We start from the raw sequence: 57,671 nt of genomic DNA on the forward strand, positions 1-57,671 counted from the left end.
CGGAAGCGACATCGGGGTCGGCGTGCTGCCCGTCGGTGGGGACTGGACCGCGCTGGCGGCCGGGGACCTGGACAACGCCGAGGTCGGCCTCGTGCTGCGCCAGCTCGTGCGGCGGCGCGAGCCGCTCACCCCTGGCCAGGCCATCAACCTTGTCGGAGCGCAGCGCGGCCCCCACGAGCGCGCCGTCGTCGACGCGACACTCGCGCTCAGGGAGGGCTGGGATCGCGGGCTCCTCGTTCCCGGCGTCGCCGACGTGCGGAAGCTCGGCTGGAGCGAGACGCCGACGAAACTCGCCGCCTTCGCGTCCGCGTGCCTCGACCTTGCCGATGAGGGGATGCTCGCCGTCGCCTGGCCGCTCCTCGACGATCTCGTCGCGCTCTCGGTCGCTGCGCCCAGGCGTCTTGCTGGCACCGCCGAACTCGTCGACGCGATCGGAGAGCTGTTGCCCGCGGTGATCGCCGCGGTTGACACTGGCGTCGCGCCGGCCGGTGCGCTCCAGGTTTCCGGCGTTCGCGCGCTCGCCGCAGCGGGCGGGTCGTCGCGCGCCGTCCAGCTCGCGCGCGCCGTTGTCGCGGGGCTCCCGGACGCAGCGCCGGAGCGCGCGCCGGAGACGGCCGAACAGTCGGGACCTGCCGAGCCGACGGGATCTGCCGAGCCGACGGGACATGCCGAGCCGACGGGACATGCCGAGCCGACGGAGCCTGCCGAGCCGACGGGATCTGTCGAGCCGACGGGCGGGCCGGCAACAGCCGAAGCCGTGATGACCGATGCCGAGTTCGCCGCGTTTTGGCAGTCCGACGTCGTCGCTCCGCCGGCGATCGATGACGGCGCGACGATCCGCGCGCGCTGGCAGGACCCCGCGGCCTCGACGCGGCTGCTCGAGATCGAGCTTGAGTTCCCGCCCGAGCGCCTCGCCGATCCCGCCGACGGACCCCGCTGCTTCCGCACCCGCACGTCATGGTTTTACGACCTCGAGCGCGAGGGCCAGTGCGGGATGACCGAGATCCTCTCCGACGCCGACGAGGTGCGGCACGCTTCGCGGTCGTGGCTGCGGTGGGATCCCGCAGCGCACGCGATCAGGATCGCCGAGCACCGCAACTGGCGCGACGGCAACGCTGGCCCGCTCGCGAGCGGGGAACCGGTCCCGCCGCTCACGGTCGGCATGGTCGCCGTGCTGCTGAGCGGCATGAACCATGACAACGGCAGTGGCTATCACGTGCTCGCGGCGGTGCGGGACGGGCGTGTCGGGGCTGACTCCGTCAGGCTCGCGGTCGCGCGGCTGTTGGAGAGCCCAGATTTCACTCCGGTGAAGCTGGCAGGCATGATCGAGGCCGAGCCGGACTCGCTTGGCGTGCTGTGGCCAGCGCTCACCGAGTCGGTTCGCGTGGCCGCCGCACAGCCGAGCCCGCCCCGATGGCTGAACCGGGTGCTCGACGCCGCGCTGCTGCGCTCCGCGGCGTGTGTCGAGGCCTCGAGGCGGGGGCTGATCCCCGCCGACGCTGCCGGCTGGCCCGGACTCGCCGAGCTCGCGGGCCGCACGGGCACGCAGGCCGCGCTGCGGAAGGCGCGGGCGCTGCGGGACGCGCTCGGGTGACACAACGCGCCGGGCGCCCGACTCGGCCAGCGGGGTGAGAGAATAGCCTGATGCGTATCGTGTTTGCCGGAACCCCAGAGTTCGCCGTCCCCAGTCTGCGAGCCTTGGTCGACGCCGGCCACGATGTCGTCGGCGTCGTCACACGCGAGGACGCGCCGCTCGGGCGCAAGCGCGTGCTCACGCCCTCGCCCGTCGCCCAGGCGGCTTCGGAGCTCGGGATCGACACGCTGAAGGCGAACCGGCTCGGCGACGAGGCGACCGCCTGGGTCCAGGACCGCGCACCCGAGCTCGGCGTCATCGTCGCGTACGGCGGGCTCATCCGTGAGCCGCTGCTGTCGAGTCCCGCACACGGCTGGATCAACCTGCATTTCTCGGACCTGCCGCGGTGGCGCGGAGCCGCCCCCGTGCAACGGGCCCTCATGGCGGGGGAGCAGGAGCTCGGGGTGACTGTGTTTCGGCTGGTCGCCGCGCTCGACGCGGGGGACGTGCTCACGCGCGGCTCGACGACGTTCGCGCCCGGCACCTCAGCCGGCGAGGCGCTCACCGCGCTGTCCGCGTCCGGGACGGATGCACTGCTGCGCGCCGTCGCACTGCTCGCGGAGGACCCCGAGGCGGGGGAAGCGCAGGTCGGTGAAGACACGTACGCGCACAAGCTCTCGCGCGAAGACGGACTCATCGCATTTGGCTCGGGGGCGTCTGCGGAGGCCGTCCTCGCGCACTGGGCTGGCGTGACGCCGGAGCCCGGAGCGTACGCGCTCATCGGCGGCGACCCGATCAAGCTGACGGAGCTGCGTCCGCTCGATGCGGGGCTCGCGGCGGCGGTGCCCGCGGATCTCGCGCCTGGCGAGGCGCGCCTCGTCGCGAAGCGGGCCGTCGTCGGGTGCGGGACCGTGAACGCTGCAGGAAGCGCCGCCGGGCTCGAGCTCGCGCGTGTGCAGCCGGCAGGGAAGCCGGCCATGGACGGAGCCGCGTGGTTGCGCGGCCGCGACGGAAAGGCGGACCTCGCGTGAGCGAGCACCAGTCACACAGCGGGCGCGGCGACGCCGCTCGGGGAAACGGCCGCGACGGCGGTCGCAGTGGTGGCAATCGCGGCGGGCGGCCGAACGCGGGCCGAGCCAGCGGACGCGGGGGAGCCCCGCGCGGCGGAGCAGGCGGCCGCGGCGGCCAGCGTCAGGGCCGCCCCCGGATCTCGGGCGCCAGGATCGTCGCCTACGACGTGCTGCGTGACGTCGTCGAGCGCGACGCGTACGCGAACCTTGCGCTGGCCTCCCGGATCCGGGACGCCAGGCTCGACGGCCGCGACGCTGCGCTTGCCACCGAGCTCGCCGCGGGGACCCTCCGCTCGCTGGGCCGACTCGACCGCATCATCGAACTGGCCGCGGACCGGTCGGCCGCGGACATCGACGCGCGCACCCTGAACGTGCTCCGGATCGGCGCGCACCAGTTGCTCGCCATGCGCACGGCGGCGCACGCTGCGGTCCATGAGAGCGTCGAGCTGCAGCGACTCGTCGGGAATGAGCGCGCCGCTGGATTCGTGAACGGTGTGCTCAGGGAGATCGGGCGGTCCACCAACGAGGAGTGGGACGCGCGCATCGCCGAGACCGCGAGGAACGCCGACGACGCCCTCGCCGTACGCACGTCGCACCCGGCATGGGTGGTGCGTGCGCTGCGGGACGCGCTCCGCGCCGAGGGCAGCGAGGCAGAGCTCGACGCGCTCCTCGACGCAGACAACGCCTCGCCACGCGTGAACCTGGCCCTGCTCGAAGGCTCCGGCATCACCGCCGAGGAACTCGCGCTTGTCGAACCCGACACGCTCGACGCCGTCGGCCCGTCGCCGATCGGTCTTGAGCTCACCGGCGGCGATCCTGGTCGCGCGATCGCGGGGGCGGAGGAGCGCGCGGCGATCCCGGCGGGCCTCCTGCGGGTGCAGGATCAGGGCTCCCAGCTCGCCGCCCTCGCGCTCGTGCGGGCCACCCCGGTCGCCGAGGGCGAGCGCTGGCTCGACCTGTGCGCGGGCCCCGGCGGGAAGACCGCGATCCTCGGCGCGGAAGCGGTGGTCGAAGGCGCGACCGTTCGCGCGAACGAGGTATCCGATCACCGCGCGGAGCTCGTGCGGAATTCGGTCGACGGCGTGCTGGCGCTCGCCCCGGATACGGTGACGGTCGTGAGCCACGATGGGCGCGAGGAGGAGGCGTTCGGGTGCGGGCGCGAGGGGCACGAGCTGTACGACAGGATCCTCGTCGACGCGCCCTGCTCCGGCCTGGGCGCGCTCCGGCGGCGGCCTGAGGCACGCTGGCGGAAGCAGCCGAGCGACCTCCCCGAACTTACGGCGCTGCAGACTGAACTCATCGACGCGGCCGTTGCGCACCTGAAGCCGGGCGGCGTGCTCGCCTACGTGACGTGCTCACCGCACCTCGCGGAGACGCGGGTCGGCGTCGAACGGGCGCTCAAGCGGCATCCCGAGCTGCGTGAACTCGACGCGAAGGCAGCGGTGCGCGCTGCGGCGCGGGAGGACGCGCAGCCGGAGCTTCCGGGCGACCAGCTCAGCGCGCAGCTGTGGCCGCACCGGCACGACACCGACGCGATGTTCGTTTCGCTGCTCACCCGCGAGGCGCGGTAGCGGGCGGCGCTCGCTTGCGCGGGGGTCCCGGGGCTCCCGGTGCTCCCGGGGCTCCTGGCGCTCCCGCCTGACTGCGGGATGAATTTCTTTCGTTTCCGCGATGTGGCGCCTACTCTTACCTTATGAATAAGTCGGGCGCGACGGAGCCCCGCCCCCGTGACACGGCGCGGGCGGCCTCCGAAGCGCCCACAGACGCCCCCGACGGCGCACCGGGCGGAGCCCCGGTGGAGACGCCCGCGACCGGCGGCCGGACCTTCGCCCACGTGCTCGTCAACACGGCGGTCGCGAACCTGACGACGAACTTTCTCTGGTTCGCCATCGTGTTCTGGGTGTACCTGGAGACCCGAAGCATCCTCGCCACCGGGGTCCTCGGGGCCGTCTACATGTTTTTGCTTGCCGGCTGCTCCACGTGGTTCGGGTCGCTCGTCGACCGGATGCGCAAGCACCGCGTCATGCTGCTGAGCGCCTGGGCGACGCTCATCGCGTTCACCGTCGGCTGCGCACTTTTCTTCGCGGTGCCAGGGGAGCTGCTGCTCCGCCTGGACGCCCCCTGGTTCTGGCTGTTCACGCTCGTCGTGCTCGCCGGCTGCGTCGTCGAGCTCATGCGCAACCTCGCCCTGGCGACGACCGTGACGCTGCTCGTGCCCGTCGAGCGTCACGCGAACGCGAACGGGCTCGTCGGCACCGTGCAGGGGCTCGCCTTCATCGCGACCAGCGTGCTCAGCGGTCTCTCCATTGGACTGCTCGGCATGGGGACGACGATCCTGCTCGCCACGCTGTTCGTCGCGGTCCCGCTCGTGCACCTGCACCTGCTGCGCATCCCCGAGCCCGTCGTCGCCCGCGATCCTGACCGCGCAGCCGTCGATTTCCGCGGCGGGATGGCCGCAATGCTCGCCGTGCCGGGGCTCTTCGCGCTCGTGCTGTTTAGCACGTTCAACAACCTTGGCAGCGGGGCGTTTATGGCGCTCCTCGACCCGTACGGGCTCACGATGTTCCCGGTGGAGGTCTGGGGACTCGTCTTCGGGCTCGCCTCGACCGGATTCATCGTCGGCGGTCTCGCCGTCGCGAAGTGGGGCCTCGGGCCGAACCCGATCCGCACCATGCTGGTGCTCGTCGGCATCCTCGGGGTCGTGGGGATCGCGTTCACGATCCGCGAGTGGCCCTGGCTGTTCATCGCGGGGATCTGGGTGTTCATGGCGCTCATGCCCGCGGTCGAGGCCGCCGAACAAACGGTGATCCAGCGCGTCGTGCCGTTCGAGAAGCAGGGGCGCGTGTTCGGGCTCGCGATGACCTTCGAGGCGGCGGCGGCGCCGATCACCTCGCTCATCATCGCGCCGATCGCGGAGTTCTGGATCGTGCCGTTCATGCGCACCGACACGGGGCAGCGCGAGTGGGGGTGGCTGCTCGGCGAGGGCGACAGCCGCGGGATCGCGCTCATCTTTGTGTGCACGGGGATCGGGATGATCCTGCTCGCCTGCGCCGCATTCTTCACCCGCTCGTACCGCACGCTCTCTCGCGGGTTCGCCGCCCGGCCGGCGACAGGTCCGGCGCCGCGGCACGGCGCCCCCGAGACCGCCGTAGACTAGTCACGTGACCGCGCAGCGCATTAACCCCAGCATCCTGTCCGCAGACTTCGTCAACCTCCAGGCAGAGCTCGAGGCCATCCGCACCGCGGATCTCGTGCACGTCGACGTGATGGACAATCACTTCGTGCCAAACCTCACGATGGGCCCGCCGATCGTTGAGCGCATTCAGGCGGTGTCGCCGGTGCCGCTCGACATGCATCTCATGATCAGCGACGCCGACCGCTGGGCTCCCGGGTATGCAGAGCTTGGGGCGTTCTCGGTGACGTTCCACGTCGAGGCGTCGACTGACCCGGTCGCGCTCGCCCGCAAGATTCGGGACATCGGCGCGCGCGCCGGCATCGCGCTCAAGCCGGGCACCGACCCGGAGCCGTACCTCGAGCTGTTGCCCGAGTTCGATCAGGTGCTCGTGATGACCGTCGAGCCCGGGTTCGGCGGCCAGTCGTTCATGCCCGACATGATGCCGAAGCTGCGACGCTTCGCCGAGGCGCGCGCGAAGCACGGCCTCGACGTCTGGCTGCAGGTCGACGGTGGCATCACTGTCGATACGATCGGCATCGCGGCCGAGGCGGGCGCAGATACCTTCGTCGCGGGCTCCGCGGTGTACGGTGGCGTGCCCGAGGAGCGGATCGCCGACCTGCGCGCGGCGGCCGCGCAGCACGCGCATTAGCCCGGACGCGCTCTAGCCAGTCAGCCAACGAGCCCGCGCGCACGAGCGAGCGCTAGTCTGCCGCGCCGCCGACGTTCAGTAACACGACGCCGGCGATGGTGAGGGCGACGCCGATGAGCTGCAGCGCCGTCAAACGCTCGTGGTAGGCGACGAACCCGATGCCGACCACGAGCACGGTTCCCGCGGCCGACCAGATGGCGTATGCGGTGCCGACGGGCATGCTCTGCAGCACGCGCGACAGCAGGTAGAACGAGAGCGCGTAGCCCGCGAGTACCGCGACGGTCGGCCAGAGCTTCGTGAAGCCCTCGGAAACCTTCAGCATCGAGGTTGCGAAGACCTCAAGGGCGATGGCGGCGGCGAGAAGTGCCCAGTGCATGAGTGTCCTTCGTGGTCGGAAAGCCGTGGTCGGAAAGCCGTGGTCGGAGTGGCGCGGCGGCGGGGCCGCGGCGGGGGCAGAGCGGTGTGTGCGCGCCCCGCCGCGGCGCGTCGGCTAGGAGTCGAAGCCCATGCCGACGGCATCCATGGTGCTCAGCCAGAGGCCGCGCTTGCCTTCACGCCGGTCTGAGCGAGCCATCTCGGCCGTGGTGATCTTGACGCCGAGCGCGGCGATCGGCTCGGGCGGGAACGGGATCGGCTTCTTCCGGACGAGGTCGAGCTGGGTGCGCTCGGTCGTGAGTCCGTCGAGCAGATCGAGCATGACGTTGGCACCGAACCGCGTCGCGCCGACGCCGAGGCCGGTGAACCCTGTCGCGGAAACCACGCGGTCGCGATGCGCCCGGGTGAAGAACGAGAAGAACCGGCTGCACGAGTCGATCGCGCCACCCCATGCGTGGCTGAATCCGATGTCGCCGAGCACGGGGAACGTCTCGTAGAAGTGCGCGACAAGCCGCCGGTAGGTTGGCTCGCTGTTGTAGTACTCCTCGTTGAGGCCTTTCCCGAAGTGGTATAGCGCGTCATAGCCGCCGAAGAGGATGCGCTCCAGCCCGTCCGCCCCGCGCGTCTTGCGGATGTAGTGGAAGCGGTTGTTCATGTCTGCGAGGCCCTGGTCGTTGGCCCAGCCGAGCGCGGCGGATTGTTCGGGCGTGAGCGGATTGCTCATGAGTGCGTAGTCCCACACCGGAACCGTGAACGGTCGCGCCCGCTTGAGGAGGTTCGGGAACACGTTCGTGGCGAGCGCGACACGCTGCGCGCGGATCGTCGCGCCGCCGTCGGTCGTGAGGGTGACGGCGTCGGCAGCGGCGCTGATGCCTGTTGCGTGCGACTGCTCGTAGATGTCGACGCCGAGCTCGAGGCAGACGCGGCGGAGCTCCCACGCGAGCTTGGCGGGATGGACGAGCACGTTGCCCTCGCGCTCCCAGAGCGCGCCGTGATACACGGGGGAGTTGACCTCGGTCTGCACTGCCGCGGCATCGAAGTAGACGGCGTCGGGGTCGGACGCGGCATCGGCCCTGAGGATCGCGTCCTGGTACGGCTCTGAGGCGACGCGCAGCACGCCCGTCTCGCTCCAGTCGCAGTCCATGTTGTAGCGGCGAACCGTCTCGCCGAACTCGCGGATGTTCTCGAGACCGAGTTCGTGCAGCCGCGCGGTCTCCTTCGGGAGGTGGCGCTCGCCGTTGCTCGCCCCGTGTGTCAGGCTCGCCTCGCAAAATCCGCCGTTGCGGCCCGAGGCGGCCCAGCCGATGCGTTGCCCCTCGATCAGGATCACGCGCCGTGACGCATCGCGTTCCTTCGCGAGGAGCGCGGTCCACAGCCCGGTGTAGCCGCCCCCGACGACTAGGAGGTCGGTCTCGAGCGCCCCCGTCGCGGGTGGCAGCGCGGCGGGGCGCTCGTCCGTGTCAAGCCAGTACGGCTCGCGGCGGGTGTTCGCGAGGGCTGCGTCGATGCGCTCCGCAGAGACAGCAGCCTCGGCGCGCTCGTAGGTCGTCATGCGTGTTCCTTTTCGATCTTGGGATGGAGCCCCGGCCCGCCGGGAGAGCAGCGGGCCGAGGCGGGGAGACCCGGCTGTGACCGGGCCGTCGCTGAGCTGGCGGGCTCAGCGGGTCTGAGGGTCGCGGTTGCCGCGTGTGGCGGGTGTGTGCGTCATGACAACTCCGTTGTTATCGGGGTATACCCCTGCGTCGAGTGGACAAGATGCATCGTGCACTGATTTGCTCAAATAGTCAATTCAGGCGCGCTAGGTTGCTGTCTCAGCAAACTAAACCCGACCTATCTTGCGGAACCGTGAACCTTGTCGTATGGTTGGCATGCAACATTGCAGTTACTGATACACGGAGGTATCGCCATGAGTTCCCTGCCAGTGCCGACTCGGACCCAGTTGTTCATCGCCGGTGAGTTCACCGACGGTGCATCGACCGAGCGCGCCGACATCTTCAGCCCCTCGACGGGCGAGAAGATCGCGTCGATCCCGGTACCGACGACCGCCGACCTCGACCTCGCCGTCGCGAAGGCCCACGAGGCGAAGACCGCGTGGCGCAAGCTCGGTGTGTTCGCGCGCGCCGAGATCTGCCACAAGGTCGGCACCGCGCTCGAGTCCCGCGTCGAGGAGCTCGCCCGCCTGCAGTCCCTCGAGCAGGGCAAGCCCTACGAGGAGTCGCTCTCCGACGTGAAGGAGGCGGCGCAGCTGTTCCACCTCCACGCGGAGGACGCCGTGCGCCTGTACGGTGAGACGCTGCCCTCGAACGACATTCAGAAGCGACAGATCACCCAGCGCGCCCCGATCGGCGTGTTCGGCATCATTACGCCGTGGAACTTCCCGCTGCTCATGTTCGCCGAGTTCGTTGCACCGGGACTCGCGACGGGCAACGCGCACGTCGTGAAGCCGCCGACGAACACGCCCCTTACCGTGCTCGCCGCGATGGACGCCCTGCTCGAGGCGGGCGTGCCCGACGGGCTCGTGTCGGTCCTGCCCGGCGAGGGTGAGTTCGGTGCTGCCCTCGTGTCGCACCCCGGCATCGACGCGGTCGGCTTCATCGGATCCTCCGCGACCGCGACCAAGATCCAGGCGACCGCCGGCCTGAAGCCGCTGCTCATCGAGGCGTCGGGCAACGGCCCCGTCGTCGTGCTCGCGGACGCGAACATCGAGCGCGCGGCGAAGGCCGCCGTCGACGGTGCCTTCTACTGCGCAGGCCAGGTGTGCTGCGCGACCGAGCGCGTGATCGTCCACAAGGACGTCCACGAGGAGTTCGTCGCAGCGGTACTCGAATACTCGAAGACCGTTGTGCTCGGCGACCCGTTCGATCCGAACACGAACCTCGGCCCGCTGAACAACGAGGGCGTCGCAGCGAAGATGGACCGTCACATGGAGGATGCGCGCGAGCGCGGCCTCGATATCCTGCTCGGTGGCGGCCGCCGCGAGGGCCAGCCGACCGACCTGTACTACGAGTTCACCGTCGTTGACAACGTCACCACCGACAGCCTGCTGTCGCGTGAGGAGTCCTTCGGGCCCGTGCTCCCGATCATCGTCGCGGAAGACGACGACGACGCACTGCGTATCGCGAACGACGACCCGCTGGGCCTGCAGGGCGCCGTCTTCACCGAGAACCTCTCGAAGGCATTCCGCTTCATGGAGGAGATGGAGACCGGCCAGGTCGTCGTCAACGACTCCAACGGCTGGTGGGACGTAAACATGCCGTTCGGCGGCGCCGGCGGCAAGGGGACCGGCTGGGGGCGCATCGGCGGCATGTACACGCTGCACGACATGACGTACCTGCGCACCGGTGTGATCCACATCGGCGCGTAACGCGCACCCGCGTGATCGGCCACGGGGCGTGGTTCCCCGTGGCCGATCGGCGCGTTGATAGATTGTGACGAGCGCGACCCCCGACCGTCTTGAAGGAGCCCCCATGAAAACCGACCTCGACGACATCGACCGGCGACTCATCGCGATTCTGCAGTCGGACGGGCGGCGCTCGTTCAAGGAGATTTCCGAGGAGACCGGCATCCCCGCGTCGTCCGTGCGCTATCGCGTGCAGCGGCTCGAGGAGTCGGGGACGCTGCAGATCGTCGGGGTCGCCGACCCGCTCAGGATCGGGTTCGACAGGCTCGCCCTCGTCGGCTTGAAGTGCGAGATGGGCAAGGCGCGGCTCGTCTGTGAGGAGCTCTCGAAGCTCCCGGAGACGAGCTACGTGGTGCTCACGACCGGGCCGTTCGACGTGATGGTCGAGGTCGTGTGCCGCGACGTCGCCCACTACACGGAGTTCCTGCACGACCGGCTGCCCAAGCAAGACGGAATCATCGGCGCCGAGACGTTCTTCGTGCTCGAGGCCTACAAGCTCGCCTACGGGTGGGGCGTCGGCGACACGCCGCCAGTGCCCGCCGCGGAGGCGGAAGACGACCCAAGTGGAGAGCGCGACGAGCTCACCGCTCACTGAACACCTGCTGCGGTATGCGGCACAGTCGAAGGAGACACACACGATGGCACACGACGAGACTGACGCGCCGGAGGCGGGCGACGCGCCCCTGGCCGCTGGTTCCGTGATTGACACGCTCGCGCTTGGGCTGCCTCTCGAGGACCTGCCCGCCGCGGAGGTTCGGGCGGGCGCCCCGCTGGCCGGTGCGACCGACATCGACGCCGGGCCCGGGCTGTCGCTCGGCGTCTGGGAGATGACGGCCGGGACCGCGGTCGACGTTGAGGCCGACGAGTGCTTTATCGTGCTCCGCGGCAGCGCGACGGTGACGATCTTCGGCGACGACGGCGATCCTGATTCGGTGATCGAACTTCGCCCCGGCTCGCTCGGCCGCCTCGCCGCAGGCATGCGCACCGAGTGGGTCATCCGCGAGGATCTCCGAAAGCTCTATATCCTCCCGGTGGAATAACCTCCGTCGGTTGGCTCCCTGCGGATCTGCAGGGAGCCAACCGATACTCTGCTGGAAGGGCGCCAGCTGTGGTGCGCCGCCACGTGGAAAGGACCTGGTTGTGATTCTCGCGTTCTCTGTCGCTCCGAGTGGGGGCGAAACGAGCTCAGACGGTTCAGTTTCGGATGCGGTCGCGCAGGCCGTTGCAATCGTGCGCGAGTCTGGGTTGCCGCACCGAACGAGCAGCATGTTCACCGAGATCGAAGGCGAGTGGGATGAGGTCTTCGACGTCGTGAAGCGCGCGACCGAGGCCGTCATGCCGTTCGGCTCGCGGATATCGCTCGTTATGAAGGCCGACATCAGGCCCGGGTTCACTGGCGAACTCGACGGCAAGCTTGAGCGCCTCGAGCAGGCGATCGAGGGCGGCGTGCCCGACGCCCGGGCCCGCGGCCGCCACAGCTAGCCGTTCTGGGGTGGGGCGCGCAGGGTGCGGCCCTCGGGGCGCCTCTGCTTGTGGTGCTGCGAGCCCCTGCCTGAGCCCGTGCTTGAGCCTGAGCTTGAGCCCGTGCTTGAGCCCTGCTGCCACGCCCACTTCCAATGTGATCTGCAATAGTTAGGCCCCGCCCGAGGCGTGTCGGGCATTCCACCTGCAGATCCACGGACTTATTGCGGCAACGCCTTCCCCTGCAAGCACCTGGGAGAAGCTCCGACTGAGCTGAACTCTGTGTCCACTGACCGAAGAGCGGGGAATCCACCGCCTCCCAGAGATCTCCCTCTGCCGCTGTCTATGTGATCTGCAGTAGATATGCCCAGCCGCTGGCGTGTCGGGCATTCGAACTGCAGATTGCAGTGGGTGCGGGTGCTTGGTGTGGCTGTGACTGGTGCTGGCTGCGGGTGCGGGTGCTGGCTGCGGCTGTGGCTGTGGCTGTGACTGGTGCTGGCTGTGGGTATGGGTGCGGCTGTGGCAGGGCGGACGAGCCCGCAGCAAGGGCACCGTGGCGCGGGCCGCCCGCCAGCCCTGATAGGGTTATCGAGTGAAAACCTTCGACACGCTCTTCGCCGAGCTCGCCGAGAAGGCCGCATCGCGGCCCGAAGGCAGCGACACTGTCGCCCGGCTGGACGCTGGCGTGCATTCGATCGGGAAGAAGATCGTCGAAGAGGCGGCAGAGGTCTGGATGGCGGCCGAGTACGAGTCGCAAGAGGCCTGCGCCGAGGAGATCAGCCAGCTGCTGTACCACCTTCAGGTGCTCATGCTCGCAAAGGGCATGACCCTCGAAGACGTGTACACGCATCTGTAGCGTCGACGCTCGGCTTGAGCCATGCGTCGGCGCGTTTCGCTGACCTTTAAAACTCACTCGGCCGAAACACACTCGTGCGCCGGCCACGATGGAAGGACATTCCACATGCTGCGCATCGCAGTTCCGAACAAGGGCTCGCTGTCAGAGATTGCCGCGGAGATGCTCGCGGAGGCCGGCTACTCCGGCCGCAAGGATTCCCGCAAGCTTGTTCACGCGGACCCGAAGAACGACGTCGAGTTCTTCTACCTCCGACCCCGCGACATCGCTACGTACGTCGGCTCGGGTGCGCTCGATGTCGGCATCACCGGCCGCGACCTGCTGCTCGATTCCGGTTCCGAGGCGCACGAGATCGCGGAGCTCGACTTCGCGGACTCGACGTTCCGGTTCGCCTCGCCCGCCGAGGGCGACATCAAGGAACTCACAGACCTGCAGGGCAAGCGCGTCGCGACGAGCTACCCGCTGCTCGTCGACACGTTCCTGCGCAAGCACGGCGTCGAGTCGACGCTCGTGAAGCTTGACGGCGCCGTCGAGTCGGCGGTGCAGCTCGGCGTTGCCGATGCCGTCGCCGACGTCGTCTCAACGGGCGCGACCCTGCGCGCGGCTGGCCTCGAGATCTTCGGCCCCGTCATTCTGGATTCGACGGCCGTGCTCATTGGGGGCCCGAGCCAGCACCCCGGCATGGAGCGCCTCATGCGTCGGCTGCGCGGCGTGCTCGTCGCCCGGAAGTTCGTCATCATGGACTACGACCTGCCGGTCGCGCACCTCGACGACGCGATCGCCGTCGCAGGCGGCATTGAGTCGCCAACCGTGTCGCCGCTGCGCGACGAGGAATGGGTCGCGGTACGCGTCATGGTTCCGTCCGATGACGCAAACACGATCATGGACAGGCTCTACGATCTCGGCGCCCGTGCGATTCTCGTGACCGCGATCCACGCCGCACGCCTGTAAAGGGAGGGACGCAGATGTCTGTTGCAGTACGCGTGATTCCCTGTCTCGACGTCGCCGGTGGCCGCGTCGTGAAGGGCGTGAACTTTCTGAATCTCCAGGACGCTGGCGACCCCGTCGAACTTGCCGCGAAGTACGCCGAGCAGGGCGCCGACGAGCTCACGTTCCTCGATGTGACCGCGACCGTTGACGGCCGCGCGACAACCTATGACGTGGTGCGTCGCACCGCCGAGCAGGTCTTTATCCCGCTCACCGTCGGCGGCGGCGTGCGCGAGGTCGACGACGTCGCGCGTCTGCTCGAGGTCGGCGCTGACAAGGTCGGCATCAACTCGGGCGCGATCGCCCGCCCGGCGGTGATCGGCGAGATCGCCGACCGCTTCGGCGCGCAGGTGCTCGTGCTGTCGCTCGACGTGCGGCGCAGCGATCGGACGCCGAGCGGTTTCGTCGTGACGACGCACGGCGGCAAGCGCGAGACAGACCTCGACGCCCTTGAATGGTGTGTTGAGGCCGTGGAGCGCGGCGCCGGCGAGCTGCTGGTGAACTCGATGGACGCCGACGGCACCCAGGACGGTTTCGACCTCGAGCTCGTGCGCCGCGTCCGGGAGCTGGCGAGCGTTCCGGTCATCGCGTCTGGCGGTGCGGGGGAGCTCGACCACTTCGCGCCGGCGGTTGACGCCGGTGCCGACGCCGTGCTCGCGGCGTCCGTGTTCCACTACGGCAAGTTCACGATCGGCGATGTGAAGGGCGCGCTCGCGGATGCTGGCCACACGGTGCGGATGAGCGCGGCTGGCGGTGCGGCATGAGCGCGGACGCCGCGCAGAACGCGCACACGGAGACCGCGCAGACCGAGACTTCGGCCGAAGCATCAGCGGCCGTCGAAACCGCGATCGCCGGGCTGTCGTTCGGCGCGAACGACCTCATGCCCGCGATGGTGCAAGACGACGACTCCGGCGACGTGCTCATGCTCGCGTGGATGGACGCCGAAGCGGTCCGCCGCACCCTCACCACGGGCCGCGTCACGTACTGGTCGCGCTCGCGCGGCGAGTACTGGCGCAAGGGCGACACGTCGGGGCACCGGCAGTACGTGCGCTCGGTCGCGGCCGACTGCGACGGCGACACACTGCTCGTGCGCGTCGTGCAGGTCGGAGCGGCCTGCCACACGGGCACCCGCACGTGCTTCGACGGCCGTGAGCTGCCTGCCGTCGTTGGCAGCCCGAACGCCGAGTAGCTCGGCGGCCTGCCGGAGCTCGGCGGCCCGCACAGACGACCTGGATACCCCGAGAGATAAGCTGAGTCCGTGAGCAACACCACCACCCGCGCGGAGTTCGAAGTCGAACGCTCCGAGCACGCCGTCATCCCTGTCCGTCGCGAGATCTTCGCCGACGCTGACACCCCGGTGAGCATCTACCGGAAGGTCGCGGGATCGCGCGTCGGTACGTTCCTGCTCGAGTCCGCGGAGCAGGGCGGCGTGTGGACCCGCTTCAGCTTCGTCGGCGCCGGCAGCTTCGGCGTCTTGGGGGAGCGGGACGGGTTCGCGCAGTGGACGCCGAGCACGCACGTGGTCGGTGCGGCGGGCCCGGCGGGTACCGCCAGCGCGCTCGATGAGGATCGCCTGCTGCCCGGCGGAGTGACGCACCTGCAGCCGGTTGAGGCCCTGCGCGCCGCCTACGAGCGCTGGAAGGCGCCGCAGGTGCCAGGGTTGCCGCCGCTCGCGAGCGGGTTCGTCGGGTATCTCGGCTGGGAGACCGTGCGGCAGTTCGAGCGCCTGGATTCGCCGCCGCCCGTGCCGAGCGGCCTGCCAACGCAGGGGCTGAGTTTTGTGTCGGAGCTCGTCGTGATTGACCACCGCGAGGGATCGGTGATCCTGATCGCGAACGTGCTGAACGACGGCGCGCTGGCATCTGACGGCACCGAGCCAGCGGCCGGCGCGGACGCTGACGCGCAGTGGGCCGACGCGCAGCGGCGCCTCGACGCGCTGCAGGCCGCGCTTGCCGCGCCCGAGTCTTCACCGCTTGGCGTGTTGGACCGCGCCGCGCTGCCGGAGCCGCAGCGGCTCACGACGACGCCCGAGTACATGGCGACGGTCGACGCGGCGAAGCGGTACATCGTCGACGGAGACATCTTCCAGGTGGTGCCCTCGCAGCGCTTCGACCAGGAGTGCACCGCCGACCCGCTCGACGTGTATCGGGTGCTTAGGCACCTGAACCCGAGCCCGTTCCTGTACCTCGTGCAGCTTGAGGACAACGATGGCGTGCCGTTCTCGGTCGTCGGGTCGAGCCCCGAGGCGCTCGTGACCGTCCAGGAGCATGGCCACGTGATGACGCATCCCATCGCGGGATCGCGTCCGCGCGGCGAGAGCGTTGAGCAGGACAACCAGTACGCGAAGGATCTCCTCGCCGACGAGAAGGAGCGCGCGGAGCACCTCATGCTTGTCGACCTCGCGCGCAACGACCTTGCCCGCGTGTGCGAGCCGGGCAGCGTCGAGGTGACCGAGTTCATGCGCATCGAGCGCTTCAGCCACATCATGCACATCGTGTCGTCAGTCGAGGGCCAGGTTCGCCCCGACCAGAACCCTGTCGACGTGTTCCGCGCGACGTTCCCGGCTGGCACCCTCAGCGGCGCCCCGAAGCCGCGTGCGCTCGAGATCATCGACGAGCTCGAGCCAGTGCAGCGTGGCGTCTACGGCGGCGTTGTCGGATACTTCGGGCTCGGGGGTGCGGCTGACCTTGCGATCGCGATCCGGACCGCGACGATCCGCGACGGCGTCGCGATGGTGCAGGCGGGCGCGGGGATCGTCGCCGACTCCGTACCCGAGACCGAGGATGCGGAGTGCCAGAGCAAGGCGGCGGCACCGCTCAGGGCGATCGCGATCGCCAACTCCCTGACGAGAACGGAAGCGCATGTCTGACATCAAGCGAAGCAAGCTCACCGGCAAGGGGAGCCTCATCGGGCTCGTCGTGCTCGCAGGCGCGGCCGCGCTGCTCGCGTCGGTGCAGGCCTGGCTCAGCATCGCACTACTGCCCGGCGTCGCCACGGTCGAGGAGCTCACCGTCACCGGCCAGCAGATCACCCCGGCACTCACGCTCATCGCCCTCGCCGCCCTGGCGGCCGCGCTCGTACTGACGATCGCTGGTAAGGGATTTCGTCGGGTCATTGCGGTGCTGATCGTCGCCCTCGGTGGCGGACTCGCGTACTCCGGCGTACAGGCGATCGTGAATCCGCTCGACGGAGCAAGCGGCGCGCTCGAGGGCGTCAGCGGCATCGCCGGTGACGCGCAGGCCTCGCTGGTGAGCTCGCTCACCGTGTCCGCCTGGCCGGCGGTCACGGTCGCCGTCGGCGTCGTCCTCGCCCTCGCCGGCGTGCTCGTGCTGCTCTTCGGATCGGCGTGGAAGCAGGGCGGCAGGAAGTACGAGTCGAGCACGGAGTCGAAGCGGGCACGTGCGGCTGGCACAGCGACGGGGGACCGGATCTCCGATTGGGAGGCTCTCTCTGACGGCGACGACCCGACGGACGGCGACGACGACTTCGTCGATGGCGATGACGCTATCGACGGCAGCGGCGACCAGGGGCTGGGCTCCGGTCCGCGCCAGTGACACGCGTGCGCCACGCGCGCCGCATTCGCTGAAAGCTGGGAGTTCCCGGTAAGATTGACACGTCCGAATGTGCACACCTGCCAGAGGAGATACATGAGTAACCAGCACGGAGACCCCGGTCACGGCGATTCGCCCGCGGCATGGACAGCAGTGGTGGTGATGCTCATTGGCATTGCGGCCGGAACTGTCTTCTTCTTCCTGCACATGCCCACCCTCGTTTGGGTATGCGTCGGCGTCGTCGCGCTCGGCCTGATCCTCGGATTCGTCCTGGCGAAGGCCGGCTACGGCGTGAACGGCCCCCGGTACACTCCGAAGTCACACGACTAACAGTGCTTGATCAGCTCCTCCAGGGTTCGCTCGAGGACGCGAAATCCCGCAGGCAGATCAGGCCGTATGCCGCTGTAGAGGCGGAGGCGCTCGCGCGCCCCACCGCCCTCGACGCGCTCGCGCATCTCGCCCCGGCTGACCACATTCGGGTCATCGCCGAGGTGAAGCGCGCGAGCCCGTCGCGGGGGGACCTCGCGGAGATCGCCGAGCCGCACGCGCTCGCCAGCCAGTATGAGGCTGGCGGGGCGAGCGTCGTCAGCGTGCTCACCGAGGAACGCAAGTTCAAGGGCTCGCTCGACGACCTTGAGGCCGTCCGCAAGGCCGTCAGCATCCCCGTGCTCCGCAAGGAGTTCATCGGCGAGGAGTACCAGATCCTCGAGGCGCGCGCCGCTGGCGCCGATCTCGTGCTGCTCATCGTCGCGGCGCTGCCGCAGGAGACGCTCGAGCGCCTGTACGCGTTCACGCTCGAGCTCGGCATGACGCCGCTCGTCGAAGCGCACTCGGCTGACGAGGTCGCGCGCTCGGTCGACCTGGGCGCGCAGCTCATCGGCGTGAACGCCCGCGATCTTTCGACGTTCGAACTCGACCGTGACCTGTTCGGCCGCGTCGCAGACCAGATCCCCGCCGGCGTGATCCGCGTCGCCGAATCCGCCGTGCTCGGAGTTGACGACGTCGTGCGGTACCGCGAGGCCGGCGCCGATGCGATCCTTGTCGGGGAAGCGCTCGTGACGAGCGACCCGATCGCGACGCTCGCGTCGTTCTTGAGCGTCTAACACCCTGTTCGGCGCCGAGTGCGACGCCGTTCGTCCCACTTCCGAAAGGCGAGAATGTCAGACCAGACCTCAGTGACGAGTCTCAGGGATCAGCAGGGGCCGTTCTTCGGTGCCTTCGGCGGCCGGTTCATGCCGGAGTCGCTGATCGCCGCGATCGACGAGCTCTCTGACGCATACGCCGAGGCGAAGGCTGACCCCGCGTTCCAGGCCGAGCTCATCGACCTGCTCCGCGACTACGCTGGCCGGCCCTCGCCGATCACCGAGGTGCCGCGGTTCGCGGAGCACGCGGGCGGCGCCCGCATCTTCCTGAAGCGTGAGGACCTGAACCACACGGGATCGCACAAGATCAACAACGTGCTCGGCCAGGCGCTGCTCACGAAGCGCCTCGGAAAGACGCGCGTCATCGCCGAGACCGGCGCGGGCCAGCACGGCGTCGCGACCGCAACCGCGGCGGCGCTGCTCGGGCTTGAATGCGTCGTCTACATGGGCGAGGTCGACACGAAGCGCCAGGCGCTGAACGTCGCCCGCATGCGGCTGCTCGGCGCCGAGGTGGTGCCTGTCACGACCGGCTCCCGGACGCTGAAAGACGCGATCAACGAGGCGTACCGCGACTGGGTTGCGACCGTCGAGCGCACCAACTACATCTTCGGCACCGCGGCGGGCCCGCACCCGTTCCCGGCGATGGTGCGCGACTTCCAGAAGGTCATCTCTGAGGAGGCGCGCGCGCAGCTGCTCGAGCGCAACGGCAGCCTCCCCGACGCGGTGATCGCGTGCGTGGGCGGCGGATCGAACGCGATCGGCATGTTCGACGCGTTCCTCGACGACGAGGGCGTCGCGCTCTACGGCGTCGAGGCCGCGGGCGACGGCGTCGACACGGAGCGCCACGCCGCCTCGATCGAGCGCGGCCGCCCCGGCGTGCTGCACGGCGCGCGCACCTACGTGCTCCAGGACGAGGACGGCCAGACGATCGAGTCGCACTCGATCTCTGCCGGTCTCGACTACCCGGGCGTCGGTCCTGAGCATTCGTGGCTTGCCGACATCGGGCGCGCGACCTACATTCCGGCGACCGACGACGAGGCGATGCAGGCGCTCCGGCTGCTCAGCCAGACCGAGGGCATCATTCCCGCGATCGAGTCGGCGCACGCCCTCGCAGGCGCGATCCGGATCGGCAAGGAACTCGGACCGGATGCGACCATCGCGGTGAGCCTCTCCGGCCGCGGGGACAAAGACATGGCGACCGCTGGCCGCTACTTCGGGCTGTTCGACGGCACCGAACTTGATGCTGCCGAGGAGGCCGCCGAATGAGCACGTCACGCGTCGAGGCCGCGATCCTTACCGCCAAGCGCGAGCGTAAGGGCGCCCTGATCGGCTACCTGCCCGTCGCGTTCCCGGATCTCGACACGAGTGTTGAGGCCGCGATCGCGATGGCGCGCTCCGGCGTCGATGTCATCGAGTTCGGCGTGCCCTACTCCGATCCGGTGATGGACGGTCTCGTCATCCAGGAGGCGACGCAGACGGCGCTCAAGGCCGGCTTCCGGCTGCCGCAGCTGTTCGAAGCGATCAGCCGCGTCACCGCTGCGGTCGACGCGCCCGTGCTCGTGATGACCTATTGGAACCCGGTCGTGCAGTACGGCGTCGAGCGGTTCGCGCAGGATCTCAAGGCTGCCGGTGGCGCGGGCCTCATCACGCCCGACATCACACCCGACGCCGCCGCCGAATGGATCGAGGTGAGCGAGCGCGTCGGTCTCGACAGGGTCTTCCTCGCCGCGCCGACGTCGACCGACGAGCGCCTGCGGATGATCTCGGAGCAGAGCACCGGCTTCGTCTACACGGTCTCCACGATGGGCATCACCGGCGAGCGCTCGGAACTCGACGCCGCCGCGCGCGTGCTCACCGGGCGGCTGCGGGAGGCGGGGGACAAGCTCGCCTGCGTCGGCATCGGCATCTCGAACGCCGAGCAGGTCGCGTCAACGCTCGACTACGCCGACGGCGCGATCGTTGGCACGGTCTTCGTGCGCGCGCTGCGTGACGGCGGGGTCGACGGCCTCGCCTCCGTGGTTCGCGAGATCGCCCAGGGCACCACCAGCTAGGATTGATCTCGGTGCCGGGGGAGACCGCGGCTAGAGACAAGAGTTCAGCGGCGCAAGCGTCGGGCCCGCGCCCGGCGGTTCGAAGCCGCTAGTGTTTAGATTCGCCCGCGAAAGAGGAGCCAATGATTCTCCCGCTCAGTATCCCGAGCCCCAGCTTCCAGTTCTTTCAGATCGGACCGCTGACCATCCACCTGTACGCGCTGTGGATCATCCTCGGGATCGTTCTCGCGGCGATCTGGACCGGGCGACGGCTCACCGCGCGCGGCGCCGAGCGTGGCGTCGTGCTCGACTTCACGGTGTGGTCGGTGCTCATGGGCATCATTGGCGCCCGCCTGTACCACGTCGTCACCCACTGGGGCTTCTACTTCCAGGAGGGCCGCCAGTGGTGGAACCCGTTTGAGAAGGACGCGATCTGGAACATCTGGGATGGCGGCATCGCCATCTTCGGTGCGCTCCTCGGTGGCGCGATCGGCGTGCTCATCGCGTCGCGCCTCACCGGCGTCCGGTTCCTCTCGTTCGCTGACGCGCTCGTGCCCGGCCTCCTGCTCGCGCAGGCGTTCGGCCGCCTCGGTAACTACTTCAACCACGAGCTCTTCGGCGGCCCCACAACGGCGCCGTGGGGTCTCGAGATCGATTCCTCGAACCCGGCATTCCCGATCGGTCTGCCCGAGGGGACTCTGTTCCACCCGACGTTCCTCTACGAGATTCTCTGGAACCTCGTCGGGATCGTCCTGCTGCTCGCGATCGAGCGCAAGACTCGCCTCCGCTGGGGCAAGTTCTTCGCGCTGTACCTCATCTGGTACGGGATCGGCCGAGCGATCATCGAGTCGATGCGCGTCGATCCGAGCCTGCTGTTCCTCGGCCTGCGCACCAACGTGCTGGCCGCCCTGCTCGCGATTGTGCTCGGCGTCATCATCTACCTCGTGCAGCGCCGCAGGCACGTTGGTATCGAGACCAGCGTCTACCTGCCCGGCCGGTCAAACCCGGCTGATTCGATCCTCAGGGACACTGCGGATCCCGAAGAATTTCACCACGTGATCAACCGCGGCAACGCGGAATAGAAGGAGTAGCCATGCGCCACGCCAAGATTGTCGCGACCTGGGGCCCTGCGGTCTCGAGTTACGACCACACACTGGATCTCATCAGTGCTGGCGTCAACGTCGCTCGACTGAACATGTCGCACGGCACCTACAACGTCCACGAGGGCATCTACCGGAACATTCGGCGCGCCGAGGTTGAGGTGAAGCGCCCGATCGCGGTGCTCGCCGACCTGCAGGGCCCGAAGATCCGCCTCGCCACGTTTGCGGACGGCCCGCACGACCTCGAGGTTGGCGACGAGTTCGCGATCACGATCCTCGACGTCCCCGGCGACCGCACCATCTGCGGCACCACCCACAAGGGGCTCCCCGGAGACGTGAGCGTCGGCGACCCGCTGCTCGTCGACGACGGCAAGGTTGCGCTGCGTGCGACCAAGGTGACCGAGGACACGGTGCACACCGTCGTCGAGGTGCCCGGCCGCGTGTCCAACAACAAGGGCATCAACCTGCCAGGCGTCGCGGTGAACGTGCCGGCGCTCTCGGACAAGGACGAGGAAGATCTCCGCTGGGCGCTGAAGCTCGGCGTCGACTACATCGCCCTGTCGTTCGTCCGCGACGCGGCGGACATCGTGCGCGTGCACGAGATCATGGACGAGGAGGGCATCCGCCTTCCCGTCATCGCGAAGATCGAGAAGCCGCAGGCTGTCGAAAACCTCGAGGAGATCGTCGACGCGTTCGACGGGATCATGGTCGCCCGTGGTGACCTCGGCGTCGAGATGCCACTCGAGCGCGTGCCGCTCGTGCAGGCCGAGGCGATTGCCATCGCGCGCCGCAACGCGAAGCCCGTCATCGTGGCGACGCAGGTGCTCGAGTCGATGATCGAGAACCCGCGCCCGACGCGCGCCGAGGCGTCCGACTGCGCGAACGCGGTGCTCGACGGCGCCGACGCGGTCATGCTCTCTGGCGAGACGAGCGTTGGCGCGTACCCTGTCGAGGCCGTCCAGACGATGGCCCGGATCATCGAGGCGACCGAGGACCACGCGCTCGATCGCATCGAGCCCATGAAGACTGCGCCGCGCAGCCAGGGTGGCGTGCTCACCCGCGCTGCCGCGGAGGTCGCCGAGTTCATCGGTGCCCGCTACATCTGCGTCTTCACCGAGTCTGGCGACACCGTCCGCCGGATGTCGCGCCTGCGCACCCCGATCCCGATCATCGGGTTCACGCCGTCGGTCGCGACGCGCCGCCGCATGGAGCTCACCTGGGGCGCACGCTCGATCGAGATGGAACGGGTCGGCAGCACCGACGAGATGTTCGCGCAGGTTGACGCGACGCTCGAGCCGCGCGACAACATCGAACTCGGCGAGCGCGTCGTCATCGTTGCCGGCTCGCCTCCCGGGGTCGTCGGCACGACGAACACGCTCCGCATCCACCGTGTGGGTGAGATGAGCGGAAACCTCGACGCGGCCGGCCCGCGCAAGCACACGCTCGCGGAGGGATAACGAACACGGGACTCCAGTGCAGTAAGCTGGAGTCTCTTGCCGGATTGGTGGAATGGTAGACACGGCGCACTCAAAATGCGCTGCCGAGAGGCGTGCGGGTTCGAGTCCCGCATCCGGTACAAACCGTTGCTCGTGCGAGTAACGACCCTGAGGCCCGCGACACGCGGGCCTCATCTGTTGTGAAGCTGTGTGTTCGACGCGATTTGTTCACCGTTTTCTCCCACGCGCAGAAATCTCGGAGTTATCTAAACGAGATAACGTAAGCTGGAGTTGTGAATGACCAGAGTGTTGCACCGACCGCGCCGCGGCGCGTAGTCGTAGCAGAAGACGAATCCCTCATCCGCCTCGACATCGTCGAGACGCTGCGCGACAACGGATTCGACGTTGTCGGTGAGGCAGGCGACGGCGAGACCGCTGTTGCCCTCGTGAAGGAGCTCCGCCCCGACCTCGTCGTGATGGACGTGAAGATGCCGAAGCTTGACGGCATCTCGGCGGCCGAGCAGATCAACGAGGAGCACATCGCACCCGTCGTGCTGCTCACCGCGTTCAGCCAGCGCGAGCTCGTCGAGCGCGCGACCGAGGCCGGCGCGCTCGCCTACGTCGTGAAGCCGTTCACCCCCGCAGACCTCATCCCGGCGATCGAGATCGCGCTCTCGCGCTTCCAGCAGATCGTCGCCCTCGAGAGCGAGGTCGCCGACCTCGCCGAGCGCTTCGAAACCCGGAAGCTCGTCGACCGCGCGAAGGGCATTCTCAACGACAAGATGGGCCTGTCTGAGCCCGAGGCGTTCCGCTGGATTCAGAAGGCGTCGATGGACCGCCGCCTGACGATGCAGGACGTCGCGAAGACGATCATCGACCAGCTCGGGCCGAAGAAGGACTAGCCTCCGCGCCCGCGCCACGCCCACTGGGCGACGTGACGAAAAAGACCCCGCTCTCGGCGGGGTCTTTTTCGTCGGTGGCGCGCTGCGCGAGTGCTACGCGGCGGGAACGTTCTTGTAGAAGTTCGTGATCCTGAGGGTCGAGCAGCGGCGGCCGTTGTCGTCGGTGCAGACGATCTCGTGCACGGTCATGGATCGGCCGGCGTGGATCGGGGTGCAGACCGCGGTGATGAAGCCCTCCGTCGCGGAGCCCGTGTGCGTCGCGTTGATGTCGACGCCGACTGGCAGCTTGCCCTCGGGCGCGAGGAAGCCGGCGTGCATTGAACCGAGCGTCTCGCCGAGCACCGCGTATGCCCCGCCGTTCACGAGCCCGTACGGCTGAGTGTTGCCCTCGACGGGCATCGTCGCGACGACGCGCTCACGATTGAACTCGGTGAGCACGATTCCCATGCGAGTGGCGAGTGCGCCCAGGCCCTGCGCGTTGACAAGATCGATGTCGGCGCTGTCGGTTCCCGGGCGGACCCCGAAGCGGTTGGGGGCTGCTGCTTCCTGCTCTGGCATTGCCACTCTTTCAATGTCGGTTCAGCCTTGTAGGCTGGGTACGTGTCGAATAACACTCAGCAGCCTACCCTCATGGTCATCGACGGTCACTCCCTCGCTTTCCGTGCCTTTTACGCGCTCCCCGTCGATAGTTTCCAGACGCAGACGGGCCAGCATACGAACGCGATCCACGGGTTCATCTCGATGTTGATCAACCTGCTCGCGAACGAGAACCCAGACTCGCTCGCGATCGCGTTCGACATCTCGCGGCACTCGTTCCGCACGGAGGAATACCCCGAGTACAAGGGCACCCGCGGCGAGACCCCGGTCGAGTTCAAGGGCCAGATCCCGCTCCTGCAGGAGGCCCTCCACGCGATGGGGATCCGCACGATCGAGAAGGAGGGCTACGAGGCCGACGACATCCTCGCGACGCTGTCGCTCGAAGGGGCGAACGCCGGGTATCGCGTGCTCGTGGTCTCCGGCGACCGCGACACGATCCAGCTCGTCGACGACAACGTGACGCTGCTGTACCCGTCGAAGCAGGGCGTGAGCGAGCTCACCCGCTACGACGCGGACAAGGTGATGGAGCGCTACGGCGTGCGCCCCGAGCAGTACCCGGAGATCGCGGCCCTCGTCGGCGAGACGAGCGACAACCTTCCCGGCGTGCCGCGCGTTGGCGAGAAGACGGCCGTGAAGTGGATCAACCAGTTCGGGTCGCTCGAGGAGATCATTCGCCGGCAGGACGAGATCGGCGGCAAGGTCGGCGAGAGCCTGCGCGAGAACGCGCACCTCGCCGAGCGAAACCGGCGCCTGAACCGCCTCGTGCGCGACGTCGAACTCGACGTCACGCTTGACGAGCTCAAGCGCGGCGAGGTCGACATGGACGCCGTGCAGCAGAAGTTCGCGGAGCTCGAGTTCCGCACCCTGCTGCAGCGCGTCGCGAAGCTTGTGGGTGCCGAGGTGCCGACCGGCTCGGGCAAGCCGGCAGCGATCGGGGCGACGCTGCCTGAGGCGCGGCTGCTCATCGACGAAGAGCTGGGCGACTGGCTCGCAAAGGCGAACACGCCAGCGGTCTACCTCTCGGAGACCGCTGGGGGCATCGACGTTGGCCTCGCCACGCCGGAGTCGACCGTGAAGCTCGTGTGGCAGCCCGGCGGCCGCGACTACGCCCAGTTCGAGGAGTGGCTCGCGTCTGACGCGCCCAAGGTGTTCTTCGATGCGAAGCAGCAGCTCCGCGTCGCGAGCGCGGCCGGGGCGACCGTCGGCGGCATCGCCGGTGACGCGCTCTTGGCGGCGTGGGTGTTGCGCCCCATCGCGCCCGAGAAGACGATCGCCGAGGCGGTGTTCCGCTACCTCGGCGAGGAGGTTCCCGTCGGGGATCCGAATCAGCTCGTGCCGGAGGAGGGGAGCGTTGCCACCCCCGAGCAGCTCGCCTGGTACATCGTGCGCGTGCACACCGCGATCGTTGGCCGCTTCGAGGGCCGCACCGCTGAGGTGTACGAGAACATCGAGCTTCCGCTGCTGCCGGTGCTCGCGCTGCTTGAGGCGCGCGGCGTCGCGATCGACCTGCCCCTGCTCGAGGCGCACCACGCCGAGCTCACCGAACGTGTCGGCGCGCTCGAACAGCGGGCCTTCGACGCGATCGGACACGAGGTGAACCTGTCGTCGCCGAAGCAGCTGCAGCAGGTGCTCTTCGAAGAGCTCGACATGCCGAAGACCCGCAAGACGAAGAGCGGCTACACGACCGACGCGGCGGCGCTCGCGGACCTGCAGCAGAAGCACCCGCACCCGTTCCTCGACTCGCTACTCGCGCACCGCGACGCGAACAAGCTGCGCCAGATCGTTGAGACGCTGATCAAGGCGGTCGGCGCCGACGACCAGCGAATCCACACAACGCTCGTGCAGGTCGGCGCAAGCACGGGCCGCCTCGCCTCCACGGACCCGAACCTGCAGAACATCCCGGTGCGCTCGGAGGAAGGCAGGCGGATCCGCGAGGGCTTCATCCACGCCCCCGAGTACACGACGCTGCTCACCGCCGACTACTCGCAGATCGAGATGCGGATCATGGCGCACCTCTCGGGCGACGAGGGGCTCATTCAGGCCTTCAATGAGGGGGAGGACCTCCACCGGTTCGTCGGCGCTCGGATCTTCGGCGTCGAGCCCGCCGAGGTCACGAACGAGATGCGCTCGAAGGTGAAGGCGATGTCGTACGGCCTCGCGTACGGACTGTCGGCGTTCGGCCTGTCGAAGCAGCTCAACATCTCCGCTGGCGAGGCGAAGCAGCTCATGGAGGACTACTTCGAGCGCTTCGGCGGCGTCCGCGATTACCTGCGGTCCGTCGTCGAGCAGGCGAAGCGCGACATGTACACCGAGACGATCTTCGGGCGCCGGCGGCCGTTCCCCGACCTTGCCAGCCCAAACCGGATCCTGCGCGAGAACGCCGAGCGCGCCGCGCTGAACGCGCCGATTCAGGGATCCGCGGCGGACATCATCAAGATCGCGATGATCGCCGTCGAGGATCACATGCGCGAGGCCGGGTTGAAGTCGCGCATGCTGTTGCAGATCCACGACGAATTGATGTTCGAGGTCGCCGAGGGCGAGCAGGATCAGCTGCAGGAGATCGTGCACGCCGACATGTCGGGCGCTGCGAAGCTGCTCGTGCCGCTCGAGGTCCAGTTCGGACACGGACCGAACTGGAACGCGGCCGCGCACTAGCCGGTCCGACACGCCGCCCGCCGACAGGCGACGCGCCGTGAACGGCTACTTGCCGAGCGCGTCGCGAGCGCGTTAGACTGAACTGTCACATTTGTGGCGACTAAACCATGTCCACGTGTGGGACGTCTCGCGGAACCGAAGCAATTCAGTTCCGGCCACTTTGGCACGCACCCACCTGAATATCCTGTCCATTCTGGAGACCAATTACATGACGAACGCAACGACCACGAGCAAGCAGGTCGCAGTAAACGACATCGGCTCAGCCGAAGACTTCCTTGCAGCGGTCGAACTGACCATTAAGTCCTTCAACGACGGGGACCTCATTGAGGGCACCGTTGTGAAGATTGACCGCGACGAGGTCCTCCTCGACGTCGGGTTCAAGACCGAGGGCGTCATCCCCTCGCGCGAGCTGTCCATCAAGCACGACGTCAACCCTGATGAGGTTGTTCAGGTCGGCGATTCCGTTGAGGCACTCGTGCTCCAGAAGGAGGACAAGGAAGGTCGCCTGATCCTGTCCAAGAAGCGTGCTCAGTACGAGCGTGCTTGGGGCGACGTGGAGAAGGTCAAGGAGACCGAGGGTGTCGTCACCGGCACCGTCATCGAGGTTGTCAAGGGCGGCCTCATCGTTGACATCGGGCTCCGCGGCTTCCTCCCCGCATCGCTCATCGAGCTCCGCCGCGTGCGCGACCTCACCCCGTACCTCGGCCAGGAGATCGAGGCGAAGATCCTCGAGCTCGACAAGAACCGCAACAACGTTGTGCTTTCGCGTCGCGCACTCCTCGAAGAGACTCAGTCCGCTACCCGCTCCTCGTTCCTCGCCGACCTCAAGCCCGGCCAGGTTCGCAAGGGTGTCATCTCCTCGATCGTCAACTTCGGTGCGTTCGTTGATCTCGGTGGCGTCGACGGCCTCGTGCACGTCTCGGAGCTCTCGTGGAAGCACATCGAGCACGCTTCGGACGTCGTCGAGGTTGGCCAGGAAGTCACCGTCGAGGTGCTTTCGGTCGAGCTCGATCGCGAGCGCGTCTCGCTGTCGCTGAAGGCGACGCAGGAAGATCCGTGGCAGGTATTCGCACGCACCCACGCAATCGGCCAGATTGCACCGGGCGCTGTTACCAAGCTCGTTCCGTTCGGCGCGTTCGTTCGCGTTGCAGACGGCATCGAGGGCCTCGTGCACATCTCCGAGCTCTCGGGTCAGCACGTTGAGCTTGCTGAGCAGGTCGTTTCGGCCGGCCAGGAAGTCTTCGTCAAGATCATCGACATCGATCTCGAGCGTCGCCGCATCTCGCTCAGCCTCAAGCAGGCGAACGAGGGCCTCGACCCCGAGGGCACCGAGTTCGATCCGGCTCTGTACGGTATGACCACCGAGTACGACGAGAACGGCGAGTACAAGTACCCCGAGGGCTTCGATCCTGAGACCCAGGAGTGGAAGGAAGGCTTCGAGAGCCAGCGCGAGAAGTGGGAGCAGGAGTACGCTGCTGCCCAGGAGCGCTGGGAGGCACACAAGAAGCAGGTCGCCGCTATGCTCGCAGAGCAGGCTGCTGCCCCCGCTATTGACGCGCCTTCGTCCTCGAACTTCTCGAGCGATTCGGCTTCGACCGGCGCGCTCGCTGACGATGAGGCACTCGCTGCACTCAAGGCTCAGCTCGAGGGCAACTAAGCCCTAGCTAGCTCGCGCTAGCTGCCAGCCAAAAGCCCGGCCCCGCACTGCGGTGGCCGGGCTTTTGCGTTGCTGCGGCGTGCACCCGGCAATCGAGTCGCCGGCTCAGCATCCTCCCACCGCCAATTTTTCCTTTCCGCCCCAAACTCCCGGGGAATTTGCGGCCCGAAGGAAAGTTTGGCGGTGGAAGGACGCACGTGGGCTGTGGGGCGTAGTGCAGCGGGCCGTCCTCAGTGTGCCGCGGCGCCGACCTTACCCGCGCGCCGCGGCGGGCACCGCACCGCGCCGCGCGCCGCGGCGGGCACCGCACCGCGCCGCGCGCCGTCGCGCCGTCGCGCCGTCGCGCGAAGCGTGTGCGAGGTCGCGCCAACCTAGCCCGCGGCGGGCGCCGCTGGCGCCGCGCCCTGGCGGCGTGCGCGGAACCTCCGGAACCAGCGGACGCCGAGCACGACGAGGAGCACGATGAGCGCGAGCGCGAGCAGGGGGAGCAGCACCGCGAGCACGGTGACGACGACCGCCGCGATGTCCTCGATCGTGCTCATGACTGACGCGCCGAGGCCGGCGGAGGCGAGGTTCACGACAGGCCTGGCGACGAGCTTCAGAATGTGCGGCACGAGCGCGATGAGCACCCCGATGACGAACGGCCAGAACGCGGAGGAGTTGACGAACGCCTCAGGGTCGGTGACCGCGACGGTGGAGCTCGCCGAGCCTGCGCTGAACACGAGCCCGCCAGACGCTGGGCGCACGACGGTCTGCAGGATGTCGTTGGCGGTGTCGAGCGCTGGCACCTTATCGACGATGGTCTCGATGAGGAGCAGCACCGCGAGCGCCCCGAGCGCCCACCAGCTCTCGAGCCAGGCCCACCCTTCGGGGAGTGTCAGCAGGTCCGTGAACTTTGACAGCAGCCCGAGTCCGAGGAGCGGAATATAGGCGTTGAGTCCCGCAGCCGAGGCGAGTGCGAGACCGGTGATTGCTTCGAGCATGGAGACCTCCTGCCCCCAGCCTACGGGCGCGCTAGTGTTGGCGTATGCAACTTATCGCGCTCACGGGTGGAATCGCGGCAGGAAAAAGCACCGTTGGCAGGCGGCTTGCGGAGCTTGGAGCCCTCAGGATCGACGCTGACCAGCTCGCTCGCGACGCCGTCGCTCCCGGTTCGCCGGGGCTCGCTCAGGTCGTCGCGCGATTCGGCGACGGACTCCTCGCCGCCGACGGATCGTTGAACCGCGCCGCGCTGGGGGAGCGCGTCTTCGCGAACCCGGACGAGCTGGCGGCGCTCAACGCGATCGTGCACCCCGAGGTGCGCCGGCTCGCGGACGAGGCGATCCAGGCCGCGATCCGCATCGCTCCCGACGCGGTGGTCGTCTACGAGATTCCGCTCCTCGTGGAGAGCGGCGCGAAGCCAGGAGAGGCCGGACTCGACTGGGACACGGTCGTCGTCGCGGACGCGCCCGTCGAGACGCGCGTCGCCCGGATGGTCGAGCTGCGCGGGATGACCGAAGCGGACGCGCGCAGCCGGATTGCGAACCAGGCGAGCGATGAGGATCGGCGTGCGATCGCGGACGTGCTCATCGACACCTCAGGCACCGAGCAGGAGACGCTGGAGCAGGTTGACGCGCTCTGGCGTCGGATCGCTCCAGCGTCCTCGGCGCCCTAGCCGTCCTCGGCGACCTAGCGAGCGAACTCAGCGAACCAGTTGAGCTGGAACTGCGCGACCGCGGCGATGACGAGGTACGAGATGAGCACCAGTACCCAGGCCCACGAGTTGATCGCGGCGAACGCCTTCTGGGTGCTCGGCTTCGCGGCGTAGTAGCCCTCCGCCTCCGGCCGGAACGCCGTGAAGAAGAACAGCGGGATCGTGACCGACCAGACGACCATGCACCAGGGGCAGAGCGTGCTGAGGCTGAAGACGCTCTGGTAGAAGAGCCAGAACACGAAGACGACCCCTGCCGCGAGGCCCGCGCGGTACAGCCACCAGAACCAGGCGGCGAAGCGCGCGCCGGCGAGCATCGCGACGCCGACGGCGATTGGGGCGACGAATGCCATCAGGCCGATGATCGTGTTACTGAACCCGAGAATCGAGCCCTGCCACGAATCCATATTGGGGCCGCAGGTGACGAGTACTGAGAGCTCACAGTTCGGGACGTAGTCCTCGACCTGCAAGGTCTTGATGTACTCGGTGGCGAGCTCCCACGACGCAAACAGCCCGATCGCGCCGAGAATGATGGTGACGATGGCAAAGCCGCGATTCTTCGGGGCCTGTACTTCGATAGCACTCATGTGTTGATAGTAACCCGCCGATCCTGTGACAACGCGCCGCGCGCGGTGTTCCAGCAATGTTCAGTATCTCCGTGACATAATGGTTACCGTTGGATAACGCCACGACGGCACCGTCCACGTACAGTCTTTGACCGCCTCAGGGTGGTCGCCGGCATCAGCCGAACGCTCGCGACTCGTGAGTGAACACAAGAATTTGCGGTCAATCGCCGCACTCAATATTGGTTTCCGCGGAGCTTCACGGCCGCGGTTAAAGGAGCACACCAGAAATGGTGAATACACAAGAGAACACAGAGGATGCGGCTGGCGCCGTCGTTGAGACAGCAGCATCCGAAGCACACGAAGCCACAACAGTTGAGGCCGCAGCCGCCGAGACACCCAACGGAGCGGTAGCCGCACCCGAGGCGACCAGCGCCGAGACCGCCGATCAGGCAGACGCCGGGCAGGCAGACGCAGGAGCTGCGCCCGCGAACGGTGAGACGGAGCCCGCCGCGGAAGCCACCGACGCCGACGCGACGCCCACGGACGTCGAACCGGGCACGGCGGAGCAGGCCCCGGCCGAGCAGCCCGCAGCCGAGCCGGCGGAGAAGACGTTCGCCGATGGGCTCCCGCTCGTCCTGCCGCTCGCCGAGATGTCGCCCGAGGATCGCTTCCGCGCAACGACGCGCCTGATCTTCCTCGCCCCAGACGTCCCGCCGGTGCAGCCGATGCCGCGGCGCAACGAGCTGCGCAAGCTCGACGACATCCTCGACTCGAGGTTCCCCGGGAATGACTCCCGCGACCGGAACCAGCGCGACCGCGGTGAGCGGGATCGCGATCAGGATCGGCAGGAGCGCGACTCCGACCGTGGCGGGCGCGACTCGGGCAACACCCGCGGCAACTCGCGCCGCCGCCAGGGTGGCGCCGAGCACGACGAAGACGAGGGACGCCGCCAGCAGCGTCAGGCGCCGGTCATCACCGAGCCCCAGAAGCTTCGCGGGTCGACCCGCCTTGAGGCGAAGAAGCAGCGGCGCCGGGACGGCCGCGACGCCGGCCGCAAGCGCATGGTGATTACCGAGTCGGAGTTCCTCGCGCGCCGCGAGTCGGTTGACCGCGAGATGATCGTGCGGACGACTCCCGACCGGATCCAGATCGGCGTGCTCGAGGACAAGGTGCTCGTCGAGCACTACGTCGCGCGCTCGAGCGAGTCCTCGCTGATCGGCAACGTCTACCTGGGCCGCGTGCAGAACGTGCTGCCGAGCATGGAGGCTGCCTTCGTCGACATCGGCCGCGGCCGCAACGCGGTGCTCTACTCGGGTGAGGTCGACTGGTCTGAGTTCGAGGGTGGCAACACCGCTCGAAAGATCGAGAACGCGCTCAAGCCCGGCGATCAGGTGCTCGTGCAGGTCACGAAGGATCCTGTCGGCCACAAGGGTGCCCGCCTGACGAGCCAGATCTCGCTGCCCGGCCGCTTCCTCGTGTACGTGCCCGGCGGCGCGATGAACGGCATCTCACGCAAGCTCCCTGACACCGAGCGTGCCCGGCTGAAGAAGATCCTCAAGGAGGTGCTCCCGAGCGGCGCAGGCGTGATCGTGCGCACCGCCGCCGAGGGCGCGACCGAGGATCAGCTCACGCACGACGTGCAGCGCCTCACTCGCCAGTGGGAGTCGATCCAGGCCCGCGTGAAGAAGGGTGGCGGGCCGGCGATGCTGCATTCCGAGCCCGACATGCTCATCAAGATCGTGCGCGACGTCTTCAACGAGGACTTCTTGAAGATGCGTATCGAGGGGGCGGAGACCCACGAGGTCATCGAGAACTATCTCTCGGCGGTTGCCCCGGACCTCATGCAGCGCGTCGAGCGCTACGAGGGCGAGCGCGACATCTTCGACGAGTTCCGTGTGACGGAGCAGATCGCGAAGGCGCTCGACCGCAAGGTCTGGCTGCCCTCGGGCGGCTCGCTCGTCATCGACCGGACCGAGGCGATGACCGTTGTCGACGTCAACACCGGCAAGTTCGTGGGCGCCGGCGGCAACCTCGAAGAGACCGTCACCAAGAACAACCTCGAGTCCGCTGAAGAGATCGTGCGGCAGCTGCGGCTCCGCGACATCGGCGGCATCATCGTGATCGACTTCATCGACATGGTGCTCGAGTCGAACCGCGACCTCGTGCTGCGTCGCCTCATCGAGTGCCTCGGACGCGACCGCACGAAGCACCAGGTCGCCGAGGTGACCTCGCTTGGCCTCGTGCAGATGACCCGCAAGAAGCTCGGCCTCGGGCTGCTTGAGTCGTTCAGCGAGCCGTGCGAGGTGTGCGCTGGCCGCGGCGTGATCGTGCATCACGAGCCCGTGCACCGCCACCGCAACGAGTCCTCCGGGCGCCAGAAGCGCGGCGGCAACAACTCGGGCTCGAACGGGAACGGATCCGCGAACGGGAAGGCGCAGGCCGAGCCGAAGGCGCAGACGCACGCTATCAGCGACGGCGCGAAGAACATGCTCGCGCAGGTGGCTGCCTCGACGATCCCCACCGCGAAGACCTCCGACGACGCTGCGCCAACCGCGGTGCTGGAGAGCGTGCTCGACGCGCTCCCCGACGCCCCTCCCGCTGGCGCGTCGAAGTCCCGCAACCGCCGGGTGAGCTCCCGCGCCGGCGCTCCAGCGAGCGCCCCCAAGGCGCAGGAGCCGGCAGCTGCCGGCGGCGCGACCCGCGACGAGAGCGATCGCGGCGCTGCCGCTCCCGCAGCCTCCGACCGGGAGCGGTCGGAGGAGCGCGGCGAGGGACGTGGCGTCGATCCGATGGCGCAGCTGGCTGCGGCGTTGGACGGCGACCAGCAGGCGCCTGCACGCTCGCGGGGATCGCGTTCGCGGTCGACGCGCGCTCAGTCGCAGGCCGGTGGGCAGTCCGCGGCGAACGCCGCGAACGAGGCAACCGGCCACTCCGCGGACGGCGGCGCGCTCGATCCGGAGCGCATGCTCCTCGACGCGCTCGACGCTCGCACTCAGGGTCGCGGCGAGGCTCAGGCTGACACGCCGACCCACATTTGACCGAACGCGGTAATTCGCGTTATTATTGACCGTTGTGCGTACTCGCTTTTGAGGCGGGAAGTGCACGTATGACTTCGATCGTGACGGGTTCGCGATTCGACACGATTTAAGACGATCCTCGAGAGATGGGTGACCAAGTGGTTTACGCAGTAGTGCGCACAAGCGGACGGCAGGAGAAGGTCGAGGTTGGCTCGATCATCACTGTAAACCGTGTAGCGGGAGACGCTAAGGGAAATATTGAACTCCCGGCAGTGCTCCTCGTTGACGGCGACAAGGTGACGAGCGACGCTTCGGCTCTCGCAAAGGTCAAGGTTACCGCTGAGGTCCTCGACGACCTTCGCGGGCCGAAGATTGTCATCCAGCGTTACAAGAACAAGACCGGTTACAAGAGCCGCCAGGGGCACCGTCAGGATCTGACCCGCCTCAAGGTCACCGGCATCAAGTAACACTTTTTAGACTCTAAGGAGACAGACCAATGGCATCCAAGAAGGGCGTCGGCTCCAGCAAGAACGGCCGCGACTCGAACGCACAGCGCCTCGGCGTGAAGCGCTTCGGCGGTCAGCAGGTGAACGCCGGCGAGATCATCGTGCGTCAGCGCGGAACCCACTTCCACCCCGGCGTCAACGTTGGCCGTGGCGGAGATGACACGCTGTTCGCTCTCGCAGCGGGCGCAGTTGAGTTCGGTGCGAAGGGTGGCCGCAAGGTCGTCAACATCGTCGCCGCTGCGTAAGTAGTTCGGTACCGACACTAGGCGAGCTTCGGCTCGCCTTTTGTCGTATCTGGCCGGATCGTGCGGGCTTGCGCCCGCGCACGACGTGATCCGGCGTCGCCCTGGCGGTTCCCGTCGGGCAGAATGTAGTTACTCGATCGCGTCTTCGGGTCGGAAGGGAAAACTCTCATGGTGACGTTCGTTGACCAGGTCCAACTACACCTGCAGGCGGGCCGCGGTGGGAACGGCTGTGTCTCTGTTCGGCGCGAGAAGTTCAAGCCACTCGCTGGCCCAGACGGCGGCGCAGGCGGCAACGGCGGCACGATCGTGCTGCTCGCCGACCCGCAGGTCACGACACTGCTCGAATACCACCGCCGGCCGCACCGCTCGGCCGAGAACGGCGCCTACGGGGCGGGCGACTACCGCGCCGGCGCACACGGCGCCGAGCTCGTGCTGCCGGTTCCCGTCGGCACCGTGGTCAAGGATTCCGACGGCGAGGTGCTCGCTGACCTGACGGAGGCGGGCACGCGCTTCGTCGTCGCCGAGGGCGGCCTCGGTGGGCTGGGTAACCACGCGCTCGCGAGCCAGAAGCGCAAGGCGCCTGGATTTGCCCTGCTCGGCACCGAGGGGTGGGCTGGCGACGTCACGCTCGAGCTGAAGACGATCGCTGATGTCGCGCTCGTCGGGCTCCCGTCGGCGGGGAAGTCGAGCCTCATCGCGGCGATGAGCGCCGCGCGGCCGAAGATCGCGGACTACCCCTTCACCACGCTGCACCCGAACCTTGGCGTCGTCGAGGCGGGGGAGACCCGCTTTACCGTCGCCGACGTGCCCGGGCTCATCGAGGGCGCGAGCGAGGGTAAGGGGCTCGGCCTCGACTTCCTCCGCCACGTTGAGCGCTGCAGCGCCCTGCTGCACGTGCTCGACTGCGCGACGCTCGAACCCGGCCGCGACCCGATCTCCGATCTTGAGATCATCAAGACCGAGCTCGCCGCCTACGAGGTCCCGGAGGGCCAGGTGCCCCTGCTCGACCGGCCGCAGCTCGTCGCCCTGAACAAGATCGACGTGCCCGAGGCCCGCGAGCTCGCTCAGTTCGTGCGCCCCGACCTCGAGGCGATGGGCTACCGCGTCTTCGAGATCTCGACGGCATCGCGCGAGGGGCTCCGCGAGCTGGGGTTCGCCCTCGCCGAGATCGTCGATGAGGCGCGCGCGAAGGCTGAGGCCGAGACCGAGCGACTCGAGCGCATCGTGCTCACGCCGAAGGCCGTCGACCGCCAGGCCGGCTTCCGTGTCGTGACCGAGGGCGGCTCGTACGGGACGCTCTTCCGCGTGCTCGGGCAGAAGCCCGAGCGGTGGGTGCAGCAGACCGACTTCCAGAACGACGAGGCCGTCGGCTACCTCGCTGACCGCCTGCAGAAGCTCGGCATTGAGGACGCGCTGGTGAAGGCCGGCGCCGTCGCGGGCTCGACCGTTGTCATCGGTCCCGGCCAGGGCGTCGTGTTCGACTGGGAGCCGTCGCTCACGAGCGCCGCCGAGGTGCAGGTTGGCGTTCGCGGGAGCGACGACAGGCTGGACGGACCGCAGCGCCGTACCAACAAGGAGCGTCGATCGGACTACCACGACCTCATGGACGCAAAGGCCGCAGCGCGCGAGCAGCTTGAGGAGGAGCGGAAGTCGGGCATGTGGGAGTCTGAGGCGTGATCGACGCGGGCTCGCGCGGCGCGACGCTGCTCGCGGCACGCCGCGTCGTCGTGAAGGTCGGCTCGTCCTCGGTGAGCGGTGACAACGCCGGGCAGATTCCGACGCTCGTGGATTCGCTTGCGCGGCTGCGAGCCGCCGGGGCCGAGGTGATCCTCGTCTCCAGCGGCGCGATCGCGACCGGGGTGCCGTTCCTGAATATCGACGCGCGGCCCGACGATCTCGCCACCCAGCAGGCGGCTGCGGCCGTCGGGCAGAACATCCTGGTGAATCGATACCAGCGCGCGCTCAGCAGCCACGATCTCGTCGCTGGGCAGGTGCTGCTCACCGCGCACGACATGGAGAACCCGACGCACCGCGGGAACGCCAGGCGCGCCCTCGAGCGGCTGCTCGCGCTCGGGACGGTGCCGATCATCAACGAGAACGACACCGTCGCGACGCACGAGATCCGGTTTGGCGACAACGACCGCCTCGCGGCGCTCGTCGCGCGGCTCGTTGAGGCCGACCAGCTCGTGCTGCTGTCGGACATCGACGCGCTCTACACGGCGCCGCCGGAGGTGGTGGGCGCGGAGCGCATCGCGCACGTCGCCTACGGCGATCCGCTCGACGGCGTGAAGATCGGGGAGAGCCAGTCGGGCTGGGGTACCGGCGGCGCGGCGACGAAGGTGCAGGCCGCGAGGCTCGCCGCAGACGCCGGTACGACGGTGCTGCTCACGGAGGCGCGGCTGCTCGCCGCGGTGCTCGACGGTGAGGATCACGGCACCCTCTTTGGGGCGGCAGCGCGGTAGCTCCGGCGGGCTAGAATGGCGTCATGTCTAGCACTGATGCGTTCGTCGACCTGTTGACCCTGGCGAAGGGTGCCTCGCGCGCCCTTGCCACCGCCACAACGGCACAGAAGAACGCGGCGCTCGAGGCGATCGCGGTCGCACTCGAGGGCGCAATCCCAGAGATCATCGCCGCGAACGAGCTCGACCTCGCGCGCGGCGTCGAAAACGCGATCGGCGACGGGCTGCTCGACAGGCTGAAGCTTGACGAGGCGCGCATCCGCGGCCTCGCGGCCGCGGTGCGCGAGATTGTCTCCCTTCCCGACCCGGTCGGCGAGGTGGTGCGCGGCAGCACGCTCGCGAACGGCATCGCGATCGCGCAGCAGCGGGTCCCGTTTGGCGTCATCGGCGCGATCTACGAGGCGCGCCCGAACGTCACCGTCGACATCGTTGCGCTCGCACTGAAGAGCGGCAACGGCGCGGTGCTGCGCGGCGGCTCGGCCGCGGAGGACTCGAACCGGGTGCTCGTACGCCTCATCCAGGAGGCCGTCAGCGGCAGCGGTATCGACGGCAATGCGTTCCAGACAATCGACCCGTTCGGCCGCGAGGGCGCAGGACGGCTCATGCGCGCCCGCGGCTTCGTCGACGTGCTGATCCCGCGGGGGAGCGCCGGCCTGATCGCGACGGTCGTGAACGAGTCCACCGTGCCCGTGATCGAGACCGGGGCTGGCATCGTCCACGTGTACGTCGACGCGAGCGCCGATCCCGACATGGCGCACGCAATCGTCGTGAACGCGAAGACGCACCGGCCGAGCGTGTGCAACTCGGCCGAGACGCTGCTCGTGCACGCGGCGCACGCGGACACGCTGCTGCCGCGCCTCGTCGACGCGCTCGCTGAACGCGGCGTCGTGCTCTATGGCGACGAGCGCGCCCAGACCGCGGGCGTGCGCGAGCCCGCCACTCCCGAGACGTGGGCCACGGAGCACCTCGACCTCGTGATGGGGGTGCGTGTCGTGGACTCCATGGACGAGGCGATCGCGCACATCGACGAGTACTCGACGAAGCACACCGAGTCGATCGTGACGAACGACTTCGGGAACGCCGAGCGCTTCCTCGCCGAGGTCGACTCGGCCGTCGTGATGGTGAACGCCTCAACCCGGTTCACCGACGGCGGCGAGTTCGGGTTCGGCGCCGAGGTCGGAATTTCGACCCAGAAGATGCACGCGCGCGGCCCGATGGGCCTGCCCGAACTCACGAGTACGAAGTGGGTTGTGCGTGGCACTGGGCAGATTCGCTAGCCAAACCCTGTAGGGTTGTAGTAAGTATTTCTGCCATACGAAAGGTCAGGGCTCTTCATGTCATTTGCAGCCACGATTGCAGCAGCCGAGGGCGCAAGCCACGTCGTCACGGAGCTTCCGATGCCTGCGCCCGTGTACGGCGTCATTGTCTTCTCCATCTTCGTTGTCGCCGCACTGGTGACGTTCTCCTTCCGTGACGTTGCAAACCGCCACGCAGAGAAGGCAGCGGCGTACGCCCGCGAACACGGTGAGGCGCAGCAGCACTAATCGTGGCTACTCGGCGACGCGTGGGGGTGATGGGCGGCACCTTCGACCCGATTCATCACGGCCACCTCGTCGCCGCCAGCGAGGTTGCGAAGAGCTTCGACCTTGACGAGGTCGTCTTCGTGCCCACCGGTCAGCCCTGGCAGAAGAGCAACGTCTCGGAGAGCGAACACCGCTACCTGATGACTGTCATCGCCACGGCGTCGAACCCGCAGTTCACCGTGAGTCGCGTGGACGTGGACCGCGACGGGCCGACCTACACGGTCGACACGCTCCGCGATCTGAAGCGGCTCATGCCTGACGCGGAGCTCTTCTTCATCTCTGGAGCAGACGCGGTTCAGCAGATCGTCAGCTGGAAAGACGTTGAAAAGCTGTGGGAGCTCGCGCACTTTATTGCGGTGTCGCGGCCCGGCCACGAGCTGTCTCTCTCAGGCCTTTCACACGATAACGTAAGCTTGCTGGAGATCCCGGCGCTATCAATCTCCTCTACAGACTGTAGGGAGCGGGTGTCGAGAGGTTACCCTGTGTGGTACCTAGTGCCCGATGGGGTAGTGCAGTACATCGCCAAGCACGGCTTGTATTCCGAGGAAGCGACAGACGAATGAGTGAGCAAGACCACGAACGGCCCTTGACGCGGCGCGAGATGCGCCTGCGCGAGCAGGCCGAACGCGAGGGCGCCGAGTCGATCGAAGAGGTCCCCGCCGGCGAGGCAGCCGCGGCGGACGGGGAGACCGCAACTGAGTCGGTGAGCATCGACCTCGCGAGCATCGAGATCGATCCGCTGAATCCCGACGGAACACCCCGCACGAGGCGTGAGCTCCGCGAGTTGCGCGAAGCGGCCGTGGCCGAACTCGTCGCCGAGCAGGAAGCCGCCGACGCGGCACAGGCTGCCGCGGATGCCGAGTCAATGCCCGCCGCCGAGCCGGAGCCCGAGGCTCCCGCAGAGGAGCCCGAGGTTGCCGCCGAGGAGCCCGAGGCTCACGCCGAGGACGACTTCGACTCGTTCGGCGCCCCGACGGAGGCGCTGAGCTTCGAAGACCTGCCCGTGAACGGTGGTGCGACTGATCACACCGCCGCAGACGTCGACGCGCCTACCGAGGCGTTCTCGCTTGAGGACATCCTCGACGCCGCCGAGCCCACGTCGCCGACGGGCGACGCCGACGCCGTCGCGAACCTGTTCGCGACGGACTCGAACGACATCGTCGAGATCGTCGACGCAGAGACTGAGGCATCGGCAGACGGCGCAGACGAGACCGACGAGGTCGTCGTTGAGGCCGAGACTGTCGCTCACGACGTCATCGCCGACGAGGTCGTGGTCGATGAGGTCGTCGTCGATGTTGACCCGATTGACGTCGTCGATCCTGATCTCGCCGCCGAGGACCTCGGTGCGAGCGCCGTTGACGCGAGCGACGCCGCTGCTGAGCCCGCGGTCGATGCCGACGAGCCTGAAGCGGCGCGCAATACCGGCACGGACACCGCAGGCTACTCGTTCCCAGACATCCAGCCGCCCGAGGAATGGCGCTCCGTGTTCGACGACCCCGCTCGGGCCGCGAACATCACCGCCCCCGGCGAGTCCGGCGACTTTGACGATCTCATCTCGCGCGCGGTCGCGCAGGAGGGGAGCACCGGGGGGACCGGCGCATCGGCGCTGATCCTGCCCTCGCATCCGGGCGAGACCGGCGGCCTCACCGGGCCGCTCGGCGCGACCGGCGAGCTCTTCGTGACCGGCTCGATCGAACTGCCGAAGTCGATGGGGGAGACCGGGGGACACTCCGGGATCCACGATTCGATCGACTTCGACCCGTTCCTGACGGGCGAGACCCCCGACGCGATCACCTCGACGTCGGAGTCCGGCCCCATGCCAGTCTCAGCGCGCAGCGCGGTGAGCGCACGCCGCCGCCCCGAGGTGCCCGTCGTTGCGGAGCCCACCAAGGACCGCAGCAAGATGCCGCTCATTCTCGCGCTCTCCGGAGGCGGGCTGATCGTCGTCGTTATTGGTGTCGTGGTGTTCGCCGCGACCCAGGGATTCTTTAACTAACACCTTGAGGGGTACACACGTGGCAGACGCTCGAAACATGCTCGCCGACCTGCAGATCGCCGTTCGCGCGGCCGACGCGAAGGGGGCAACGGCTCCCGTCGCGCTCGAAGTGGGGGAGCTGTTCGGATTCGCAGACGCGTTTCTGATCGTGTCTGGCAGCGTCGAGCGCAACGTCCAGGCGATCTCGGACGAGATCGAGCGCGACCTCAACGAGGCAGGCGTTCGGACGATCCGGCGCGAGGGCCGCGAAGGCGGGCGCTGGGTGCTGCTCGACTTCGGCGACATCATGGTGCACGTCTTCCACCAGGAGGAGCGCGACTTCTACCAGCTCGAGCGTCTCTGGCATGACTGCCCGGTGATCGACGTCTCCGAGATGCTCGAGGTCGCCCCGCAGTAAGTTTCGAGCCAGCCCCGGGCGCGTCGATTTGCTTCGCGCGATCCGGGCTGGTGTAGAATAGAAGAGTTGTCGGGCGAGCATTCGCCCGACTTCCATGAGGGTCTGTGGCGCAGTTGGTAGCGCACCTGCATGGCATGCAGGGGGTCAGGGGTTCGAATCCCCTCAGATCCACTCCTAAAAGGTCCGGCTCGCGCCGGGCCTTTTCCCGTTTCGGGGATTCTCGCGGGTCCTGTGAACGCTGCACGTCGAGAAGTGCGAAGCGTTGAAGCTGTCCGAGAGCGGCTTCTCTTGTTTCTGCCCTCGGGCCGCGGCCCGCAGCCCGCAACACCGGCCACCCCGGTGCCGATTTCCCAGTCGCCCACGTTAGTGTCGGTGGAGGGAAGCATCGCATGCGGGGGCAGAACGCGAGGAGCTGAACCAGCATGACAGGGCAGTCGCACGGGATCAGGGTGCTCGTCGTCGAGGACGATCTCAGGCTCGCTGACGCGCTGGCCTCAGGGCTCACCAGCCGCGGGTTCGGGGTGAGCCGGGTCACCACGGGCGCCGCCGCGCGGGATGCGCTGGCCACTGTGCTGCCTGACGTCGTGCTGCTCGACCTCGGGCTGCCGGACGCGGACGGTGTCGAGCTCTGTCGGGAGATCCGGGAATCGGTGGCGGCGGCGGAGGTCGGCATCATCATGATCACCGCGCGGAGCCAGGAGCGGGAACGCGTGCTCGGCCTGCGGAGCGGCGCCGACGACTACGTGGTGAAGCCCGTCGGGCTCGACGAGCTCAGCGCGCGCATTGAGGCGGTGCTCCGGCGGCGGCAGCACGCGCCAGCGCCGGTGCTGACTGTCGGAGCGGTGACGCTGGATCTTGCGACCCGCACGGTGATGAGCGGCGGCGCCGTCGTCGAGCTGCGGCCCCGCGAGTTCGACCTGCTCGCGGCGCTCATGCGCGAGCCCGGGACGGTGCGCAGCCGGGACCACCTGCTGCTGCAGGTCTGGCACACGGTCTGGCCTGGTGCGCACCGGACGCTCGAGGTGCACGTGAGCTCGCTGCGGGCGAAGCTTCGGGATCCGGACCTGATTGAGACCGTGCGCGGGGCCGGGTATCGAGTCGCGCCGCGGCCGGGAGCGGGGACGGGCTAGCGTGCGCCGGCGCGTCATTGCGATCATCGTGGGGCTCGTCGTGCTCGCGGTGTCGGGGCTTGCGGTGCCACTCGCGGCTGCGATCGCGGAGCGTGCGACCGCCACGATGGTTGCCGACCGGACCGGCGACGCCGTCAGATTCGCTGGGATCGCCGAGCCGAGCATTGTCGCAGGTGAACCTGGCACGATCGGTGCCGAACTCGCCCGCTACAAGGAGCTGTTCGGGATCGAGGGGCTCGTCATTGACCGGGACGGCGAAACCGTCGCCGCGAGCCGGGCGGAGCTCACCGCCGCAGACCTGGGCGGTCCCGGGGCGGCCGACGGGGGAGCGCTGCCCCCGTTCGTCGCCTACGCGCTCGCGGGCACGCGGACGGTGAGCATCGATGCGGTGTGGCCGTGGACGTCGGAACCCCAGTACGTCGCCGAGCCCGTCGTGAGCGGCGGCGAGGTCGTTGGTGCGGTCGTCACCGCGTCGCCGACCGGGGCGCTTCGGGCGGCGATTGCGGTGCAGTGGCTCGTGGTGCTGCTCGTGATCGTTGCCCTGCTCGGGGTCGGTGTCGCCGTCGCGGCACCCCTCGCGCGGTGGGTGCTCCGCCCCATCGAAACGCTCGAGGAGGCGACGGCGGAGCTCGGGGCGGGTGACCTCCATGCCCGCGTGCCGACCGGCGCGGGGCCGCCGGAACTCGTCCACCTCGGGCGCTCGTTCAACCGGATGGCCGCCCGGATTCACCGGCTGGTGAGCAGACAGCGCACGTTCGTGGCGTTCGCCGGGCATCAGGTGCGCAACCCGCTGGCCGCGTTGCGGATGCGAATCGAGGGCATGGGCGTCGCGCTTGACCCGTCGGCGGCCGAGGAGCTTTCGCTCGCGCTCGAGGAGGTCGACCGCCTCACGAGAACCTGCGACGGGCTGATCACGCTCGCGCGCGCGGACTCTCGCCAGCCGCCGCTGGTCGAGTGCAACGTGCGGGAGGTCGTCGCGCGCCGGGTGGCGGGGTGGCTGCCCATCGCAGCGCGCGCCGGCGCCTCCCTCGAGATCGGTGCGGTGCCCCAGCACCTCACCGTGCGCGCCTTTGATGGCACCGTCGATCAGGCCCTCGACGCCCTGATCGACAACGCCCTGAAGTTCGGCGCGACGCGTGTGACGGTTGGCGCCAGCGAGCGCTCCCGTGACGCCGCCAGCGAGCGCTCCCGTGACGCCGCCAGCGAGCGCTCCCGTGGCGCCGCTAGCGAGGTCGCCGGGGCGGGGGACCGCGAGGGAGCGCGTCCCGCAGGGATCGAGGTCGAGTTGCGCGTGCGCGACAACGGGCCCGGGCTCAGCGCAGAGGATCTGGCGCGGGCGGTCGAGCCGTTCTGGCGCTCACCGGAACGCAGCGAGGAGCCGGCGCGTCCCGCCGCCAGCGGCTCGGGGCTCGGCCTCTCCGTGGTCGTCACCCTCCTCGGGATGCAGGGCGGCAGGCTCGCGCTCAGCCCGGTCGCTCCGCGCGGCACGGAGGCCGTGCTCAGGCTGCCGGCCGGTCAGGAGAACGGCTTGGCGTCGCGATAGTAGCGCGCGGCGCCCGGATGCAGCGGCACGGGCGAGGTCGCCACGGCGGTGCGCGGCGATAGCTGGTACGTCGCTGGATGCAGCCGCGCGAGCTCCTCCCGCGAGTCGAGCACAGCGCGCGCGAGCGCAGCCGCCACGTCGTTGGGCATCTCAGAGCCGACGACGAGCAGACTCGGCACGCTCACGGTGCGCACCGGGTCGACCCCCGCGTAGGTGTCGGCGAGGATCGGCGCCTCGGCGTAGAACGGGCCGTACCTGGCGGTGAGCTCGGGCAGCGCTGCGGACACGTCGAGGAGCCGGATCGGCATCCGTCCCGCGAGACCGGTGATGGCATCGGTTGGCAGCCCGCCCGACCAGAAGAACGCGTCGATCTCGCCGCGCTCGAGCGCCGCCACCGAATCGCCCAAGGCCGAGCCGTGCGGTCTCTCCGAGGCCGTGGGCGCCCGCGTCGGCGCCCACGGCAATCCCCGCGATCTCGAGCAGGCGCTCAGCGATCACCTCGGTGCCCGAGCTCTCCGCGCCGAGCGAGACCCGCGCTCCGGCGAGGTCCCCGATGCTCGCGTAGGGGGAGCCGGCACGCACGACGAGGTGGACGTGGTTGTCGTACAGCCGCGCCACGGCCTGCAGGTCCTGCACTCCCTCCGAGCCCGCGGTCGGCGCCGCCGGGGAGGTATCCTGCACGCTGAGCGCCGCGACGTCCGCGAGCGCGAAGCCCGCGTCCAGCTCTCCGGCGCGCACCCTGGCAACGTTCTCGACGGAGGCTGCCGTCGCGACCGCGCGCACGCGCACCGGGCCGTCAACCGTGAGTTCGGCGAGGCTCCGGCCGACCGCGTCGTAGACCCCGCCGGGCAGGCCCGTCCCGACGCTCACGAGCACCGGAGGTGGCCCCGCCCCGCCCCGCCACCAGAGGGCGCCTGCGGCGAGCGCCGCGATACCCGCGGCCGCGATCCAGATCTTTCCTCGGCGTCCCATCTCCCGTCGCACGATACGCGCGGTCGGCGCCTGGAGCGTCGCGGTCCGCCGAACCGTTACCCAATCGCCACTTCCTCAACGCAGGCTCAAAACTGCGCCGCGAGCCACCAGCGGGGGTGCACGCGAAGCCTAACCTGGCTCCAGATGCAACGAGGCATCTGTGATCTGAGGAGGACACCATGCAACGACGCACTCTCGTCCCGCTTGCGCTCGTCGGGGCCGCGGCGCTCGCGCTCGCCGGCTGTTCCCAGCCTGGCGCCGATGGCGGTGATGCGGCCGACGGCGAGCTGGACCGCCTCCCTGCAGTCACCATCGTGACCGGCGGGACCGCGGGGCTGTTCTATCCGATCGGCGGGGCCCTGCGCCAGATCGTGAGCGACGAGGTGGAGGGAACGACGGCGTCCGTCGAGTCGACCGGGGCATCGGTCGAGAACATCCAGCTCATCGGGTCGGGCCAGGCGGAGCTCGCGATCGCGCAGGGCGACGCGGCGAACCAGGCTTTCAACGGGCTCGCCGACTTTGAGGGGCGCGAAGTGCGAACGAGCACGCTCGCTGTCCTCTACCCGAACGTGTACCACACGGTGTCGCTCGCGGCCACGCAGTCCAAGCTCGGTCTCGAATGCTTCAAGGACGTCGCGGGCACGCGCTTCTCGGTCGGCGACATCGGGAGCGGGAACGAGGCAACGGCGAACCAGGTGTTCGAGTCACTCGGCATGGACCCGGAGACCGACATCGATCGCAGGCAGCTCGGCTACGCCGAGACCTCCACGGGGCTGACGAGCGGCGGCGTCGACGCTGGCACCTGGGTCGTGGGTCAGGGGCATGCAGGCATCACGGAGCTCGCGACCACCGACGACGTCGTCCTCATCCCGATGTGTGACGACGAGCGGAAGAAGATCCTCGACGGGTACGGCGGATACGTCGACCATGTGATCCCAGCAGGAACGTATCCGGGCGTCGACGTCGATACGCCGACCATCGCAACCTGGAACGCGCTCGTGGTACCCGAGAACTTCAACGAGGAACAGGCCTACGACATTACGAAGGCCGTCTTCGAAAACGTTGACGTGATCGAGGGGGTCTATGCGCCGGCGGTCGAGTTCATCGTTCCCGAGAACATCGAGAACGCCCCGGTGCCGGTGCACCCCGGCGCGTTGAAGTACTACGACGAAGTCGGGATCGACGTCCCCGCCGAGCTGCGCGGCTGAGCCGTGCTCCAGTCCCGCCCCGGCGGAGCGCCTCAGCCAGGCGGAGGATCCCGGGAGCCTCGCCCAGGCGTGGACTATCGCGGGCGCCGCAGCCTCCGTGCGAGGTTGCGCGGCGCTCCGGGGGCGGCGATCCTCATCGCCATCGCGATCCTCATCGGCCTCGCGCTCACGCCGCTCCTCGCCCCGACGCAGGCGATCGTCGACGTGACCGCGCGGGGCGATGCCGGTGGCACCGAGCGCATCGCGCGCCTCCCGGCGACCGCGCCCATCACGGTGAGCTACGTGCACTCGATCGACGGGCTCCCCATCGAGGAGGAACTCGTTGTCCGCGACGACGAGTTCGTCGTCGAGCGGACACGGCTCCGGCAGTTCGGCGCGGGGATGGGGCAGCAAGCCGGCGAAGGATCGGGCCACGCCGAGGGCCCGTGGTGGGTACTGGAAGGTCTCGACCGCCCGATCGGTGGGGCGCTCACGATCCGGGCCGGGGAACCGCGCATCGACCACCGCCTGTGGGCCGGCGACCGTGAGCTGCTGCTCTCGCGCTGCTGGCCGCGGCAGGCGATCACGCTCGAGATCCGGCAGATCTCGCTGCTGCAAGCCGCGTGGGGTGAACTCCGCGCGCCACACGACCCGCGCACGGAGGAGTGCGCTGCGGAGGAGGAATCATGACTGACCGCACGACCGTCGCGGAGACACCCGCGCAGGATCGCGCAGATCCGCAGGCGTTCGACGAGGACGATGGCGTCCCCGGCGACGGACCGCTTTGGCAACGACTCGCCGGGCTGCGCCTCGGCGAGGGCCCGCACCGGCGCGTGCTCGGCTGGGTGATTCTCACCCTCGCCGTCGCGCTCGGCGCGTTCCAGATCTACATCACCGTCTCGTACGCGATGGACGCCCGCCAGCAGCGGCTCGCACACCTCGTGCTCGTGCTCGCGCTCGGGTTCATCATTGTGCCCGCGTCGAAGAAGCCGTGGGGGAGGAGCGCGGCGATGGTCGTCGTCGACTGCGCGTTCATCCTCGCGAGCATCGCCGTCTGCCTGTACCCGATCCTGTTTCAGGCGCAGCTTGCCCGCCGGGCCGGAGCCTACGAGACGCTCGACTGGGTGATGGGGCTCGTGCTGTGCGCGGTGCTGCTGGAGGTCACGCGGCGCACCGTCGGCTGGTTCATGTCGGTGCTCGTGCTGCTGTTCATGTTCTACGCGTGGGCGGGCCCCTGGTTCCCTGGGGTGTTCAGGCACCGGGGCGCAACGATCGAGCGGCTCTCCACCCACGTCTATCTCGGCACCGACGGGATCCTCGGGTTCACCCTCGGCGTCGTCGTCACGTTCGTGTTCATCTTCATCCTGTTCGGGGCCATGCTCCAGAAGTCGGGCGGCGGGAACTTCTTCATCGGCCTCGCGTTCGCCCTCACCGGGAAGTCGCGTGGCGGCCCTGCCAAGGGCGCCGTGCTCGGCAGCGCGCTCATGGGGTCGGTGTCTGGCAGCGCGATCGGTAACGTCGCGACGACTGGGCCGTTCACGATCCCCATGATGAAGAAGGTCGGCTACAACTCGCACGACGCGGCCGGGATCGAGGCGGCCGCCTCGACTGGCGGGCAGGTGCTCCCGCCGATCATGGGAGCCGGCGCGTTCCTCATTGCCGAGCGCACCGGGATTCCGTACGCCGACATCGTGAAGGTGTCGATCATTCCGGCGCTCATGTACTTCGCATCGGTCTACATCTTCGTGAGCCTGCTGGCCCGCAAACACAACATTGGCGGGATGAAGGCGGACCAGCTCCCCAAGGTGCGCGACGTCATGCGATCCGGCTGGCACTTCCTCGCGCCGCTCGTGCTGCTCGTGACACTGCTGCTCAACTACGTGCCGCCGGCCCGCGCCGGGATGTACGCGCTCCTCGCCCTGTTTGTCGTCTCGATGCTGCGCGTCGGCAGTCGGATGTCGCTCACGGACCTCGGTGAGGTGTTCGTGATCGCCGCGAAGAACACGATCCCGGTGAGCGCCGCGTGCGCGATCGCCGGCGTCATCGTTGGCGTCGTCGGCATGACCGGGCTGGGGCTCGTCATCTCCGAGCTGCTCATCACGGCGTTCGCCGGGAACCTGCTGCTCACCCTCATCATGGTCGCGCTCGCATCGCTGGTGCTCGGCGTTGGGCTCCCGGTGACGGCCTCCTACGTCGTCATCATCATCCTCGCCGGCCCTGCGCTCGAGGGGCTCGGGCTCGCGCTCATCGTCACGCACCTCATCGTGTACTGGCTCAGCCAGGACTCGAACGTCACACCGCCGGTCGCGCTCGCGGCGTTCGTCGGTGCGGGGATCGCGGCGGCGCCACCGATGAGATCGGCGCTCTCAGCATGGAAGTTCGCGAAGGGGCTCTACCTCATCCCGCTGCTGATGGCGTACAGCGCCCTCATGCTGCAGGGAAGCTGGATAGAAGTCGCGATAGCGACGATCACGGGCATGGTCGCGCTCTTCGCGGCGTCGGTCGGGCTCGAGGGCTACATGCTCTCGCGGGTGCGCTGGTACTGGCGCGTCGCGCTGGGGTTCGCCGCGGCCTTCGTGCTCATCGCCCCCGAATGGTCGGGCTGGATCGGGAACGCGCTCGACCCGGCGGTCTTCGTCTGGGGCGGCACGCTCATCAGCCTCGCGATCATGGGGCTGCTCTGGCTCCAGCGGGATCGGGGCGACGGGCGCTCGCTGCCCAACCCGGTGTCGGCGGCGATCACGCTCCCGGCGTAGCAACGACGGGGCGTAGACTTGGCTGGTGCTGAAGAAACGCCGGAAGCTGTCGTCCACGCGCTCCGGACGGGAGGCCACGCTCACGAGCTCGAGGCTGCAGCCGGGCCGCTTCGAGCTCAGCGTCGACGGGGTCGCGCAGTCCGTCGTCTCGCTGACAGACCCGACCCGGCTCGCGTACCCGTACACCAGGCACATCGCGCGGGCGATCGACGCTGCGGCCCCCGCCGGCTCGCCGCTCTTCACCGTGCACCTCGGGGCCGGTGCGCTGACGCTGGCGCGGTACGTGCAGGCGACCCGGGCCGGCTCGCCGCAGCTCGTCGTCGAGTTCGAACCCGACCTGTACCGCGCGATGCTGCAGGCGCTTCCGCTGCCCGAGGGGAGCGACGTGCGTGCAGTTTTCGGCGACGCGCGACAGGTCGCCGACGGGCCACTGCCGGTCCCGGCCACGCGGGCGGGCGAACGCCCGCCCCTGGGCGCAGCTCCGGGCGGGGCCGAGCGGGCCGCGACCGGCGGCGACTGGGTGGGGGCCGAGTTCACGATCGTCGACCTGTGGGATGCGGCCGTGATTCACCAGCGCGTCGCGAGCAGGGAGTTCTTCGAGCGTGTCGCCGAGCGGTCGTCGGGTGACGGCGTCACCGTCGTGAACCTGCTCGACGGACACCCGTTCACGTACGCGCGCCGCCAAGCCGCCACGCTGGCCGCCGTGTTCGCGCACGTCGCGGTCGTGCTCGACGCGGACCCCTTCGACGCCGAGGGGCCGCTCGGCAACGTGCTCGTCTTCGCGAGCAATACGCCGCTCGACATCGTGGCGAGGCCGGACCTGCTCGGCGTGCCCCGCCCCAACCTGTTGCACGGCGGCACGCTCGAGTCGTGGGTGGCCGGCGCTCGCATCATGACCGATGCCGATGGCAGCGATTCGCCAGACCCAGACGACCCGCGCTGGGGGTAGGCCGCGGGTGCAGGCCCTGACCATTCCCGTCGGCGTGGCGCACGTGCAGGCTGCGGGAAACGGCTAGCGAATTCACCCTGCCGAGCGATAGTGTGCCGGTGACGAGGAGTAAGGATGGGCAATGACAGGTTCACTCCCGGCGGGAATCGCTGACTTTCGTGACGGCACCGAGCCGACCGACCCGTGGGTGGCGGGGGAGCCGCTCCCGGAAGCGCTGGCCGTCGTGCCGGCGAACCCGGACTGGCCCGAGCGGGCTCGCCTCCTGGGTGATGCGATCCTCGCGGCCGTCGGAGATGCGGCGGTATCGCTCGAGCACGTCGGGTCCACTGCGGTGCCCGGACTGCCGGCGAAGGACGTCATCGATCTCGACCTCATCGTCCTCGACCCGGACGATGAAGCGGGCTACGTCCCCGCGCTCACCGCACTTGGCTACCGGCACACGGTGCGCGAGCCAGCACTCGATGGGCACCGCATGCTCCGGCTCGACGATCCCCGCGTGAACCTGCACGTGTTTGCGCCGGGGACTGCGGAGCCCGCACGCCACATCCTCTTTCGCGACTGGCTTCGTGCCAACCCGGACGACGCGAAGCGGTACGCGGAAGCCAAGACCGCTGCCGCTGAGGGCGCACCGCAGACCGCGATGGCCTACAACCGCAGGAAACACGCGACAGTCCGTGAGATTTATGCGCGAGCGTTCGCTGCGGCCGGAGTCCCGCTTGGAGATCGTGCGCTCGCCCCGACCACGCTTCCGGAATTGCCGAGGACGGCTGGCGGTGAACCGCTCAACTGGCGCCCCGCGACCGACGCCGACGCTGAGGCGATCTGGGAGCTGTTTCGCGTGGCTGGCAACGTCGACCATCCGCACGAACTGTACGGGCTAGATCTCGTGAAGCTCTGGCTCACGGGGGACCGCTTCACGTTCGCCACGGATACGGTGCTGGCGTTCTCTCAGGCGGGCGCCCTTGTCGCGTTCGGAGAGGCGAAGCTCGACGACGACTGGCGTGATCAGGTTGACGTGTTCATCGATGGCGTTGTGCACCCTGAATGGCGTGGTCTCGGCATCGGGAGCGCGATGCTGGCGTGGCAGGAGGCGCGAGGCAGGCAGCTCCTCGGCGGCGTCGAGGCCGGGCTTCCCGGGATGCTGAGCTTCGGCGCGCGTGAGGCGAACACCGACATTCTGGCGCTCGCGGCGGACGCCGGATACCTCCCGGTGCGATGGTGGATGGAGTTGGGCAGGCCGCTCGCCGACGAGATCGCCGTCAGGGACCTTCCGGCGGGAGTTGAATTGCGGACCTTCGCTCCGGAACTCTCCGAGTCCACGCGCCTCGCAGTGAACGACGCCTTTCGCGATCACTGGGGGTCCCGCCCCATGACCGAGCGTGAGTGGACCGACGAACTCGAGCTTGACGAGTTCTCACCCGAGCTCTCGCGCGTGCTCGTCACTGATTCCGGCGAGAGTGATGGCCAGGTACGCGTCGTTGCGGCCGTGCTCACCGAAGTGAACGAGGACGAGTGGGCGCTAAATGGCGGCCCCTTCGGGTACATGTCGACGATCGGCGTCGTACGGGAGTGGCGCGGCAAGGGGCTATCCTCCGCGGTGATCTCCGCGGCGCTCGAAGCGTATCGAAAAGCCGGGTTCGTGAACGCGCTGCTCGACGTCGACTCGGCGAACCCGAGTGGTGCTCTCGGAATGTACGAGCGACTCGGGTTTCAGGCGCGAGACCGCTCGGTGACGCTCGCGAAGTGGGTGTGATCCCAACGGCAGAGGCACTCGGCAGGCGCCCCCGCCGTTAGGGCAGCAGCGCCCCGATCGAGATCATCAGGCTGTACGCCATGATGATGATCAGCGAGAACCTGAACATGCGGCGCGCCCAGGCGTTGTCGTCCTTCGCGCTGAACCCCTGGATGCCAATGACGATCCACCAGAGGCCGAGCACGCCCATGACGGCCGCGTACACCCAGCCGGTGTAGCCGAGCGGGGTGAGGGCGACTGAGGCGACCACGTACGCGATCGTGTAGAGCAGGATCTGGATCTTCGCCGCCGGGATGCCGTGCACCACGGTGATGACTGGCACGCCGGCGCGCGCGTACTCGTCGCGGCGGTAGACGGCGATGGAGTAGAACTCGGGCATCTGCCAGAAGAAGATCGCGAGGAACGTCAGAATGGCTGCGGCGTCGACCGCCCCGGTGACGGCGACGTAGCCGGCGAAGATCGGTGCGGCGCCCGAGATGCTCCCGACGAGCGTGCCGTGCACGCTCATCCGCTTCGAGAGCATGCCGTAGAGCACCACGTACGTGAAGAACCCGGCGAGGCCGGTGACGACGACGAGCCAATTCGTCCAGGCGATGAGGATCGCGTTGCCGAGCACGAACAGCACGACCGAGAAGATCACGGCGTTGCGCACGCTGATGCTGCCAGACACCGTCGCACGCTTCTTCGTGCGTTCCATGCGGTCATCGATATCGCGGTCGAGCACGTTGTTCAGCACGCAGGCTGCGGCGATCACGAAGGTCGTGCCGACGATCGTCGCGAGGAAGAGGAACACGTCGAACGCGCCGGCGACACCGGCGGCGAGCAGGAAGCCTGCCGCTGCCGTGAGCACGTTGCCGTAGAGCACGCCCGGCTTCGTCAGCGAGTAGTAGCGGGTGAAGGTGGCACGCAGGGTATCGCCGTCGGCGCGCGACGCGATCTTCGCGTCCGTGCCCCGGCTGCGCTCGGAGAACACGGCCGCATCAGCAAGCTCGGCGAACTCGGGAGCGATCTCGCTCTCGCGTGCTGCCGTCTCGCGATGCCCCTTCGGCGTCTCGTGACTACTCGGGACCTGCTGGTCGTCCTCAGGGATCCCACTTGCGGGCATACGAATCTGGCCTTTCTCAAGCCCGTGCGCCATTTGGCTCCGGCTTGCCGCCTGCTGTGCGGCGTGTCTGCAGCGCTGGCGGTGCCAGACGCCGTAGCCGATAGGCCGCAGACTTCACCCTTCAAATATATCGTGTCTTCGATGAGCGCAAGGTCAACGGGCGCGTACCCGGCCGTCGATCGCCTCGCCCCGCCGGGAATTGTCGGCGGGGCAGCATAGCATTGAGGGAGGTATGGAAGATCCAGCAGCAGGGGAGCCCCGGCCCGCGCAGCGCGGCCCGGACGCTGTCTGGCGTCTGCAGGTCGGCGGGCTCCTCGGGCGCGGCTCCGGTGTCGCGGCTGACGGACCGTATGCGCAGCTCGGGCTCCAGTTCGAGGTCCGTGAGATGATCCCGCGCTCCGCCGACAACTGGAACGGGCCACTCTCTCGCTCCGTGAAGCCGGGGCAGGATGCGGGAAGCGGCGTGTTCCAGCTCGGGGTTCGCCCGGCGATCCGCACCGAGCGCGGATGGGCGCGGGGCACGCTCACCTGGGCGAATATCGGTCATCACGGGAGTCGCCTGAACCTCGACCCCGCCCAGCAGCGCTGGTTCCGCCAGCTGCACGCGCTGCACCGGGCCGGGGAGACAGTCGCGGTGGGGAAGGATCCTGATTGGGTGTTCCTCGAGGAGTACCTGAGCCCGGCGCTGTGGACCCTGCTGCGCCAGGCCGAGACGCTCGGGATCGCGCTCGTCGTCGCCGGAAAACACGCGGCGGTGCGGCGCCACGAGCGGGCGGCGTTGTGGCTCGACACCGTGCAGGCCGGTGATGGCGGCGTCGCGCTCACGCCACGTCTCGAACTCGACGGTGCGGAGGTGCCGTTCGTCAACACCGGAGCCGTGGGCGACCACGGCGTGTACATCGCCGGCCGCGGGCGCGACCGGTCGATCCACCTTGCGCCACTCGAGACCGAGATGACGGCCGCCGAGGCGGCGCTCCTCGCCGGAACGCTTGAGCCGGGCGGGCTCACGATTCCCGCGACCGAGCGCGCCCAGTTCCTCGCCGAAGGCGTGCCCGAACTGCAGGCCGAGTTCGCCGTGGCGAGTAGTGACGGGTCGGTGGCGCTACCCGATCCTGATCGAGTGCGGCTCCTCCTCACCGCCGCGTGGCGCGAAGGGCACCGACTGCGGCTCACCTGGAGCGACGAGGGCGCCGGTCGGCGGCGCGGCGACGCGCGGCAGGTCACGCTCGAGCAGGCGCTGCCCGACGAGATTCTCGCGGACGAGCTGTTCCCCGCAGCCTGGCGCGGGGAGGCGCCCGATGGCGTCGACGCCGAGGTCCAGCGCGGCCTGCCCGGGCCGCTGGAGCTCAGGGGCGTGGCGGCGGCCGAGTTCCTCACGAAGGTCGTTCCGATGCTCGAACGCGCGCCGGGGATCACGGTGCGAACGTCAGGGGCGATCCCTGAGTACCGAGAACTCACGGGCGTCCCGCATCTCAAGGTGACGATGATCCCGAGCGAGCGAGAGGACTGGTTCGACCTCGGCGTGCTCGTCACCATCGAAGGGCGGACCGTGCCGTTTGGGCCGCTCTTTCGAGCGCTCGCGACCGGGCGAACGAAGCTCAAGCTCGTCGACAACACGTATCTGCATCTCAACCATCCCGCCTTCGCGCCGCTCGCTGCCCTCATCGCGGAGGGGCAAGACCTGGACGAGTGGGAGACAGGTCCGCGGATACCGAAGCATCAGGTGCCGATGTGGGCGGACTTTGAGGACCTCGCCGACGAGTCGGAGGCCGCGGTGGAATGGCGGTCGCTCGTGCGCGAGATCGGGGCCGCTCGACCAACGCCGGTGCCGCTCCCTGCTGGCATCACGGCCGAGCTGCGGTCGTACCAGCGGGAGGGGTTTGACTGGCTTGCGTTCCTTTGGCGCAACAGGCTGGGCGGAATCCTGGCCGACGACATGGGGCTCGGAAAGACGCTTCAGTGCCTCGCGCTGATCGTGCACGCCAAGGGCGGCGAACACGGCGGTTCGGGCGAGGCCAGCGAGGCCGGCGAGGCCGGCGAGGCCAGCGAGGCCATGGAGACCGTGGAGGCCGTGGAGGCCGTGGAGGCCGTGGAAGCCGTGGAAGAGGGGCAGCGATCTGAGCTGAGGCCCGAACGGCGGCCGTTCCTCGTGGTCGCGCCCACGTCAGTGATGAGTAATTGGGCGGCCGAGGCGGCGCGGTTTGCGCCTGGCCTGCGTGTTCGCGTGCGCGCTGCGACGGAGGCCGCGAGCGGCCGCACGGTCCGAGACGATGCCGCGGAGGCTGACCTCATCGTGACGAGCTATGCCCTGTTCCGGCTCGACAATGCGAGCTACCGGGCCGTCGCCGAGGACCCGGAACTCGGGATCGCGGGCCTCATTCTCGATGAGGCACAGTTCGTGAAGAACGCGGCGGCCCAAGGCAACGAGCTCGCCGAGTCTCTGCCGGTGCGGTGGAAGCTCGCAGTGACGGGCACCCCCATCGAGAATTCGCTCCGGGAACTCCACGCGCTGACGAAGATCGTCGCGCCCGGGCTGTTCCCGTCCGCGCGCCGGTTCGAGGAGGACTACGTGCGTGCGATCGAGCAGCCGGCCCCGGGAAACTCCGTCGGAACAGGCGCCGGGAGTGGCCCGAAGCTGCAACGTGAGCTCCGTGAGCGGCGCACGAAGGAACTACGGCGCCGGATTCGACCGTTCATCCTCCGGCGTACGAAGGCGAGCGTCGCCGCCGAACTCCCCGAGAAGCAAGAGCAAATCCTCGAGATCGAGCTCGATGCCCGCCACCGGGCGCTGTACGACGCGTTCTTGCAGCGCGAGCGGCAAAAACTGTTTGGGCTGATGGAAGATCTCGACCGTAGCCGGTTCACGTTCTTCCGGTCGCTCACCCTGCTGCGCATGCTCGCGCTCGATGCGACGCTCATCGACGAGCAGTACGCCGAGATCCCCTCCGCAAAGCTTGAGGCGCTCGGGGAACACGTGCGCGCGCTCGCGGCGGAGGGGCGGCGCACGCTCGTCTTCAGCCAGTTCACCTCGTTTCTCGAACGTGCGGCCGTGCATCTTGCGGGCGAGGGGATTCGCACGGTCACGCTCGACGGGGGCACGAGGAACCGGGACGCCGTCATCGACCGCTTCCGAGACGGCGCGGCCGACGTATTCCTTATCAGTCTGAAGGCTGGCGGTGTCGGGCTGAACCTGACCGAGGCCGATACCGTGTTCCTGTTGGACCCGTGGTGGAATCCGGCGAGCGAGGCTCAGGCAATCGACCGCACGCACCGGATCGGTCAGGACAAGCCGGTGAACGTGGTGCGCATGATCGCGCTCGGCACGATCGAGGAGAAGGTGCTGGAGCTGCAGCGCCGCAAGCGGGCCCTGTTCGATGCCGTCATTGACGATGAAGAGCTGTTCTCGAAGTCGCTAACCGAGGACGACATGCGGGATCTCCTTGCCTGAGCTGACCTGAGCTGGGCTGAGCCGGGCTGAGCCGGGCTAGGCTGGGCTGGGCTGTGCCGGGGTGTCACTGGCTTGGCTCGTTTGCAGTGCGCGCCCGGAATCTCACGCTGCTTGGCGGGCGCGAGGCGTGCTCGGCGCCCGTCGGGCTTGTCCAGACGAGCACCCCAGCGTCGTGTTGCGCGAGACGCCACCCCGTGTTGTGCTTGAGCACGTGGTGACCGCGGCAGAGCACTGCGAGGTTGTCGGTGCTCGTCGGCCCGCCGTGGGCCGCGGCAACCGTGTGGTCGATGTCGCAACGCGCGGCCGCCCTCCGGCAACCAGGCGCCCGGCAGTGCAGGTCGCGGGCGGTGATGAAGCGTCGCATCGTCGGCGTTGGTCGATAGCGTTTGACACTGATGACAGTGCCGCCCATAGTCACCTTCACGATGTCCCAGGCTTCTCCGTCTGCGGCCGCCCGCTCGGCAGCTTCCGTTGCCGCCGCTCCGCTGATGGGGCCGTAGCCGACGAGCTCGGCCACGCCGCCAACACGTGTGTCGGCAGGCGCCGGGCGTGAGCCTTGGCCCGGCGACGTCTGCGTGGGGGTGAGTATGGGTGTGGATCTGTCTGTGACTCTGGTTGTGGCCGTGTGTGTGGTTCCAGGGCTGGGTTCGTTCGTGAAAAGCGGTTCGGGTAACTGATGCCCCGGGACGATGACGTGGACATGTGCGGATATGCCGCGACCCACCGGTGCGGAGCCTTCGCTCCCGAGCGGAATCTCGCCGGTGAGGAGGAGGTCCGCGAAGACATCGGCCTCGATCTGCGAACGAGTGCGGGTGCTGTCGGGAGCGGTCGGCGAGCCTTGGGGCGGCACAGTGCCCGCGTCGGCGTGCTTCGCGATCTGGGCGACGCGGTCCCGGATCGCGTAGGCCGCAGTCGCCGGAAGATATGCGGCAAACTCCGCCATCCCATCCGGCAGGTCGCGCACCTGCACGCAGCGGCGCTTGGCCGCGGCGTCGTGCTGTTCGTTCAGCGGCAAGTCTGCGAGTTCCAAAGCGATGCGATGCGCGATGGGCCGTAACCTGTTCGGGGTTTCGGTGCGGGCGTGCGGGATGAGCTCCCGTTCGTATGCGGCGCGGAGTTCGGACGCGTCTGCCGGGGGCAGCGACTGGAAGATAAGGCCTTCGTCGATAGCGACGTGAACGGATTGCAGGCCAACTCGCCCGGACGCGAGTTCGTCGAGAGTCGCCGGGTATGCATCGTGGGCGTGATGCGCCGTATGCATCAGCTTCTCCGCGCCGTACTCGCTGAGGCGGAGCCTGGCTGCAACCTCAAGTCGCAGGGAGCGGTGCTCCAGCTCCGCGTTTCGGCGACGTCCGGTCGCGCTCGATATGCCGGGTGAATTCTCCCCGACACGCTTCGCCTTCGCGTCGGCGGGGTTCGTTGGCTGATCTGCCGGGCCCTGGGCGTTGGCCGGTGGCCGGGGGAGTGTCGCCTCGAGCGTCGCATCGAGTGTCGCGTGCCCGAACGTGCGGTGCATTACACGGCCAAGGGCTCGCAGCTGGTTGGCCTCTGCGCGCCGCGCAGTCGAGGCTGCGTCCTCCATTGCTTCGAGGTCAGCCAAGTCGGCGCGGTCGTCTGCGTCGAGCTGGATAGCGCTGCCTGGGCTGCCTGGCGCGCCTGGGCTGACTGGCGCACCTGAGTGGGCTGAGTGGTCTGGGCTGCCTAGGCGGTCCGCCCCGTCAGGGGTGTCAGGGGTGTCAGGGATGTCAGGGATGTC

At 68.6% G+C, this 57,671-nt stretch carries 51 protein-coding genes, 2 tRNA genes and 1 pseudogene (2 of these 54 cut by a window edge); 45 read left to right on the forward strand and 9 right to left on the reverse strand.

Translation table 11 applies throughout. The features are described from left to right. From BJ960_RS06815 to rpe, 5 genes are all read left to right on the forward strand, one after another. Window positions 1–1,594, forward strand: the 3' end of a protein-coding gene (locus tag BJ960_RS06815) for a hypothetical protein (protein ID WP_185986740.1). It extends 2,108 nt beyond the left edge of the window; 1,594 of the gene's 3,702 nt are visible here — the last part of the coding sequence; the start codon falls outside the window, past its left edge; the stop codon is at window positions 1,592–1,594. A gap of 50 nt (window positions 1,595–1,644) precedes the next feature. Beyond that, window positions 1,645–2,604 carry a methionyl-tRNA formyltransferase gene (locus BJ960_RS06820; protein ID WP_185986741.1) on the forward strand — a complete coding sequence of 320 codons (960 nt, stop codon included), beginning with the start codon at window positions 1,645–1,647 and terminating at the stop codon, window positions 2,602–2,604. Further along, complete coding sequence (locus tag BJ960_RS06825; protein ID WP_185986742.1) at window positions 2,601–4,214, forward strand: RsmB/NOP family class I SAM-dependent RNA methyltransferase; 1,614 nt, start codon at window positions 2,601–2,603, stop codon at window positions 4,212–4,214. Before BJ960_RS06820 ends, BJ960_RS06825 begins: the two co-directional genes overlap by 4 nt. A 122-nt stretch (window positions 4,215–4,336) precedes the next feature. Then, window positions 4,337–5,800, forward strand: a complete 1,464-nt coding sequence (locus tag BJ960_RS06830) for an MFS transporter (RefSeq protein ID WP_185986743.1) — start codon at window positions 4,337–4,339, stop codon at window positions 5,798–5,800. A 4-nt stretch (window positions 5,801–5,804) separates the two neighbouring features. Next, window positions 5,805–6,467, forward strand: coding sequence for a ribulose-phosphate 3-epimerase (gene rpe / locus BJ960_RS06835; protein WP_121078440.1), 663 nt, complete (start codon window positions 5,805–5,807; stop codon window positions 6,465–6,467). Between the two features lie 52 nt (window positions 6,468–6,519). Here the strand turns inward: rpe and BJ960_RS06840 are convergent, their stop codons facing one another. Both BJ960_RS06840 and BJ960_RS06845 read right to left on the reverse strand, forming a co-directional pair. Next, window positions 6,520–6,843, reverse strand: coding sequence for a DMT family transporter (locus tag BJ960_RS06840; protein ID WP_185986744.1), 324 nt, complete (start codon window positions 6,841–6,843; stop codon window positions 6,520–6,522). A 114-nt stretch (window positions 6,844–6,957) separates the two neighbouring features. Then, the gene (locus BJ960_RS06845; RefSeq protein ID WP_185986745.1) at window positions 6,958–8,394 is read right to left on the reverse strand and encodes an NAD(P)/FAD-dependent oxidoreductase; all 1,437 of its coding nucleotides are present in this window, start codon (window positions 8,392–8,394) and stop codon (window positions 6,958–6,960) included. A gap of 354 nt (window positions 8,395–8,748) precedes the next feature. Here BJ960_RS06845 and BJ960_RS06850 point away from each other — a divergent pair, with 354 nt between their 5' ends. The 18 genes from BJ960_RS06850 to BJ960_RS06935 all read left to right on the forward strand — a co-directional run bounded on the left by BJ960_RS06850 (window position 8,749) and on the right by BJ960_RS06935 (window position 23,704). Continuing rightward, the gene (locus BJ960_RS06850) at window positions 8,749–10,206 is read left to right on the forward strand and encodes an aldehyde dehydrogenase family protein (protein ID WP_121078433.1); all 1,458 of its coding nucleotides are present in this window, start codon (window positions 8,749–8,751) and stop codon (window positions 10,204–10,206) included. A gap of 103 nt (window positions 10,207–10,309) precedes the next feature. Further along, window positions 10,310–10,837, forward strand: a complete 528-nt coding sequence (locus tag BJ960_RS06855) for an Lrp/AsnC family transcriptional regulator (RefSeq protein ID WP_185986746.1) — start codon at window positions 10,310–10,312, stop codon at window positions 10,835–10,837. Window positions 10,838–10,880: 43 nt separating this feature from the next. Next, window positions 10,881–11,282 (forward strand): cupin domain-containing protein, encoded by a 402-nt coding sequence (locus BJ960_RS06860; protein ID WP_185986747.1) that lies wholly within the window; start codon window positions 10,881–10,883, stop codon window positions 11,280–11,282. A 100-nt stretch (window positions 11,283–11,382) separates the two neighbouring features. Next, complete coding sequence (locus BJ960_RS06865; RefSeq protein ID WP_121078429.1) at window positions 11,383–11,724, forward strand: thiamine-binding protein; 342 nt, start codon at window positions 11,383–11,385, stop codon at window positions 11,722–11,724. A 571-nt stretch (window positions 11,725–12,295) separates the two neighbouring features. Beyond that, complete coding sequence (locus tag BJ960_RS06870) at window positions 12,296–12,559, forward strand: phosphoribosyl-ATP diphosphatase (RefSeq protein ID WP_121078427.1); 264 nt, start codon at window positions 12,296–12,298, stop codon at window positions 12,557–12,559. Between the two features lie 105 nt (window positions 12,560–12,664). After that, on the forward strand, window positions 12,665–13,507 hold the full coding sequence (gene hisG / locus BJ960_RS06875; protein WP_185986748.1) for an ATP phosphoribosyltransferase: 843 nt from the start codon (window positions 12,665–12,667) through the stop codon (window positions 13,505–13,507). Window positions 13,508–13,521: 14 nt separating this feature from the next. Then, entirely contained in the window at window positions 13,522–14,307 is a 786-nt protein-coding gene (gene hisF / locus BJ960_RS06880; RefSeq protein ID WP_185986749.1) for an imidazole glycerol phosphate synthase subunit HisF, read from the forward strand. Beyond that, complete coding sequence (gene hisI / locus BJ960_RS06885) at window positions 14,304–14,732, forward strand: phosphoribosyl-AMP cyclohydrolase (RefSeq protein ID WP_185986750.1); 429 nt, start codon at window positions 14,304–14,306, stop codon at window positions 14,730–14,732. The genes hisF and hisI overlap by 4 nt, the downstream gene beginning before the upstream one ends. A gap of 69 nt (window positions 14,733–14,801) precedes the next feature. After that, the gene (locus tag BJ960_RS06890; RefSeq protein ID WP_185986751.1) at window positions 14,802–16,412 is read left to right on the forward strand and encodes an anthranilate synthase component I; all 1,611 of its coding nucleotides are present in this window, start codon (window positions 14,802–14,804) and stop codon (window positions 16,410–16,412) included. After that, the gene (locus BJ960_RS06895) at window positions 16,405–17,097 is read left to right on the forward strand and encodes a Trp biosynthesis-associated membrane protein (RefSeq protein WP_185986752.1); all 693 of its coding nucleotides are present in this window, start codon (window positions 16,405–16,407) and stop codon (window positions 17,095–17,097) included. The genes BJ960_RS06890 and BJ960_RS06895 overlap by 8 nt, the downstream gene beginning before the upstream one ends. A gap of 93 nt (window positions 17,098–17,190) precedes the next feature. Then, entirely contained in the window at window positions 17,191–17,424 is a 234-nt protein-coding gene (locus tag BJ960_RS06900; RefSeq protein ID WP_121078415.1) for a DUF6704 family protein, read from the forward strand. A gap of 2 nt (window positions 17,425–17,426) precedes the next feature. Then, window positions 17,427–18,197 (forward strand): indole-3-glycerol phosphate synthase TrpC, encoded by a 771-nt coding sequence (gene trpC / locus BJ960_RS06905; RefSeq protein ID WP_121078413.1) that lies wholly within the window; start codon window positions 17,427–17,429, stop codon window positions 18,195–18,197. 54 nt (window positions 18,198–18,251) lie between these two features. Next, window positions 18,252–19,502, forward strand: a complete 1,251-nt coding sequence (trpB, locus tag BJ960_RS06910) for a tryptophan synthase subunit beta (RefSeq protein WP_121078411.1) — start codon at window positions 18,252–18,254, stop codon at window positions 19,500–19,502. Next, entirely contained in the window at window positions 19,499–20,287 is a 789-nt protein-coding gene (gene trpA, locus BJ960_RS06915) for a tryptophan synthase subunit alpha (protein ID WP_185986753.1), read from the forward strand. The genes trpB and trpA overlap by 4 nt, the downstream gene beginning before the upstream one ends. A 122-nt stretch (window positions 20,288–20,409) precedes the next feature. Continuing rightward, a complete protein-coding gene (gene lgt / locus BJ960_RS06920) occupies window positions 20,410–21,348 on the forward strand; it encodes a prolipoprotein diacylglyceryl transferase (protein ID WP_185986754.1) in 939 nt (312 codons plus the stop codon). Between the two features lie 11 nt (window positions 21,349–21,359). Further along, a complete protein-coding gene (pyk, locus tag BJ960_RS06925; RefSeq protein ID WP_185986755.1) occupies window positions 21,360–22,823 on the forward strand; it encodes a pyruvate kinase in 1,464 nt (487 codons plus the stop codon). A 38-nt stretch (window positions 22,824–22,861) separates the two neighbouring features. Then, a tRNA-Leu gene (locus BJ960_RS06930) sits at window positions 22,862–22,942 on the forward strand. A 153-nt stretch (window positions 22,943–23,095) separates the two neighbouring features. Further along, the gene (locus BJ960_RS06935) at window positions 23,096–23,704 is read left to right on the forward strand and encodes an ANTAR domain-containing response regulator (RefSeq protein ID WP_042544218.1); all 609 of its coding nucleotides are present in this window, start codon (window positions 23,096–23,098) and stop codon (window positions 23,702–23,704) included. Between the two features lie 93 nt (window positions 23,705–23,797). Here BJ960_RS06935 and BJ960_RS06940 read toward each other — a convergent pair whose 3' ends face one another. Beyond that, window positions 23,798–24,262, reverse strand: a complete 465-nt coding sequence (locus BJ960_RS06940) for a hotdog fold thioesterase (protein ID WP_185986756.1) — start codon at window positions 24,260–24,262, stop codon at window positions 23,798–23,800. Window positions 24,263–24,334: 72 nt separating this feature from the next. Between BJ960_RS06940 and polA the strand changes: the two genes are divergently transcribed. Both polA and rpsA read left to right on the forward strand, forming a co-directional pair. Beyond that, a complete protein-coding gene (polA, locus tag BJ960_RS06945) occupies window positions 24,335–26,956 on the forward strand; it encodes a DNA polymerase I (protein ID WP_121078400.1) in 2,622 nt (873 codons plus the stop codon). A gap of 208 nt (window positions 26,957–27,164) precedes the next feature. Next, window positions 27,165–28,613 (forward strand): 30S ribosomal protein S1, encoded by a 1,449-nt coding sequence (rpsA, locus tag BJ960_RS06950; protein WP_121078398.1) that lies wholly within the window; start codon window positions 27,165–27,167, stop codon window positions 28,611–28,613. A gap of 371 nt (window positions 28,614–28,984) precedes the next feature. Here rpsA and BJ960_RS06955 read toward each other — a convergent pair whose 3' ends face one another. Then, window positions 28,985–29,596, reverse strand: coding sequence for a DUF4126 domain-containing protein (locus tag BJ960_RS06955; protein ID WP_185986757.1), 612 nt, complete (start codon window positions 29,594–29,596; stop codon window positions 28,985–28,987). Window positions 29,597–29,640: 44 nt separating this feature from the next. Here BJ960_RS06955 and coaE point away from each other — a divergent pair, with 44 nt between their 5' ends. After that, on the forward strand, window positions 29,641–30,267 hold the full coding sequence (gene coaE / locus BJ960_RS06960) for a dephospho-CoA kinase (protein ID WP_185986758.1): 627 nt from the start codon (window positions 29,641–29,643) through the stop codon (window positions 30,265–30,267). A gap of 14 nt (window positions 30,268–30,281) precedes the next feature. On the opposite strand, the gene BJ960_RS06965 is transcribed toward coaE, so the two are convergent. Continuing rightward, window positions 30,282–30,890, reverse strand: coding sequence for a vitamin K epoxide reductase family protein (locus tag BJ960_RS06965; protein ID WP_121078392.1), 609 nt, complete (start codon window positions 30,888–30,890; stop codon window positions 30,282–30,284). A gap of 266 nt (window positions 30,891–31,156) precedes the next feature. On the opposite strand from BJ960_RS06965, the gene BJ960_RS06970 reads away from it, so the two are divergent. The 13 genes from BJ960_RS06970 (at window position 31,157) to BJ960_RS07030 (ending at window position 43,745) form a co-directional block, all read left to right on the forward strand. Next, a complete protein-coding gene (locus BJ960_RS06970) occupies window positions 31,157–33,907 on the forward strand; it encodes an Rne/Rng family ribonuclease (RefSeq protein ID WP_185986759.1) in 2,751 nt (916 codons plus the stop codon). A 137-nt stretch (window positions 33,908–34,044) separates the two neighbouring features. Continuing rightward, window positions 34,045–34,353 carry a 50S ribosomal protein L21 gene (rplU, locus tag BJ960_RS06975; protein ID WP_121078565.1) on the forward strand — a complete coding sequence of 103 codons (309 nt, stop codon included), beginning with the start codon at window positions 34,045–34,047 and terminating at the stop codon, window positions 34,351–34,353. Window positions 34,354–34,382: 29 nt separating this feature from the next. Continuing rightward, on the forward strand, window positions 34,383–34,637 hold the full coding sequence (gene rpmA, locus BJ960_RS06980; RefSeq protein WP_119279429.1) for a 50S ribosomal protein L27: 255 nt from the start codon (window positions 34,383–34,385) through the stop codon (window positions 34,635–34,637). A gap of 168 nt (window positions 34,638–34,805) precedes the next feature. Next, window positions 34,806–36,314, forward strand: a complete 1,509-nt coding sequence (gene obgE, locus BJ960_RS06985) for a GTPase ObgE (protein WP_185986760.1) — start codon at window positions 34,806–34,808, stop codon at window positions 36,312–36,314. After that, window positions 36,314–37,099 carry a glutamate 5-kinase gene (gene proB / locus BJ960_RS06990; protein ID WP_185988192.1) on the forward strand — a complete coding sequence of 262 codons (786 nt, stop codon included), beginning with the start codon at window positions 36,314–36,316 and terminating at the stop codon, window positions 37,097–37,099. The genes obgE and proB overlap by 1 nt, the downstream gene beginning before the upstream one ends. Window positions 37,100–37,122: 23 nt before the next feature. Continuing rightward, entirely contained in the window at window positions 37,123–38,373 is a 1,251-nt protein-coding gene (locus BJ960_RS06995) for a glutamate-5-semialdehyde dehydrogenase (protein ID WP_185986761.1), read from the forward strand. 57 nt (window positions 38,374–38,430) lie between these two features. Next, entirely contained in the window at window positions 38,431–38,640 is a 210-nt protein-coding gene (locus BJ960_RS07000; protein ID WP_185986762.1) for a hypothetical protein, read from the forward strand. Continuing rightward, window positions 38,640–39,242, forward strand: a complete 603-nt coding sequence (nadD, locus tag BJ960_RS07005) for a nicotinate-nucleotide adenylyltransferase (protein ID WP_307814744.1) — start codon at window positions 38,640–38,642, stop codon at window positions 39,240–39,242. Before BJ960_RS07000 ends, nadD begins: the two co-directional genes overlap by 1 nt. Next, on the forward strand, window positions 39,239–40,675 hold the full coding sequence (locus BJ960_RS07010; protein WP_185986763.1) for a hypothetical protein: 1,437 nt from the start codon (window positions 39,239–39,241) through the stop codon (window positions 40,673–40,675). The genes nadD and BJ960_RS07010 overlap by 4 nt, the downstream gene beginning before the upstream one ends. Before the next feature lie 37 nt (window positions 40,676–40,712). Then, window positions 40,713–41,072, forward strand: coding sequence for a ribosome silencing factor (gene rsfS / locus BJ960_RS07015; RefSeq protein ID WP_121078559.1), 360 nt, complete (start codon window positions 40,713–40,715; stop codon window positions 41,070–41,072). Window positions 41,073–41,170: 98 nt separating this feature from the next. Beyond that, window positions 41,171–41,243, forward strand: a tRNA-Ala gene (locus tag BJ960_RS07020). Window positions 41,244–41,494: 251 nt separating this feature from the next. Then, a complete protein-coding gene (locus tag BJ960_RS07025; protein ID WP_185986764.1) occupies window positions 41,495–42,202 on the forward strand; it encodes a response regulator transcription factor in 708 nt (235 codons plus the stop codon). Between the two features lies 1 nt (window position 42,203). Beyond that, window positions 42,204–43,745 carry a sensor histidine kinase gene (locus BJ960_RS07030; RefSeq protein ID WP_202229232.1) on the forward strand — a complete coding sequence of 514 codons (1,542 nt, stop codon included), beginning with the start codon at window positions 42,204–42,206 and terminating at the stop codon, window positions 43,743–43,745. Here the strand turns inward: BJ960_RS07030 and BJ960_RS16995 are convergent. Next, window positions 43,718–44,152: a TAXI family TRAP transporter solute-binding subunit gene (locus BJ960_RS16995; RefSeq protein ID WP_272928847.1), complete on the reverse strand. Its 435-nt coding sequence runs from the start codon at window positions 44,150–44,152 to the stop codon at window positions 43,718–43,720. The genes BJ960_RS07030 and BJ960_RS16995 overlap by 28 nt on opposite strands. Window positions 44,153–44,246: 94 nt before the next feature. Next, window positions 44,247–44,717: pseudogene (locus BJ960_RS17360) on the reverse strand (TAXI family TRAP transporter solute-binding subunit); the annotation flags it as partial. Between the two features lie 179 nt (window positions 44,718–44,896). Between BJ960_RS17360 and BJ960_RS07040 the strand changes: the two are divergent. From BJ960_RS07040 to BJ960_RS07060, 5 genes are all read left to right on the forward strand, one after another. Beyond that, window positions 44,897–45,925 (forward strand): TAXI family TRAP transporter solute-binding subunit, encoded by a 1,029-nt coding sequence (locus BJ960_RS07040; RefSeq protein WP_185986766.1) that lies wholly within the window; start codon window positions 44,897–44,899, stop codon window positions 45,923–45,925. Between the two features lie 69 nt (window positions 45,926–45,994). Continuing rightward, window positions 45,995–46,594, forward strand: coding sequence for a DUF1850 domain-containing protein (locus tag BJ960_RS07045; RefSeq protein WP_185986767.1), 600 nt, complete (start codon window positions 45,995–45,997; stop codon window positions 46,592–46,594). Further along, a complete protein-coding gene (locus tag BJ960_RS07050; protein WP_185986768.1) occupies window positions 46,591–48,660 on the forward strand; it encodes a TRAP transporter permease in 2,070 nt (689 codons plus the stop codon). Before BJ960_RS07045 ends, BJ960_RS07050 begins: the two co-directional genes overlap by 4 nt. A 25-nt stretch (window positions 48,661–48,685) precedes the next feature. Next, window positions 48,686–49,609, forward strand: coding sequence for a polyamine aminopropyltransferase (locus tag BJ960_RS07055; RefSeq protein ID WP_185986769.1), 924 nt, complete (start codon window positions 48,686–48,688; stop codon window positions 49,607–49,609). Window positions 49,610–49,730: 121 nt separating this feature from the next. After that, window positions 49,731–51,362 carry a GNAT family N-acetyltransferase gene (locus BJ960_RS07060; protein ID WP_185986770.1) on the forward strand — a complete coding sequence of 544 codons (1,632 nt, stop codon included), beginning with the start codon at window positions 49,731–49,733 and terminating at the stop codon, window positions 51,360–51,362. A gap of 37 nt (window positions 51,363–51,399) precedes the next feature. On the opposite strand, the gene cyoE is transcribed toward BJ960_RS07060, so the two are convergent. Beyond that, on the reverse strand, window positions 51,400–52,467 hold the full coding sequence (gene cyoE, locus BJ960_RS07065; protein WP_185986771.1) for a heme o synthase: 1,068 nt from the start codon (window positions 52,465–52,467) through the stop codon (window positions 51,400–51,402). A gap of 232 nt (window positions 52,468–52,699) precedes the next feature. Here cyoE and BJ960_RS07070 point away from each other — a divergent pair, with 232 nt between their 5' ends. Then, the gene (locus tag BJ960_RS07070) at window positions 52,700–55,915 is read left to right on the forward strand and encodes a DEAD/DEAH box helicase (RefSeq protein ID WP_185986772.1); all 3,216 of its coding nucleotides are present in this window, start codon (window positions 52,700–52,702) and stop codon (window positions 55,913–55,915) included. Between the two features lie 64 nt (window positions 55,916–55,979). On the opposite strand, the gene BJ960_RS07075 is transcribed toward BJ960_RS07070, so the two are convergent. After that, window positions 55,980–57,671: the 3' portion of an HNH endonuclease signature motif containing protein gene (locus BJ960_RS07075; protein WP_185986773.1), read on the reverse strand. 60 nt of this gene lie beyond the right edge of the window; only the last 1,692 of its 1,752 coding nucleotides appear in the window; the start codon falls outside the window, past its right edge; its stop codon occupies window positions 55,980–55,982.

This window comes from Leucobacter aridicollis (genome assembly GCF_013409595.1).
GTDB lineage: Bacteria > Actinomycetota > Actinomycetes > Actinomycetales > Microbacteriaceae > Leucobacter > Leucobacter aridicollis.

Bases quoted from the DNA above. Each gene is read 5' to 3' on its own strand.
- BJ960_RS07060 (WP_185986770.1), top strand. From the start codon at position 49,731: ATGACAGGTTCACTCCCGGCGGGAATCGCTGACTTTCGTGACGGCACC.
- trpB (WP_121078411.1), top strand. From the start codon at position 18,252: ATGTCAGACCAGACCTCAGTGACGAGTCTCAGGGATCAGCAGGGGCCG.
- cyoE (WP_185986771.1), bottom strand. From the start codon at position 52,467: ATGCCCGCAAGTGGGATCCCTGAGGACGACCAGCAGGTCCCGAGTAGT.
- hisI (WP_185986750.1), top strand. From the start codon at position 14,304: ATGAGCGCGGACGCCGCGCAGAACGCGCACACGGAGACCGCGCAGACC.
- BJ960_RS07010 (WP_185986763.1), top strand. From the start codon at position 39,239: ATGAGTGAGCAAGACCACGAACGGCCCTTGACGCGGCGCGAGATGCGC.
- BJ960_RS06995 (WP_185986761.1), top strand. From the start codon at position 37,123: ATGTCTAGCACTGATGCGTTCGTCGACCTGTTGACCCTGGCGAAGGGT.
- BJ960_RS06860 (WP_185986747.1), top strand. From the start codon at position 10,881: ATGGCACACGACGAGACTGACGCGCCGGAGGCGGGCGACGCGCCCCTG.
- polA (WP_121078400.1), top strand. From the start codon at position 24,335: ATGGTCATCGACGGTCACTCCCTCGCTTTCCGTGCCTTTTACGCGCTC.
- BJ960_RS07070 (WP_185986772.1), top strand. From the start codon at position 52,700: ATGGAAGATCCAGCAGCAGGGGAGCCCCGGCCCGCGCAGCGCGGCCCG.
- obgE (WP_185986760.1), top strand. From the start codon at position 34,806: ATGGTGACGTTCGTTGACCAGGTCCAACTACACCTGCAGGCGGGCCGC.
- BJ960_RS06845 (WP_185986745.1), bottom strand. From the start codon at position 8,394: ATGACGACCTACGAGCGCGCCGAGGCTGCTGTCTCTGCGGAGCGCATC.
- hisG (WP_185986748.1), top strand. From the start codon at position 12,665: ATGCTGCGCATCGCAGTTCCGAACAAGGGCTCGCTGTCAGAGATTGCC.
- rsfS (WP_121078559.1), top strand. From the start codon at position 40,713: ATGCTCGCCGACCTGCAGATCGCCGTTCGCGCGGCCGACGCGAAGGGG.
- BJ960_RS06940 (WP_185986756.1), bottom strand. From the start codon at position 24,262: ATGCCAGAGCAGGAAGCAGCAGCCCCCAACCGCTTCGGGGTCCGCCCG.
- trpA (WP_185986753.1), top strand. From the start codon at position 19,499: ATGAGCACGTCACGCGTCGAGGCCGCGATCCTTACCGCCAAGCGCGAG.
- BJ960_RS06900 (WP_121078415.1), top strand. From the start codon at position 17,191: ATGAGTAACCAGCACGGAGACCCCGGTCACGGCGATTCGCCCGCGGCA.
- BJ960_RS06965 (WP_121078392.1), bottom strand. From the start codon at position 30,890: ATGAGTGCTATCGAAGTACAGGCCCCGAAGAATCGCGGCTTTGCCATC.
- BJ960_RS06840 (WP_185986744.1), bottom strand. From the start codon at position 6,843: ATGCACTGGGCACTTCTCGCCGCCGCCATCGCCCTTGAGGTCTTCGCA.
- BJ960_RS07000 (WP_185986762.1), top strand. From the start codon at position 38,431: ATGTCATTTGCAGCCACGATTGCAGCAGCCGAGGGCGCAAGCCACGTC.
- BJ960_RS06895 (WP_185986752.1), top strand. From the start codon at position 16,405: ATGTCTGACATCAAGCGAAGCAAGCTCACCGGCAAGGGGAGCCTCATC.
- BJ960_RS06970 (WP_185986759.1), top strand. From the start codon at position 31,157: ATGGTGAATACACAAGAGAACACAGAGGATGCGGCTGGCGCCGTCGTT.
- rpmA (WP_119279429.1), top strand. From the start codon at position 34,383: ATGGCATCCAAGAAGGGCGTCGGCTCCAGCAAGAACGGCCGCGACTCG.
- BJ960_RS07040 (WP_185986766.1), top strand. From the start codon at position 44,897: ATGCAACGACGCACTCTCGTCCCGCTTGCGCTCGTCGGGGCCGCGGCG.
- BJ960_RS06830 (WP_185986743.1), top strand. From the start codon at position 4,337: ATGAATAAGTCGGGCGCGACGGAGCCCCGCCCCCGTGACACGGCGCGG.
- pyk (WP_185986755.1), top strand. From the start codon at position 21,360: ATGCGCCACGCCAAGATTGTCGCGACCTGGGGCCCTGCGGTCTCGAGT.
- BJ960_RS07025 (WP_185986764.1), top strand. From the start codon at position 41,495: ATGACAGGGCAGTCGCACGGGATCAGGGTGCTCGTCGTCGAGGACGAT.
- hisF (WP_185986749.1), top strand. From the start codon at position 13,522: ATGTCTGTTGCAGTACGCGTGATTCCCTGTCTCGACGTCGCCGGTGGC.
- coaE (WP_185986758.1), top strand. From the start codon at position 29,641: ATGCAACTTATCGCGCTCACGGGTGGAATCGCGGCAGGAAAAAGCACC.
- BJ960_RS06820 (WP_185986741.1), top strand. From the start codon at position 1,645: ATGCGTATCGTGTTTGCCGGAACCCCAGAGTTCGCCGTCCCCAGTCTG.
- lgt (WP_185986754.1), top strand. From the start codon at position 20,410: ATGATTCTCCCGCTCAGTATCCCGAGCCCCAGCTTCCAGTTCTTTCAG.
- rpsA (WP_121078398.1), top strand. From the start codon at position 27,165: ATGACGAACGCAACGACCACGAGCAAGCAGGTCGCAGTAAACGACATC.
- BJ960_RS06955 (WP_185986757.1), bottom strand. From the start codon at position 29,596: ATGCTCGAAGCAATCACCGGTCTCGCACTCGCCTCGGCTGCGGGACTC.
- BJ960_RS06855 (WP_185986746.1), top strand. From the start codon at position 10,310: ATGAAAACCGACCTCGACGACATCGACCGGCGACTCATCGCGATTCTG.
- BJ960_RS07050 (WP_185986768.1), top strand. From the start codon at position 46,591: ATGACTGACCGCACGACCGTCGCGGAGACACCCGCGCAGGATCGCGCA.
- BJ960_RS06850 (WP_121078433.1), top strand. From the start codon at position 8,749: ATGAGTTCCCTGCCAGTGCCGACTCGGACCCAGTTGTTCATCGCCGGT.